Raw genomic sequence first — 53,709 nt, 5'->3', positions numbered from 1 at the left:
ACCTTACCGGCGGGTGTCCCCCCACTGCATAACAAGGCGCGCGCCACCCTTTACTTGGCGCCGCACTCCCCCCCGGGGGGGGCGCCCCCCGCATGCGGGGGGCCCCCCCCCGACGTATGGCGCATTCCGTTACGGATTACCGCTTCGGCCAAGGATTACCGCTTCGGCCAAGGATTACCGCTTCGGCAGCCGGACCGACTGGCGGTGGCGGAAGAAGTCCGTCGGGTCCCACTTGGCCTTGACCTGCTGGAGCCGGGCGTAGTTGCCCTTGTAGTAGAGGTCGTGCCAGGGGGTGTTCGACGTGTTGAGTTTCGGGTCGGTCAGGTCGTTGTCCGGGTAGTTGATGTAGCAGCCGTCGGTGACGTCGTTGGGGACCGGTACACCACCGGTGTCGGAGTACACCTCGCGATAGGTGTCCCGCATCCAGCCGAGGTTCTTCTCGTCGTCCTCGGGCTTGTGCCAGTAGCACTCGTAGAAGATCACGAAGAGCGAGTCACGGTGCACGGCCGCGGTCTCGGCGGGGTCGAGCTCGTTGATCCTGCAGCCGGCCGAGTTGAGGACGACGTAGGTGTACTGGTTCTCGTAATCGGTGCGCGTCAGCTGCTTGTAGAGCGTCTCCAGCTGCCGCTCGGGGAAGCCGGCCTTCATGAACGCCGATTTGTGCATGGTGCGCATATTGGGGTTGTTCAGGGGCTCGCCGGCGGTGGTGGCGAAGGTCATCGCCTTCATGTACGGCAGATGCTGGATATCGCTGAGGACCGGCTCGACGCCGCCCATGGCCTTGCCGAGGAAGGCAACGTAATCGTCCAGCAGCTTCTTGGCATTGGGGATGGTGGCGTCTATCTGACCCACCATGAGGATCGGGCCGGAGGACTTGTGCTGGAGGAAGAGCCAGTGGCCCATGCCGGCGTACGGTGAATCGGCGGCGGCGTGGGTCTTGGCCCACTTTCCGTATTCCGTCAGCAGGTTCTTGAAGCCGGCCTTGGTGACCTTTTCCCAGGGCCAGCCGACGGTGACGTAATAGACGCTGGCGGGCGGCTTGGGCAGCAGCTTCTCGGGCGCGCCGGTGGCGCCGCGGGTGCGCATCCAATAGCGGGTGACGATGCCGACGTTGCCACCGCCGCCGCCCGCGAGCGCCCACAGCAGATCGCGGTTCGGGTCGCTCTCGTCGCGGGTGGCGATGACGCTGCGCACCTTGCCGTCCTTGTCGACGGTGACGACCTCGGCGGCGTACATGTGGTCGCTGACGATGCCGTGCTTGCGGGAGAGCACGCCGTAGCCGCCGCCCGCGAAGTGCCCGCCCGCGCCCACGCTGTGGCAGCCGCCGCCGGGCAGCGTGACGCCCCAGCCGTTGTGCAGGGTCTGGTAGATGTCGAGGAGGGTGGCGCCGGGTTCGATGGAGAAGGCCTGGCGCTGCTCGTCGTAGCCGATCCGGTTCAGCATCCGCAGGTCGATGATGACCTCGACGTCCTTGTTGAAGACCAGGTCCTCGAAACAGTGCCCGCCGCTGCGGACGACGATCCGCTTCTTGGCCCGTACGGCCTCGCGGACCGCCTCGATGACCTGCTGGGTGCTGGTGGGGAGCTTGATGGCCTCGGGCGCGGCGATCAGGCGGGCGTTGCTGCCGGAGACCATGTCGATGTAGCGGGCGTCGGTGGGGGTGACGGTGGAGACGCCGGTGGTGGCCGGTGCCCCCTCGGCGATCAGGGACGACCGGCCCGCCGCCCGTGCGGTGGTGGCGCCGAGAGCGGCGACGGCGCCGGTCGTTGCGACGGCGGCGCCCGTCCCGGCCAGAAACCGTCGTCTGTTCAACATGCTCACGTCGTGCTCCAGTTCTCGCGAGGTCCAGCCCGAGGACTTCTGGGCGCCCTCAGGATGCCCGCGCTCCCGCCCCTCCCCGCATGCGAGAACTGCGGTCTTTGTCAGGTACCGGGGTGCCCGGAGCGTGCGTGGCCGGATCCGCGATGAGGTGACACAGTCCGGTCCGCGCTCGGCGGCCGGGACCGGTACATCGTCAGAATCCAGTCATGCATGCCGCCTACCTTGAGCAGTTCGGGCCGCCGGAGGTGATCCGGTACGGCGAGCTGCCGACGCCGCAGCCGGGGCCGACCGATGTGCTCGTCGATGTCGCGGTCACCGCCGTCAACCATGTGGACACCTTTGTGCGTTCGGGGGCCTGGCGCACACCCGTACCGCTGCCCTTCGTGGTGGGCCGTGATCTGGTCGGTACGGTCGCGGCCGCGGGTCCCGGAGCGCCGGGGTTCTCGGCCGGCGACCGGGTGTGGTCCAACAGCCTGGGGTACGCGGGCCGGCAGGGGGCCGCCGCCGAGCGGGTGGTGGTGCCCGCGGACCGGCTGTACCGGCTGCCGGACGGGGTGGCGGCGTCCGACGCGGTCGCGGTGGCGCATCCCGCGGCGACGGCGTATCTGGCGCTGTTCGTCCACGGGCGGCTGCGGGCGGGCGAGACGGTCCTGGTCGTGGGCGCGGGCGGCAATGTCGGCAGCGCGCTGGTCCTGATGGCGGCGCGGGCCGGGGCCCGGGTGATCGGCGTCGCGGGTGCGCACAGCGCGGAGTACGTGCGCGGTCTGGGCGCCGCCGAGGTCCTCGACCGCGGGGCGGGCCGGGTGGCCGAGAAGGTCCGCGAGCTGGCGCCGTCGGGCATCGATGTGTACGTGGACACCTCGGCCGGCAACGACCTGACGTCCGCCGTCGACCTGCTCGCGCGGCGCGGCCGGATCGTGCTGCTGGCCGGCCTGCTGACGCGTCCCGTACTGCCGGTGGGGCCGCTGTACGTCAAGGACTGTTCGGTCGTCGGTTTCGCCATCTCCCAGGCGTCCGGCGTCGAACTCGCCGAGGCGGCCGCCGGGATCAACCCGCTGCTCGCCGACGGCCTGCTGCGGCCCCATGGCATCGAGCCGCTCCCGCTGAGCGCCGCGGCCGAGGGCCACCGGCTGGTGGAATCGGGAAAGGTACGCGGAAAGGTCGTGCTGTATACGGAACAGGGCGGCGACGGGGTCCGGCAGCGGCGAACCTGACCAACCCTGCGCCGGTTCTTGGCCGTCCTGTCCGGGCCGCTGCGAAGCTTTTCCGCATGACCTCCATCATCGAGAATTCCCCCCTTTTCGAGCTGCGCGCCGACATTCAAGTCGCGGCCTCGCCGGAAGACATTTATGCCGTGGTGAGCGATCTGCCGCGCAGCGGCGAGTGGAGCCCGGAATGCCAGGGCGGAGAGTGGGTTTCGGGCCGGCCGTCGGCGGTCGGCTCGGTATTCCGCGGGGAGAATCTGCGCAGCGAGGACGTCGTCGGATGGGCGCCGCTGGTGCGGGGCGTATGGCACACCGACTCCCGGGTCACCGCCGCCGAGCCCGGCCGTACGTTCCGGTGGATGATGCTCTCGCACGTCGGCGCCGACCAGGAGAGCGTCTGGGGCTTCGACATCGAGCCGGCCGAGGGCGGGGCGGTGCTGGTGCACCACTTCCGGATGGGCACGGCGACCGCGGGAATCCACAAGATCGTCGCCGAGCTCGACGAGCCGGAAAAGGTGAAGTTCATCGAGGAATGGACCGCCAAGCTCGCGAGCGACCTCGACGACACGCTCGGCCGTATCAAGAACATCATCGAGAAGGCCTGACGGCCGCCCCCTCCCCCCCCCCCCCCCCGCATTCCGTAAGGCCCGCATTCCCGCATTCCCGCATTCCTGGACTCCCTAGAGACGAGGGGACGTGCGCATGTTTCTGCAGCGCATCGGAAACAAGGGCATCCGCCTGGGAACACTTTTCGACAGGGCGGCCGCGAAACACCCCGCGAGCCCGCTGATACTCGATCACGATCTGGACATCGCGCCGGAACTGGGCCGCCGCCTCACCCTGACCGAGGTGGCGGCCCTGGTGGACGACTTCGCGTCCCGGCTGTGGGCCGTCGGCGTCCGCACCGGTGAGCGTGTCGTCGTCCACAAGGCCAACGGCTTCGACATCACCCTGCTCGCCTGCGCCATCGCCCGGATCGGGGCCGTACCGGTGCTGCTGTCGCCGAAGCTGGACGGCGAGACCGTTGCCGAGCTGCTGCGCCGGGTGGAGCGGCCCTGGCTCGTCACCGATCAGGCCAAGCTCGAAAAGGACCTGCCGGCCGAGGTGTTCACGCTCTCGCGGCGGCTGCTGCTCACCAGCGGCAGCCACGAGGGCGCGACCGGGCTGGCCTCGCTGGCGGGTGCCCCGCGGGTCGCCCCCGTGCTGATGCCGCCCGACCACCCCACGCTGATCACGCACACCTCCGGCACCACCGGCGTCCCGAAGCTCGCCGTGCACACCGGACGCACCTTCCAGGCGCGCTACCGCCCGCAGGGCACCGTGGCCAAGCTGGTGGGCGCCAACGAACCGGTCGCGATCCATGTGTCGTTCGTGCACTCGCGGATGTTCACCGCGCTGCCCATCTCCCTCCTCCAGGGACACCCCGTCATCGTCCTTGCCGAGGACGATCCGGAGCGCGTCGCCGAGCTGTTCACCCAGGTGCCCCCGGGGCTGATCGAGGCGCACCCGAACTCGTTCATGCGCTGGGAGGAGCTGGTCGATGACCCGCGCGCCCCGCTGGCCCGGGTGAAGTACTTCAGCAGCACCTTCGACGCCATCCACCCGCGCACCGTGCACAGCCTGTTGGGCGCCTCCCGCCGCAAGGGCGCGCTGTTCATCCAGATGTACGGGCAGAGCGAGGTGGGGCCGATCGCCGGCCGCACCTACAGCCACAAGCGCGGCGCCGAGGCCGAGGGCCGTTGTGTCGGCGCGCCGTTCCCCGGCATGACCGGGGTACGGGTCGTCAGCCGTGACGGCAATCCGCCCGGCAAGTCCTCCCCCGGCCATATCGAGGTCCGCAGCGACGGGCGGATCGTCACGTATCTCGGGGAGCACGCGCGCTGGGAGAAGCAGGTCCACGACGGCTGGTGGCGGATGGGCGATGTCGGCTACCGCACCAAATGGGGCTGTCTGCATCTGCTGGACCGCGAGGTCGACGAGATACCGGGCATCGACAGCACGCTGGAGATCGAGGACAAGCTCTTCGGCCGGCTGCCGGAACTGACCGAGGTCATCGTCGTCCCCGGCCCGGACGGGCTCCCGGTGCCGGTGGTCTCCACCCGGGACAGCAAGCCGCTGGACACCCTCGCCTGGCGCTCCGCGGTCGCGGACCTGCCGCCGCTGGCCGAGCCCGTGCTCTGGCGCCTGGAGGACCTGCCGCAGACCGCCACCACCAAGATCAAACGGCTGGAACTGATCCGCCGGTTGCGGCTGCAGGACCAGACGTGACCAGTAGCTATCCGGACTTGATGAACAGCCGTGTCGAGATCGCGGTCGTCGGTGCCGGGCCGCGCGGGCTCTCCGTACTCGAACGGCTCTGCGCCAACGAGGGGGCCGCGCCCGCGCACACCGCGGTGACCGTCCATGTGGTGGACCCGTCCGGCCCCGGCGCCGGCATGGTCTGGCGCACCGGGCAGTCCCGCCACCTGCTGATGAACACGGTGGCGTCCCAGATCACCGTCTACACCGACGGCAGCACGACGATCGCGGGACCGGTCGTGCCCGGACCGACCCTGTACGAGTGGGCCACCGGGCTGCGGGCGCTCGGCACGGTCGGCGACTACCCGCCGGAGGTCCTCGACGAGGCCGCCCGGCTGGGCCCGGACAGCTATCCCACCCGCGCCTTCTACGGCTGCTATCTGAGCGACTGCTTCCGGCGGGTGGTGGCCGCCGCCCCGGAGCACGTCACCGTCACCGTGCACCGCACGCGCGCCGTCGCCATCGCCGATACGCACGGCGTGCCCGGCGGCCCGCAGGGGCTGCGGCTGGCGGACGGCACCCGGCTCAACCAGCTGGACGCCATCGTCCTCGCGCAGGGCCATGTGCCGACGCGCCCCACGGCCAGGGAGGAGCGGACGGCCAGCCTGGCCCGCATCCACCACCTGCGGTATCTGACCCCCGCCAACCCCGCCGATCTCGACCTGAGCGGGATCGGGGCGGGTGAGCCGGTGCTGCTGCGCGGCCTGGGGCTGTGCTTCTTCGACTATCTGGCGCTGTTCAGCGTGGGGCGGGGCGGCCGGTTCGTACGGGAGGACGGCCGGCTGGTCTACCACCCGTCGGGGAACGAGCCGCGGATGTACGCCTTCTCCCGCCGCGGGGTGCCCTACCAGGCGCGCGGCGAGAACGAGAAGGGCGCCTCCGGGCGGTACTTCCCGCGGCTGCTCACCCCAAAGGTGATCCGGCAGCTGCGCGAGCGGGCCCGCGGCGGCGAGGGGGTGAACTTCGGCCGGGACCTGTGGCCGCTGATCCGGCGTGAGGTGGAGAGCGTCTACTACGGCACGCTGCTGGACGCCACCGGCCGCGGCACCGAGCGCCCGGCGCTGGTGGAGAAGTACCTGGCCCTGGCCGACGGCGAGGATCCCGGGCCGCTGCTGGACGCGGCCGGTATCGACGCGGCGAAGCGGTGGGACTGGGAGCGGCTCGCCAAGCCGTGCGGCAAGCGGACGTTCACCGGCCGCGACGACTTCCGGCGCTGGCTGCTGCGGTATCTGGAACACGACGTCCAAGAGGCCCGCCGGGGCAATATGAGCGGCCCGCTCAAGGCGGCGCTCGATGTGCTGCGCGATCTGCGCAACGAGATCCGGCTCGCGGTGGACCACGGCGGGCTCGAGGGCAACTCCCACCGGGACGATCTGGCGGGCTGGTACACACCGCTGAACGCCTTCTTGTCCATCGGGCCGCCCGCATCCCGGGTCGAGGAGCTGATCGCGCTGATCGAGGCGGGCCTGATCGAGATCACCGGACCCGGCAGCCACATCCGCCTCAACCCGGCGGCCCCGGAATACGTCGCCTCCTCGGATCTCGTACCGGGGCCGCCGATACGCGCCGGAGTGCTCATCGAGGCCCGGCTGCCCGAGCCCGATCTGCGGCGCACCGACGACCCGTTGCTGCGCCATCTGCTCAACACCGACCAGGCGATGCCGTACCGCATTGCGGGGTCGCACGGCACGGTCTTCGAGACCGGCGGGCTGACGGTCACCGGGCGGCCCTACCGGCTGGTGGACGGGCGGGGGCAGGCGCATCCGCGCCGGTTCGCGTACGGGGTGCCCACCGAGTCCGTGCACTGGGTGACCGCGGCGGGCATCCGCCCCGGCGTCGACTCGGTGACCGTGGGCGACTCCGATGCGATCGCCCGCGCGGTGCTCGCGCTGCCGCCGGTGGCGCATGTGCCGGCCGCGGTCCGGCCGGAGCCGTCCGAATTCGAGACCGACGGGGTGATCGTGTGACGCATCAGGACGGCGGCCGGCCGGACCCGGGCCTCGATGCGGGGCTGCTCTCCCCCGTGCGGGCGGGCACCCCCATCGAGGCGGTGGTGGCCGATGGGGCGTGGCTGCAGGCGATGCTGGACGCGGAGGCCGCACTGGCGCGGGCGCAGGCCCGGCTGGGGGCGCTCCCGCCCGCCGCCGCCGACGCCATCACCAGGGCGGCTCGGGCCGACCGCCTGGACCTGCGGGCGCTGGCGGTCGCCGCCCGGGAGACCGCCAACCCCGTGGTGGGCCTGGTGGCGGCGCTCACCGAGGTGGTCGCGGCCGAGGACCCCGAGGCCGCCGAGTACGTCCACCGCGGCTCGACCAGCCAGGACATCTTCGACACCGGCGCCATGCTGGTCGCCGGCCGGGCGGTGGCGATCATCCGGGCCGATCTCGCGACGATCGCCGAGTCTCTCGCCGGGCACGCCCAGCGGCACCGGGACACCCCGATGGCCGGGCGGACCCTCGCGCTGCAGGCGGTGCCCACCACCTTCGGGCTCAAGGCCGCCGGCTGGCGGGAGCTGGTCCTGGACGCCGACCGGCGGCTGGGCCGGCTGACCGGGGCGGGGCTGCCGGTCTCGCTCGGCGGTGCGGCCGGCACCCTCGCCGGCTATCTCGTGTACGCCGTGACCGACGGCGCGCCGGGGGCCGAGAAGGATCCGGCCGACTACCTCGACAGGCTGCTGCGGGCGTTCGCCGAGGAGACCGGGCTCGGCGTCCCCCGGCTGCCCTGGCACACGCTGCGCACCCCGGTCGCCGACCTCGCCGCCGCCCTCGCGTTCACCGCCGGGGCGCTCGGCAAGATCGCCGTCGATGTGCAGTCGCTGGTCCGGACGGAGGTCGGGGAGCTGGCCGAGCCGGGGCCCGGCGGGCGCGGCAGTTCGTCGGCCATGCCGCACAAGCGCAATCCGGTGCTGTCCACGCTGGTGCGCAGCGCGGCGCTCCAGGTGCCGGTACTGGCCACCGGGCTGACGCAGTGCCTGCTGTCCGAGGACGAGCGGTCGGCCGGCGCCTGGCACGCCGAATGGCTGCTGCTGCGCGAGTGCCTGCGGCTGACCGGCGGCGCCGCGCACACCGCCGTCGAGCTGGCCGGGGGCCTTCAGGTGCGTTCCGAACGGATGCTGGACAACCTGGGCCTGACCGGCAGCCAGGTCGTCGCCGAGCGGATCGCCGCCGTACTGACGCCGCGGCTGGGCAAGGCCGCCGCCCGGGAACTGCTCTCCCGCTGCTCCGCGCTGGCCGCCCGCACCGGCCGGCCGCTGCGGGACACCCTGGCCGGCTCCCCCGAGACGGCCGGCCACCTCAGCGACCGGGAGCTGAGCGAACTGTGCGACCCGGCGGGCTACACCGGCGCCGCCGGACTGCTGGTCGAGCGGGTACTACCACCGAACGCCGAGAGAGGAACGACGACGTGACCACCGGCAAGCGAGCGCAGCGGTACGCGAGGCTGCGCGAAATCCAGGGCATGGACGTCCACGAGAAGGCCAGCCACATCTGGTGGCTCGGCATCGGCTACGAGTACCCGTGGGACTTCGGCGTCGCCGGGGCCATCGCCTTCGCCAACAGCGTCGCCCCGCCGCATATGGCCGCCCTGCTGGTACGCACCGGCGAGCTGACGGAGAACACCCAGCGCCGCATGGAGCACTTCGGGCTGATGGCCATGGCCATGGTCCGGCACGGCTTCAAGGACGAGCGGGGCAAGGCCGCCGTACGGCAGATGAACCGCATCCACAAGAACGCGGTCAAGCACATCAGCGACGAGCACCAGCAGTGGAGCATCAGCAACGAGGAGTATCTGTTCGTGCTGGCCACCAGCATGCTGGTACCGGTCCGCTGGATAGACCGCTATGCCTGGCGCAAGATGAGCGCCAAGGAGCGGACCGCCGCTTATCTGCACATCAAGGAGCAGGGCGAGCACATGGGGATCAAGGACATTCCCGGCTCGTTCGAGGAGATCGCGCGGTTCCACGACGATTACGTCAGGGCGCATTTCAGCTACTCGCCGGAGGCGGCGAAGCTGTGGCAGGTGCTGGAGCCGACCGTGACCGGGCCGATGGTCGGGGGGCTGCCGGCCCGGCTGCAGCCGCTCGGCAGCAAGCTGGCCAAGGCGGCGGTGCCCGCCCTGCTGACCCCGCACATGCGCACGGCCTTCGGCGTGCGCAAGCCGTCCTGGCTGCTCCGGCTGGCCGTCGACGCCGCCCTCAAGACCCGCTCCGCCTATGTCCGCCGGCAGCCGCCACGCACCGAGGCCGCCTACCCGGACCCGATGCCGACACCGAGTTTCCCCGACGCGGACTACCGCATGGAGGACCTGGGGCCTGCGCACACGACGGGTACGAAGACGGCCGGGTGACGAGGCCAAGGGCCCGGCCGCGCACCGTCACCGGGCACGCACGGAGAGCTGTTTGACCTTCCGGATGCGCCGTGCCTACGCTCGAAGTGACGTCTCTTGAGATTGCAACATTGAGATTGCAACGATGTCTGCGAAGCAGGTCGGAGTCCTGCTAAGTCACCCCGCGGGTGCGCCGGGGCCTTGTGCGTTGCCGGTGCACGGTGGCGGGGCCAGGAGAACTCCACATTGATACGCCGACCGATCGGCGACAGCCGAGCAATCGGCATAATGCACCACCCCCGAAAGGGGACGACCATGCGCACCAAGACCAGAAGCCACCGCATCGTTGCCGCACTTTGCGCAGTGCCTTTCCTCGTGCTGGCCGGCGCCGGCGCCGCGAGCGCAGTTCCCGACGCCGTACCGGCAGTCGCAACTACCCACGTCCAGCACCATGGCTGGGGTTGTGACTACTGGGACTGGGGCTGCGGTTACGGCGGCTACGGCGGTTACGGCGGTTACGGCGGCTATGGCGGATTCGGCGGCCACGGCGGCTACGGCGGATTCGGTGACGGCGGCCACGGCGGCTATGGCGGATTCGGCGGCGGCGGCTTCGGCGGCGGCCACGGCGGCGGCGGATTCGGCGGCGGCGGTGGCGGCGGCCACGGCGGCGGCGGAGGCGGCGGTCGCTGATCATCCGGCCCGAAAAACCACCGACAACCTTCCATCACAGGGGACCTGCCCGCAGGGGCCGGTCCCCTTCCGCTGCGCCCACCGGACACCGAACACTGCACAGGCCTGGGCCGCTACGGCGCGCCCCGCACGGTCCGGGCCGCGCACCCCGCCACCTCGTCCAGCAGCCGCGCCTGCCGGAGCGTGTCCGCGTACGGCGCGGAGCCCGCTTGGACGGCCGCGGCGAAGGCGGCCACGGTGTTGGCCACCTGGTCGTCGGCGCACAGCGGGATCTCCCGGATGCCGGCGGGTCCCTCCAGCACGGCCACCGGGACCCGGTCGGCGGGCGGGGTGAAGGCCCGCTCGAGGGTGATCCGGCCCGTACTGCCGCACAGCTCATAGGCGTTGCGGTAGGCGTGGTCCAGCCCGAAGGTGAGCTGTGCGGTGATCCCTCCGGGGGTGCGCAGCAGGGCGGCGCCGCCGGTGTCGACCCCGAAGCCCGCCGTCGAGGTGAGCGCGGCGCCGAGCACGGTCAGGTCGCCTCCGAGCAGGTGCAGGGCCGCGCGGAGGGGGTAGACGCCGGTGTCCCAGAGCGCGCCGCCGCCCAGTTCGGGGCGGTAGCGGATGTCGTCGGCCGGGCGCCGCGGAACGGTGAACTCCGCCTGGAAGGAGCGGAGTTCACCGATGGCGCCGTCGGCGACCAGCCGGCGCACCCGCGCGTGCTGGCCGTGGTGGACGAACATCACGTTCTCCATCAGCGCCAGCCCGCGGCGGCCGGCCAGTTCGCCCAGCTCGGCCGTCCGGGCCGGGTCCATGGTCACCGGCTTCTCCGCCAGGACGTGCTTGCCGCTGCGCAGCGCCGCCTCGATCCACTCGGCGTGCAGGGCGAGCGGCAGCGGCACATACACCGCGTCCACCGCGTCGTCCGCCAGCACCCCGGCATAGCCGTGCGCCGCCCGCGCCCCGTACTCCGCCGCGAGCGCCGCGGCCCGCGCGGCGTCCCGGCCGGCCACCACGGCCACCTCGGTGGCGGGACAGGCGGCGAACGCGGGGAGCATCCGCCGCCGGGCGATGTCCGCGCAGCCGAGCACTCCGATCCGTACCGGGTCCATCAGGTCTCCGCTGGTTGCCAGTTGGGCAGCAGCCCGGCCGCGACGGTATCGGCCAGGCTGCGGGCGTGGGTGTCCTTCTCCGACATCAGCGGCGGTTCGGTGTATCCCCAGGGCAGGCCGAGTGCGGGGTCCAGCGGGTTGATGTCGATCTGGGTGCCGGGCGCGTACACCGTCGACATGACGTAGCAGATACGGGTGTCGTCGGTCAGCGCGAGGAATCCGTGGCCGACGCCCTCGGGGATGTAGAGGGAGCGGCCGGAGCGCGCGTCGAGGGTGCAGACGTGGTGCCTGCCGAAGGCCGGGGAGCCCACCCTGAGGTCGACGATGATGTCCCGCAGCGCGCCGTGGACGCAGGTGACGTACTTGGCCTGGCCCGGCGGCACGGCCACGGTGTGGATGCCGCGCAGCGTGCCCCGGCAGGACACGGAGTAGCTGACCTGCCGGGGGACGAACGGCTCGCCCAGTACGCGTGCCAGCTTGTCGGTGCGCAGCCCTTCGTGGAAGCTGCCGCGCTCGTCCGGCAGGAGTTCCGGGGTGACGGTGTAGGCCCCGGGGATCGCCGTCGGGGTGATCCGCACCGCGGTGTCTCCTCTCGTGCGTACGGCTGAGTGCGTGTGTACGGCTGAGTGCGTGTGTACGGCTGCGTGTGCGTACGGCGGGCCGTCAGATCCGGGCGGCCGCCAGCTTCTCCACCTCGGCCACGATCTCGCCGGGCAGCGGGAGTTGGGAGATCTCCCGGGACAGCACCCCGGCCCGCTCGCGGTAGCCGGGGTCCGTGAGCAGCTTCCGGCACGCCTGGGTGATGTCCTCCTGGCTGCCGGACTCGATGAGGATCGCGGCACCGAACTCGGCGATCTTCCGGGTCGCCGCCGTCGGGTACTCGGGGTGGGCGATCAGCTGCGGCACCCCGGCGTTCAGCGCGGTCATATCGGTGCCGCCACCGCCGTGGTGCATGATCACGTCGCAGGTGGGGGCCAGCACATCGAGCGGCACCCAGCCGATCCGGACGTCCGGCAGCTCGGCCCGCAGCTCGGCCGCGACGTTCTCCGGCGCCCCGACGACGACCTCCACGCCCAGGCCGCCGATGCTCCTGGCCATATCGTGCAGCGCATCGCCGCTGAACAGCCGGGTGCCGGCGGTGATGTACACCCGGGGGCGGTCGCCCTTGGTGTACATCCACGGCTCCAGGGGCTTTTGCGGGTTGCCCGGGATCCAGCGCATCGGCCGGGCCGGCAGCGGGTCCTGGTCGGGCTGGAGACTCGGCGGACACACCTCCAGCCACAGGTCCGGCTCCGGTACCCGCTCCAGGCCCAGTTCGGCGAGGACCGGCGCCAGCACCGGTGCGGCGCCCGGGTCGTAGGTCCGCGAGTCGATGCGGTCCCATTCCAGCCGTACGGACGGAATGCCCAGGTGATGGGCGAGCAGCGGCGCGGTGTAGAACATTCCGCCGCCGACCACGATGTCGGGGCGCCAGTGGTCGGCCAGATCGAGCAGCCGCTCCAGGCTGTCGACGGCGATCTCCGCGTAGACCCGGCCGACCGCCTTGAGCTGGTCCAGCGGGTCCTGGGGCATCGCGCCCATGAAGGCGCTGACCTCTTCCATCGATACGGGGGAGATCTTGACCGGGGCGAGGCCGACGCTGGCGATGTTCGGCAGCACCCATTCGATCCCGCCCATGAGGACCTGGTGCCCGGCATTGCGCAGGGCGGTCGCCAGGGGCGCGTGCGAAAAGATGGGGTACGGGCTGTTGCCCGGGATGAACAGGACCTTCATGGTCTCTCCGTAGGTCGTGGAGCGTCGTCAGGCGGTCTTGATGAGCACCGCGGCGGCCCGGAAGCCGGAGAGCAGCGCGGCCTCGGTGGTGGGCGAGTTGAAGTAGTCGCCGGCGAACACCACCGGTGCGGCCTGCTGCCGCATCACCTGGACCGACTGCCGGTAGCGGCCCGGTGCCGGGATGGGGAACCCGTACGGCCGCTCGGCGATCTGGAACGGTTCGGCGTCGGCCGGGAAGTCCGGCCACAGGGTGGGCAGCAGCGGCGTGACCGCGGCGAACTGTTCCTCGGGCGAAAGCCCTATCAGGCGGCGGGTGTTGGCGCGGCCCGGGTAGGTGAACACCAGCAGCTTGTCGACCGGCCGGCCGTTCGCGTCCCGTACCTGCCGGGGGTAGGTGATCATGTTGCGCAGCGGCGGGTCGTCGGGCCCGCCGGCCACGATGTGCGCCTCGGCGGGCAGGCTGTCGGCGTCCACCAGGTACGAGACCGACAGCGCCGGTTCGTACCGCTGGGACTCCAGGAAGGCGCGGGTGTCCCCGCCCACCGCCGCATCCGGCAGCGCGGCGACCAGTTTCGCGGCGATCGGCGCCGGGGTGGCGATCACCACGTCGTCGAAGGTGTCGGTGACGGGGTCCGAGCCGTCGCGGGCGGCGGTGATCCGCACGCCGTCAGGGACCGTCTGCACGCCGGTGACCTCGTGGGACAGCCGCAGTTCGGCGCCGGCCGCGTTCTTCTCGGCGATGATCTCCATGCCGTTGCGCAGCACATAGAAGCCGGAGCCGCCCATCCAGGCCAGCAGGGCCCTGGCGTGGACGGCGGAGATCTCCTCGCTGGCGAAGTTCCAGAAGCCCTCGATCTGCGGCCGCAGCAGGAAGTCGAAGCCGCGCCTCGAGACCTGCCGGTAGCCCCATTCGGCGGCGGATCGGCCATCGTCGAACGGCGCGGACTTCACCGGGTCGAAGAGGTCCAGCTCCTTCTGCTTGCGGACCTGCTTCAAGGTGGTGAGGAGGAAGGCGATCCGGTCGCGGAGCGAGACGTGCTTGTAGGTGAGCAGGCTGACGGGGGAGTCGGAGGAGAGGGCGACGGGGACGCCGTTGTCGGCGATGTGGACGTTGCTGGAGATCTTGAGCAGCTGGTCCTTGAGGCCGTACTCCTCGATGAGTGCGGTCATCTCCCGGTAGAAGCTGACGTACATCAGGTTGATGCCGACATCGGGCTCGATCTCCGGCCGGTGCCAGGAGCGGGCCCGGCCGCCGAGCCCGTCCGCCGCTTCGTAGACCACGACGTCCCGGCCGGCCTGGATGAGTTTCTTGGCAGCGGCGGAACCGGCCATGCCGCCGCCGATCACCGCGGTCCTGGTGCGACCGGACATCAACAATCCACCTCCGTGTGGGTCAGACGTATGCGTCAGTGCTCGGCGATCTCGTCGTCGTGCGGGTATTCCGTGCCCTGCCCCAGACCGCCGTCGACGGGCAGGTCGGCGCCGGTGGTGAAGGTGGCGTCGAAGCCGAGGAACAGCGCGGCGGTGGCGACCTCTTCGGGGGTGCCGAACCGCCGCATGGGGGTGAGCCGTTCGCCCTCCACCTGGTTGACGGCGCGCAGTTCGTCGGTGATGTCGGCCAGCCCCATGGACGGGGTCTGGGTGAACCCGGGGCTGACCGTGTTCACCCGGATTCCGCGGGAGAGCAGCTCGGAGGCCAGGACCCTGGAGAAGGCGCGGATCGCCGACTTCATCGCGGTCCCGACGCTGGTGCCGACGAACGCCGTGCCGGTCGTGGCGGAGGTGGTGAAGACGAACGAGCCGCCCGTGCGGACCAGCGGGGCCAGGCGCTGCGCGGTGAAGTACGCGCCCTTGGTGTTGATGTCGAACATCGCGTCGTAGGTCTCCTCGGTCACCTGGCCGAGCGAGCCGAACTTCACATGGCCGACGTTGACGAAGACGAAATCGACCTCGCCGAGGGTGTCCTCGACGGCCTTGCCGAGCGCGTCGATGTCGGCGAGGCTCCCGGCGTCGGAGCGCACCACATGGGCGCGCGGGCCGAGTTCCGCGCGGGCCGCCTCGATGTTCTTCTCGTCCAGCCCGGTGAGCAGCACCTCGGCGCCGCCGTCCAGGAGCGCCTTGACGGCGGCCATGCCGATGCCGTGGGTGCCGCCGGTGACCACGGCTTTCTTTCCGGCGTACCTGGCTGCCTGATTTTCTGCGTGCGCGTTCATGGGGCCCTTTCTGATCGGCCGTTACCGCCGGGGCTCAGACGATGTGGACTTCGGGGACGTAGAGGATCCAGCGGCCGCCCGCCGCACGGAATTCCTGCTCCTTCGCCATGATTTCCTCGGCGTGATTCCAGGCGAAGAGCAGCGCATAGTCCGGATACGGCGCGGAGAATGTCTCGGGGGGCCGCACGGGAATATGCATGCCGGGCGTCAGCCGCCCCTGTTTGGCCGGTGTGCTGTCGCAGATGTACGGCACGAGTTCCGGGCCGATTCCGCAGTAGTTGACGACCGTGGCGCTTTTCGCGGTCGCGCCGTATCCGACGACCGTACGGCCCTGTGCGCGCAGGTCGGTGAGCAGCTGAAGCAGCTCGCGCCGCCCCCGCCGCACCCCGTCCGCGAACCGCCGGTAGGTCTCCGGGCTCGCCAGCCCCCGGGTGCGCTCCTGCGCCAGCAGCTCGGCCACCGCCGGCGAGGGCGTGCGCCTGCCGGGGCGCGCGATGGTGTAGCGCATCGATCCGCCGTGCACCGCGAGCGGCTGGACGTCGGCCAGCGCGAAGCCGAAGGTCTCGGCCATCGCCCGTACCGAGGAGACCGAGAACAGATAGAAGTGCTCGTCGTAGATCTGGTCGAAGGCGTTCTGCGCCATGATGTCGCCGAGGTAGCGGTCCTCGAGGACCAGCACACCGTCCGGGGCCAGCAGCGCGTCGACGCCGCGGAAGATGGAGTCCATGTAGGCGATGTGGCTGGTGGTGTTCGCGGAGAAGATGACGTCCGCCGGGCCGTCGGCGGCGGCGATCTCGCGCGCCGTCGAGTCCTGGAAGAAGTCGGTGCGCACCCGTACGCCATCGGCCCTGGCGAAGTCGCCCACCTGCGCGGACGGGTCGACACCCAGGTGCCGGACGCCCGCCTTCTGGATGGTCTTGAGCATGGTGCCGTCGTTGGAGCCGATCTCCACCATGAACGGGTCGGTGCCGGTGAGTTCGGTCTCCAGCAGCTGCCGGGCGAAGGCCTCGAAATGGTCGTGCATCACGGACGAACCCGAGGACCGGTAGGGGTAGTCCTCGTGGAACATCTGCTCCCGGGGGACCTCTTCGAGCAGCTGGACCATCGTGCACGTGTGGCAGATTCCCACCGCCAGCCGGAAAGAGAACTCACTGCCGGCCGTCTCCGGTGTCACAAAGGAATCGGAAACCGGCTGCCTTCCGAAATCGAAGAATTCCTCGACAGTGCCACCGCAGATCCGGCACTTGGCCACAGTCGTACTCCCTTGAGAGTTCTTTGGCGGACGGGCGTTCTGGGAACGGAGTTTGTTGGCTGCGGCCGAGCGCCCTCAAGACGGCGACGGGATATGTGTCAGGTCCGGCCGGCCAATCGCCCGGCCCATGCGAAAGCGCCGGCCCTTCGCCGGGTGCGCGAAGTTCCGGTGCTTTCGGTGCGGGGCGGGCCCGGCAGGCGGCCGGGCCGGCCGGATCAGTGCTCCGGTACGGGCGAGAGCGCGTCGTCCGCAGGTTCGGCGGCCCCCGCCGGCGGCGCGGGGTCCTCCTTCTTCGCGCCCGCGCGGCGCAGCACGGTGGCCGAGAGGACCACGAGGACGGCCGCCACCACGGCACAGGCGATGCCGATGGTGTTGACGCCGCTGGTGTACGCCTCCCGCGCGGCGATCAGCACCTTGTCCGCCAGCGCGGCGGGCAGCTCCTGGGCCGCGGCCAGCGCGCCCTCGATGCTGTCCCGGGCGCCTTCGGCCGCGCCCGCCGGCAGGCCGTCCGGCAGCGAGAGCTCATTGCGGTAGATGACGGTGCCCAGGCTGCCCAGACCGGCGATGCCCAGCGCCACCCCCAGGTCGCCGCAGATCGACGACAGTGCGGCGGCGCTGCCCGCCTTCTCCGGCGGGGCGGACCCGACCACCAGGCCGGTGCCCAGCGCCCCGATGGGACCGCCGCCGAAGAAGACCACGACGAAGCCGCTCACCAGCAGCGGCAGTCCGCCGGCCGGGCTGACGAACACGATCAGCACATAGCCGAGCAGGCTGCTGCCCAGCCCCAGTCCGATCACGGCCGCCAGCGACATCCGCTTCGCCAGGGTGGGGGCCAGCTGCCCGGCGACGATGGACGCGAGCGCCGAGGGCAGCATCCACAGTCCCGCGGTCATCGGGGAGAGCCCCTCGACCATCTGCAGGAAGCCGGTGATGAACAGGTAGCTGCCGCCCGTGGCGATCATGGAGACCAGCAGGATCGCCAGCGCGGAGGTGAACGCGCCGCTGCGGAACAGCCGCAGGTCCAGCAGCGGATGGGTGAGCGTGCGCTGCCGTGCCACGAACGCCGCGCCGACCAGTACCCCGACCACGATCGCGGCGGCGGGCAGCGGCTGCCAGCCGTACCGGGCGAGCTCCTTGAGGCCGTAGATGACCGGCAGGATCGTCGCCAGCGAGAGCGCCACGCTGATCAGGTCCAGCTTTCCGCCGTCGGGGTCGCGGTACTCCGGCAGCAGCAGCGGCGCCGCGATCAACAGAATGATCATGATCGGGACGCCCAGCAGGAACACCGAGCCCCACCAGAAGAATTCCAGCAGCGCGCCGCCGATGACCGGCCCGAGCGCGGTGCCCGCCATGAAGCAGCTGGCCCATACCGCGATGGCCCGGCCGCGCTGCTGCGGGTCGTGGAACATATTGCTGATCAGGGCGAGGGTGGAGGGCATCAGCGTGGCCGCGGAGACGCCGAGCAGCGCGCGGGCCGCGATCAGCATCTCGGCGCTGGTGGAGTACGAGGCCAGCAGCGAGGTGAGGCCGACGCAGGTGGCGCCGATCATCAGCAGCTTGCGGCGGCCGATCCGGTCCCCGAGCGTGCCCATGGTGATCAGGAAGCCGGCGATCATGAACCCGTAGGCGTCCATCATCCACAGCGTCTGGGTGCCGCTGGGCCGCAGCGCCTCGGCGAGGTGCGGCAGCGCCAGGAACAGCACGCTCTGGTCGAGGGAGATCAGCAGCGTGGGCAGGGCCAGCACGGCGAGCCCGGCCCATTCCCGGCTCCCGGCCTTTGCCGGGGCGGCCGGCGGGGCGGTCGATGACATGGGAGGAGTTCCTTTCGTGTTCGGGGGGTGCGGGAGGGGTACGGGCGGGCCCTGGGGCTCAGCCGGGGTACGGGTGCGCGGCGCGGGCGTCGCGCAGGGTGTGGCCCCACCAGGTCAGCTGGTTGAGCATCGCCTCGGCCGCGGCGCCGCAGCCCTCGGGATCGGTCGGCCGGCCCTCGTCGTCGAACCGCGCCCGGTGGTCGGGGAAGGCGACGGAGTCCCGGACGGTGACGGCGTGCAGTCCGGAGAAGATCTGGCGCAGATGCGCCACCGCGCGCAGGCCGCCGGCGATGCCCCCGTAGGAGACGAACCCGACCGGCTTGGCCTGCCATTCGGCGGTGTACCAGTCGATGGCGTTCTTCAGTGAGGCGGGGAAGCTGTGGTTGTACTCGGGCGTGACGATCACGAACGCATCCGACGACGCCAGCCACGGCGCCAGGTCCCGCACCGCCTGCGGCGTGGGCCCGTCGTCGCCGAGGACCTCGGGCAGCCACACCTTGGCCAGGTCGATCACATCGACGTCGAGGTCGGCGCGGCCGGCCGCCTCGGCGGCGATCCAGTTGGCCGGGGTGGGCCCGAAACGGCCGGTCCGGATGCTGCCGATGATGACGGCCAGACGCAGCCTGCGTGCGGACATCACGGCTCCCTTCGCGCTCTCGGCTTGTTGACGCTGTGCGTCGCTGTTCCGGCAGCCACCTTGCAAAAGCCCACTCCCGAACGGCTCTTGATCCGCTCTCGGCCGCTCTCGGCCGCTCTCTGACGCTCTCGGCCGCTTCCGGACCGATCTCGTCCTGTCGTTGACCGATACGTTCGGCTAGCGTGATCGCATGCGTTTCGGGGTGCTCGGTCCGTTAGGGGTGTGGACGTCCGACGGACGTCCCGTCCGGATACCGGAGCTCAAGGTCCGCGCCCTGCTGGCCCATCTCCTGGCGCAGCACGGGCAGCCGGTGTCGGCGGACCGGCTGATCGACGCCCTGTGGGGCACCAAACTCCCCAACAACCCGGCCGGCGTCCTGCAGAACAAGGTGTGGCAGCTGCGCCGGGCCCTGGAGGCCGCCGAACCGGGCGGCCGCGACCTCGTCCTCTCCAGTCCACCGGGCTACCAACTCCGCCTGGACGACGAAGCGTTGGACACCGACCGCTTCCGCGGCCTGGCCACGCGGGCCCGGGCGGCCGCCGATCCCCGGATACGGGCCGGGCTGCTGGCGGACGCGCTGGCGGTGTGGCGCGGCGCGGCGTTCGCCGACTTCGCCGACGAGGAGTTCGCCCGCGCCGCCCGCGACCGGCTGGCCGAACAGCGGCTGACCGCCCTGGAGGAACAGGCCGAGGCCCGCCTGGAGTTGGGCGAACACGCGCTGGTGGCCGACGAGCTCGGCGATCTGGTCGCCCTGCACCCCCTCCGCGAGCGCCTGCGCACCGCCCACATCCGCGCCCTCTACCTCGCCGGCCGGCAGAGCGCCGCGCTCAGCAGCTACGCCGATCTGCGCGACCGGCTCGCCGAGGACCTCGGCCTGGACCCGAGCCCGGAACTGGCCGCCCTACGGCAGGCGATCCTCACCCAGGACCCCGCGCTGACCGCCGTACCCGCTCCCCCGACTTCCGCCGCCCGCCCGCCGACGAACGTCCCGGCCCCGCTCACCGCTCTCATCGGCCGCGACGAGGCGATCGCCGAACTGTGCTCCCTGCTGACCGCCAACCGCCTGGTCACCCTCACCGGCGCGGGCGGCGTCGGCAAGACCCGGCTCGCGCTGGCCACCGCCGCGCGGCTGGGCGGCGCGTTCCCCGGCGGCGTACGGCTGGCCGAGTTCGCCGCCCTGGACCCGTCGCCGGCGGCCGAGGTGCACGAGGTCGTCGGCGCGGTCCTCGGCGTACGCGACGACTCCCCGCCGGGCCCCGGAGCCACCCCGTTCTCGCTCACCGACCGGCTGGCCCACGCCCTGGGCGAAGCCCCCGCCCTCCTGGTCTTCGACAACTGCGAGCATGTCATCGCCCCGGTCGCCGAGCTGGCCGAACAGCTCCTCAAGGCCGCCCCGGGCCTGAGCATCCTCGCCACCAGCCAGATGCCGCTGGGCGTCACCGGCGAACACCTCCAGGAAGTGCCGCCGCTCAGCCGCCCGGCGTCCACCGCCGACCTCTCGCCGGAATCCGTACGGCACTTCAGCGCCGTGGAGCTCTTCGTGGCGCGCGCGAGGGCCGCCGCCCCGAACTTCGTCCTCGACGACACCACCCTCCCGCCGGTCGTGGCGATCTGCCGGCGCCTGGACGGCATCCCCCTCGCCCTGGAAATGGCCGCCACCCGCGTCCGGGCCCTGGGCGTGACGGAGTTGGCCGCTCGCCTGGACGACCGCTTCTCCCTCCTGTCCGCGGGAACCCGCAGCGCCCCGGCCCGCCAGCGCACCCTCCGCGCGGTCATCGACTGGAGCTGGGAACTGCTCGGCGACCAGGAGCGCGCGGTGCTGCGCCGGCTGGCCGTGCACGCCGACGGCGCCACCCTCAGCGCCGCCGAGGAGGTCTGCGCCGCCCCCGGCCTGGCCCGCACCGACGTCCTCGACCTGCTCGCCCGCCTCGTGGACTGCTCCCTGGTCGTCATGACCGACACCGCCGACGGCCCCCGCTACCGCCTCCTGGAGTCCGTCACCGCCTACTGCCTCGACCGGCTCCGCGACAGCGACGAACTGCCCGACCTCCAGCTCCGCCACCGCGAGCACTACACCGCCCTCGCCGAACGCGCCGAACCGCATCTGCGCGGCCACGGCCAGCGGCAGTGGCTGCACCGGCTGGACGCCGAGAACGCGAACCTGCGCACCGCCCTCGACACCGCGGTCCGGGCCGGCGACGCGGACCGCGCGCTGCGCCTCGTCAACGCGCTGACCTGGTACTGGTACCTGCGCGGCCGCAACAGCGAGGCCCGGCGCTCGCTCACCGCCGCGCTGTCGGTCCCCGGCCCCCGCCCCGCCGCCGCGGTCGCCCGCGCCACCGCCTGGCTGGGCGGCGTACGCCTCGTCCTGGGCGGCGTCACGGACCCGGTCGCGGAATACCGCACCGCCCTCGCCCCGTACGAGGAGGTCGACGACCCCGGCGGCCGGGCCCGGATGGAATGGTTCCTCGGCTCCAGCCTCTACGGCATCGGCGACCTGGCACCCAGCGAGGAACTCGTCCACGGCGCCCTTGCCGCCTTCCGCTCCCTGGGCGACGACTGGGGCACCGCCGCGGCGCTCGGCAGCCGCACCTTCCACGCGAAGCTGCGCGGCGACTTCACCGCACTGCGCCGCGACGGCGAGCAGAGCCTTGGCCTCTTCCGCGAACTGGGCGACCAATGGGGCCAGCTCCAGGCCCTGACCCCCCTCGAAACGCTGGCCGAGATCGTCGGCGACTACGCCCACGCCGGCCGCCTCTACCGCGACGGCCTGCGCATGGCCGAAGACCTCGGGCTCTGGCCCGAGGTCTCCTTCCAGCTCACCGGCCTGGGCCGGATCGCCCTCCTGACCGGCGACCTCCCCCGCGCCCGCGAATTCCACGAACGCGCCCGCCGCCTCTCCGCCGAGCAGTCGGACAAGTTCGGCGAACAGTTCGCCGAAATCGGCCTGGCCATGGGCGCCCGCCGCGAGGGCGCCTACGACACCGCCGAGGCCCACCTCCACAGCGTCATCGCCCTCCACCGCGAAATGGGCTACGAGCCGGACGTCCCCGCCCTGATCCTCGCCGAACTCGGCTTCCTCGCCGAACTGCGCGGCGACGCCGACCGCGCCCTGGAACTCCAGCTCCAGGGCCAGGCCGCCGCACGGGCCACCGGTGACCCGAGGGCGGTCGCCCTGGCCCAGGAGGGCGAGGCCGGGGCGAGGCTCCTCGCCGGCCGGCCCGACCACGCGGCCCGGCTACTGGGGGCAGCCGATGCGGCGCGGCGGTCGGTGGGCGTCCCCCTGCCGGCCGGTGAGCGCTACGACGTCACCCGCATCGAGGCGGGCGCGCGGCGGGCGCTGGGGGAGGCGGACTACGAGGCCGCATTCGCGCGGGGGGCGGCGGGAGGCGCGTAAGGCGAGCTCGCGACAAGCCTCGCCGGCATCGCCTCACCATGGCAGCCCAACGGCCAGGAACAGCAGTGCTGTTCCTGGCCGTTGGCGCGGGCGGAACCCGCCGATCGGCTACCGCTTCAGGCCGGTCGCACTACACCTTGAAGTAGTCCTGCCAGGCGTCATAGAGCGCCTGCCTGATGGCTTGATCAGCCTGTTGCGCCGCCTGATTGAACGTCCCGGTCACGCCGTAGTAGTAATAGGCGCCATCGTTCGTCGCCATGTGGTCCTCGGCGGAGTTGTCCACGTGGCGGCTGAAATGGATGTTCGCGAAGGCGTTGACGGCGGTGCACACGTAGTACACCCAGTTTCCCGTCAGGTTCTCCATGGCGTTCGTCGGACGCCAGTCCTGCATCGGCATTACGATCCCCCTTTTTCCTGGTCCCGGTTCTCGGATCAGACTGCGGACAGGCTGATGTCACCCGTGCCGTTGACCGTCATCTGGTAGTCCTGCGGGCTGTGCTCGACGTTGGCGAGGACGAACTCCCCCTTGCCGTCGTCCCACTCGCCCTTCACCTTCCAGTCGGAATCCCAGATGATGCAGCGACCCCGTCCGGTCTGGACGGCCAGCGGCTTCTCCTTGTGCTGCGAGATCCACGCGTACGCGTCGCTGTGCGACCTCGGGCTCACGGACTGGCTGTCCCCCGCGTGCTCCTCATTGACGAAAGAGACGAAAGAGTTCGACTGGTTGTCGCAGCCTTTGATTCCGGTGGTCATGCGGATTTCCTCCCGTAGGCGGGGTCCCCGTGCCGCGCTGGTCCCAGACTTTGCGGACTTCGCTTCTGCAGGTTCCCCGTGAGTTGCGTTCGGTGCGATCGATGCCCTGTGCGGGCCCCGTGAGCACCTGGTCTGCTTAGAGCTTCGCGCCCCGCCCTAACGTTGCGCTGACGTCTCGCTGGCGCCCCGCTGCCGCCTCGCTGCCGCCTCGCTGACGTCGGCCTGACCTCGCGCTTCACGCGCACACCACAGAAGATGCCCCGTGCCTCAAACGCCTTGAATCCCTCAAGCAAAGGGGGAGTTCGCCATGCACACCCACGTCGTGGGGTGGGACCTGTCCGCTTCAGGCGGGAAATGAGCCGGCGGTGCCGTACGGGACGTAGTGCAAACCTGCACAGCGCCCTCGGCACCACTCGTATGTCAGCCCTTCAGGCTCGCGACGAACGTGGCCCAGGCCCGGTGGGGAACGAGGAGCGCGGGGCCGTGCGGGTCCTTGGAATCGCGGACGGGAACGACGCCGGGGCAGCCGTCGGCGACCTCGACGCACTCGCCCCCAGTGTTGTTGCTGTAGCTGGACTTTCGCCAGGTGATGGGACTCGGCATGCTGTCCTCCCATGGCTCGGCGCCCGCCGTAGCGGGCGCCGGTCTCTTGTGTCAGGCCTTCAGGCTCGCGACGAACGTGTCCCAGGCCTTGCTGAGGACAAGGAGCGCGGGACCCTGCGGGTCCTTGGAATCGCGGACGGGGACGAGGCCGGGGCAGCCGTCGGCGACCTCGACGCAATCGCCCCCGTTGTTGTTGCTGTAGCTGCTCTTGCGCCAAGCAGCGGCGCTCAGGTCCGGGGTCATTCGCATGCCGTCCAGTCCTCCATTGCCTCTCGGATCATCGCCTCGGAGTTGCGAGGCGACAGGGCCATGGCCCTGAGCAGATCGTAGGACGCCTCAAGCTCCGACACTTCCTCTCCGTTCTCGATTATTGACCCCGACCGGCTGCCCTCCAGGTAGGCCACGACTGGTTGGTTGGGCATGGTGTAGAGCGTCAGCGAACCACCCATCTCCGCATGCTCGCCTGCGTCGTACGGCAATACCTGGAGAGTTACGTAGGGAGATGTCCCGCGCTCGATCAGGCACTGCATCTGGTGTCGCATCACCTCGGGACTGCCGACCCGTCGGCGCAGGACTGCCTCGTCCAGAACGAACCAGCAGCGCGGCGGCTTTGGTCCGTTCAGCAGTACCTGCCGGTCGATGCGCGCCTTAACCATCGCCTCGATTTCCGCGTCTGGCGCATGTGGCAGTCCACAGCGCAGCCCTCGCGCCGCGAGCTCCGGCGTCTGGAGCAGACCGGGGACGGTGGAGCACGTGTACTGCCTGATGGCGGTCGCCTGGTTTGCGATCTCGGTCATGCGGCGGTACTTGCCGGGAAACGGCTCCTGCAACGCGAGTTCATACAGGCTCGCGAACAGCCCGCCCGTACCGAAGCAAGCATCCAGCTTCGACGGCAGATCGTCGTACGGCAGCGCCTCCGCCCGCTCATACCGCGCCAGCTGCGACTTGCTGTAGCTCAGCACGTCGGCGAGCCGCCTCAGCGACATGTCGGCCTTCGTCCGGTAGTAGCGGATTCTCTCGCCGAACAGATCGCGTGCCGAGCGGCCCGGATCAAGGTCGTGTGGTTGGAACGTCATCAGCCCATCCCTTCCTGTCCCCAGGAGCGTGCGGGACAGCTGCACCCTGCACATCGTAATCAGCGCAGAGCAACCATGGGGAGACTCGCAGTAATCGCCCCGGCGACCGCCTCCAGCGGCCCCGGGGCATGGCCAACGCTTGATCCCTCAATCCCGAAGGAGCGTCAACATGGGGCATTTTATTGCCCGTTGCCTCGCCTGGGTGCGCGCTTTAGCCATCCCCGCCGCGCACACCTGCACCTGCCGGGTGACCGTCCGTACGGTCCTCTACGAGGCCGGTTTCGAGGTCGTCTCGTGAGCGCCGGATGGACGCCGCCCCCGATGGCCCCGCCATCCCGCCAGTCCCTGATGACCCTGCGCGTCTACACGGCGGGCCCTGACGGCGTGGTCAAGGAGCAGCGGGCCGAGGTGCACGTCGTCGCCGGGGACCCCTTCGCCCCGTACTGCCTCACGCAGGCGTGGCCGCCCTGCGCCTGCCCCCGCCACCGAGGCAGGTAGGGCGGAACCCGCCGGAGTCTGTCAGGTCGCCGAAGACCTGACAGACTCCCCGACCGCCGCCCGGCGCCTTCCCCTCGCTCCGCTAGATTGCTGAGCGTATTCCTGGAATAGCGGGGTCATCCCCCATTCATGTGTCATCGGGTCGCGCATCCCACATCAGTGACCGGCTAAAGAATTCACTTGGGAAGGATCGGCAGGATCCAGTGAAGGCTCTGGTGTTATCCGGCGGAATGGGAACCCGGCTGCGGCCCTTTACCTACTCCACGCCGAAGCAGCTCGTTCCGGTCGCCGGCAAGGCGGTGCTGGAACATGTGCTGGACAACGTTCTGGAAGCGGGCGTCACCGACATCGGCATCGTCGTCGGCGATCAGGCCGGACAGATCGCCGCGGCGATCGGCGACGGTGCGCGGTTCGGCGCCCGTATCACCTACCTCCACCAGGCCGAACCGCTGGGCCTGGCGCACGCGGTGCGGATCGCTCGGGGCTTTCTCGGCGAGGATGATTTCCTGATGTATCTCGGGGACAACATGCTGCCCGAGGGGATCACGGAGATCGCGCGGTCGTTCGCGAAGGAGCGGCCGCCGGCGCAGATCGTGGTCCAGAAAGTGCCCGATCCCAGCGCGTTCGGCGTCGCCGAGATCGACGCCGACGGCACCGTACAGCGGCTGGTGGAAAAGCCCGCGCAGCCGGTCAGCGATCTCGCGCTGACCGGCGTCTATTTCTTCACCCCGGCGATTCATGAGGCGGTCGCCGCAATCGAGCCCAGCGCACGCGGGGAACTGGAGATCACGGATGCCATTCAGTGGCTGCTGACGCACGGGCATCAGGTCAAGGCCAGTGAATATCTGGGGTATTGGCAGGACACCGGGCAGATAGCCGGCGTTCTGGAATGCAATCGGCGGGTACTGGACGGGCTGCGTGGCGAGCGGCTGGGGGCGGTCGATGCCGCGAGCCGGGTCACCGGCCAGGTGCTCGTCTCCCCCAGTGCCCGGGTGGTGCGGTCGGTGATCGAGGGCCCGGTGGTCCTCGGCCCCGGCACCGTGGTCGAGGACAGCCACATCGGCCGGTACACCTCGATCGGCAGTGGCTGTGCGCTGCACGGCACCCGGATCGAGGACTCGATCGTGCTGGACGGTGCGCGGGTGTCGGGCCTGGCGGGGCTCAGCGGTTCGGTGATCGGCCGGTCGGCGTCGGTCCGCAGCGGTGAACGTCACCGGCTGGTCGTCGGCGACGAGTGCGAAGTGGAGGTCGCGTCATGAGGATCCTGGTGACCGGAGGGGCCGGATTCATCGGCTCGCACTATGTGCGCACCCTGCTCGGCGGGGGATATGCGGGCGCGGAGCGGGCCCGGGTGACCGTCCTGGACAAGCTCACCTACTCGGGGAACCGCGCCAACCTCCCGCTCGGCGCGGAGCGGCTGGACTTCGTCGAGGGCGACATCTGCGATGCCGGGCTCGTGCGGGAGCTGCTGCCCGGCCATGACGCGGTGGTGCACTTCGCCGCCGAGTCGCACGTCGACCGCTCGATCGACGGGGCGGGGGACTTCTTCCGTACGAACGTCCTCGGCACCCAGGTGCTGCTGGAGGCCGCACTGCACAGCGGCGTCGGGCGGGTGGTGCATGTCTCGACCGACGAGGTGTACGGGTCGATCGCCGAGGGGTCGTGGACGGAGACGTGGCCGCTGGCCCCCAACTCGCCCTACGCGGCGTCCAAGGCGGGTTCCGACCTGGTGGCCCGCTCCTATGCGCACACCCATGGGCTGGATGTGTCGATCAGCCGCTGCTCCAACAATTACGGGCCCTATCAGCACACCGAGAAGCTCATCCCGCACTTCGTGACCCGGCTGCTGGAGGGGCGAACGGTGCCGCTGTACGGGGACGGGCACAACGTCCGCGAATGGCTGCATGTGGCGGACCACTGCCAGGCCGTCCATCTGGTCCTCACCAAGGGCCGGGGCGGCGAGGTCTACAACGTCGGTGGCGGGGTGGAACACCCCAATACGGTGATCGCCGAGCGGCTGGTGGAGCTGTGCGGCGCGGATCCGTCGGCGATCCGGTACGTGGCGGACCGGCCCGGACACGACGGCCGCTACTCCCTGGACGACACCAAGATCCGGGAGGAGTTGGGGTACGCGCCCCAGGTGCCGTTCGAGGAGGGGCTGCGGGACACCGTCGCCTGGTACCGGGACAACGTCTCGTGGTGGCGGGCATGACGGCGCCGCCCGTACCGCGGCCCCGGGAGGACCCCGGCGTGGCCGAGCGGATGGCGCGGTCCGCCCGCGCGGTCCACGGCCGGCGGCTGCCCACCGAGGAATTCGACGGATGGCTCGCGGGCCGCCGCGCCGCGCACCGGTTCCGGGTCGCCCCGATCCCGTTCGCCGCGCTCGACGGCTGGTCGTTCGCGGCCGGGACCGGGAATCTGGTGCACCGCAGCGGCCGGTTCTTCTCCGTCGAAGGGCTGCATGTCACGGTCGGCGAGGGCCCGTTCCCCGAGTGGCAGCAGCCCATCATCAACCAGCCCGAAGTCGGCATCCTCGGCATCCTGGCCAAGGAGTTCGACGGCGTACTGCACTTCCTGATGCAGGCCAAGATGGAGCCGGGCAACCCCAATCTGCTCCAGCTCTCCCCGACCGTGCAGGCCACCCGCAGCAACTACACCAAGGTGCACCGGGGCGCGGACGTGAAGTACCTCGGGCACTTCCTGCGGCCGGGGCGGGGCCGGGTGCTGGCCGATGTGCTCCAGTCCGAGCACGGCGCCTGGTTCCACCAGAAGTCCAACCGCAACATGATCGTCGAGACGACTGACGAGGTGCCGCTGGACGACGACTACTGCTGGCTCACCCTGGGGCAGCTCGGGGCACTGCTGCGCCGGGACAACGTCGTCAACATGGACGCCCGTACGGTCCTGGCCTGCGCTCCGCCGGCCGGCACCGAAGAGGGCGCCCACCGAGCGCTGCATCCGGATACCGAGCTGCGGTCCTGGATCACCGGGGAACGCTCCCGGCACGACGTCCGCATACGCCGCATCCCGCTGGCGCAGGTCGCGGGCTGGGTCCGCGGCGCGGACAGTATCGAGCACACCCCGCAGCGGTACTTCCGGGTGATGGCGGCCTCGGTGCAGGCGGACAACCGTGAGGTCACCAGCTGGACGCAGCCGCTGATCCAGCCGCTGGGGACCGGCGTCACCGCCTTGCTGACCCGCCGGTTCGGCGGGGTGCCGCACGTCCTGGTGCAGGCCCGGCTCGAGGGCGGTTTCCTGGACACCATCGAGCTGGCGCCGACCGTCCAGTGCACGCCGGACAACTACCGCCACCTGGCCGCCGCGGACCGCCCGCCGTTCCTCGATCCGGTACTGGCCGCCACGCCCGGCCAGGTGCGTTACGAGGCGGTGCATTCCGAGGAGGGCGGCCGCTTCTACCACGCCGAGAGCCGGTATCTGATCGTCGAGGCCGGCCCGTCGGACGCGCCCGACGAGCCACCGCCCGGCTATCTCTGGGTCACCCCGGGCCAGCTGAACTCCCTTGTCCAGCACGGCCATTACGTCAATGTGCAGGCGCGCAGCCTTCTCGCCTGCCTCACCACCGGAGCGGCGCGGCTGTGAGGCGGCCGGCCGCACCGGTACCCCGCGACGGCTCCCGACGAGCGTAAGGAAGGTCCATGGCAGCGAGCACCGAAGTCCGTCCCGCGCCCGGTGCGTTACAGCGGTTTTCCGTCTACGCCCGGCTGGTCAAGTTCCAGTTCGTCCTCGACTTCTTCCTCGCCCTGGTCATCGTGTGGACGGGAATGGAGCCGGCGACCCGGCTCGACGGCCATGTCCTGCTGACCCTCGCGCTGTTCGCGCTGGGGAAGGTCGGGGTGCTCTCCGCGGTCATGACGCTGGACGATGTGACCGGCATCAAGGACGGCAGTGACAGCGCCAACTACCTCGGCGACGGCAACACCGAGCTCCGGCCGCTGAAGCGCAAGCCGCTGCTCACCGGCGATCTGACCGTGCACCAGGCACAGCGGTTCGGCTATCTGGGCCTGGCCTGGGGCGCGGTGTGGTGGCTGGCCGCCACCCTGCAGGCGCCGCACACGCCCGTCTGGGCGCTGGTCGTCGCCACCCTCCTGCTGGTCTTCAGCGTGCAGTACTCATGGGGCCTCAAGCTCAGTTACATCGGCCTCGGCGAGCTGCTGCTGATCTTCTCCGCGGCGGCGTTCGTGCTCGCCCCGTACGGCATCACGGTCGGCGAGCTGCCGGCGCTCATCCTGGTGGAGGCGCTGCTCTTCGGGTTCGGTCAGCTGCTGATAGCCGGCTACTCCAACACCAAGGACATCAGCGGGGACGCGGCCGTCGGCCGCCGCACGGTCGCGGTGCTCACCTCGGAGCGCGGCAACAAGATCTTTCTGGGCGTGCTGACCTCGCTCAATGTGCTGGTCATCGCCGTGCCGACGGCGGCGGGCTGGATTCCCTGGGGGTTCGCGGTGGCGCTGCTGCCGCTGATGGCCGTACGCCTTCGCCAGTACGGGTCGTTCCTGCGCACCGGGCATGCGCTGCTGGCGCGCAGCCGCGGGGTGCTGGCGTTCCGGGTCACCGTGGTCTGTGTGGTGGCCTTCAACGTGGTCCACTTCGGGTTCTGACCCGATCCGCCTCGGGTTCCGGCCCGATCCGCCTCGGGTTCCGAGGGCATCGGCCCGGTAGGCCGGCCGTACCGCGGCCGGCCTACCTGCGTGCCTACTCGGCGGCGGCCGACACCGCCGCGTCGGCCCGCTTCGCCATCCAGCTGGCGACCTGCACACGGGAGGAGCACTCCAGCTTCCGCATGATCTTGCGCAGATGGTTGACGGCGGTCCACTCCGCGATGTCGAGGCGGCGGGCGATCTCCCGGTTGGTCAGGCCACCGGCCACCAGCTCGGCGACCTCCAGCTCCCGCTGGGTCAGCGGGTTGTCGGATCCGGGCCACTCGGCGGCGAACCGGGTGACTTCCAGCGGGCTCAGCACGGCAGCCACGGCCGCATCGGCCTCCGTCCGCGCGCCGGCGGCCGCCAGCTTCTCGGCCTCCTGGTCGCCGAGCCGTACCCGGGTGGTGGCGGTGACGGACTCGACCTCCATCTTGGTGGTGGCCGGCGGGACGCATCCGGTGACCGCACGGATTCCGGAGGCGGCGCCGAGGGCGTGCGCCACCCGCCGCCAGCTCTCCGTCGACCGGCCGCGGCAGCGGGTCAGCAGGATCGCGAACTTCTCCAGTCCGATGGCACAGGCGAGCAGATGTTTGAGCTCACCCACCTGGAGCAGGGCCGCCTGGTAGAGCTCGATGGCGGTGGTCTGGTCGCCCATGTCGAAGGCGACATCGGCCCGTACGTAATTGGTCAGCGCGATATTGCGCACATCCTTGGTGCGCTGAAAGATCTCCAGAGCTTCCTCGGCCCGCCGCCTGGCGGCCGGCAGATCGCCGGAGACGCGACGGCAGTCGGCGAGATTGCGCAGCGCCTCGGCATGTTCTCCGGCGCCGTCGATCCAGGAGACCGCCACGCATTCCTCCAGCCGGCGGTCGGCCTCCACCAGGTCGCCCCGGTGAAAGGCCACCAGGCCCGAGCGCCGCATACATCCGGCGACACCCGCGTTGTCCCCCAGTTCCTCGTACTTGGCGCGGGCCTCGACCAGACGGTTCTCGGCGGCCGACAGCTCACCGGCACACAGCAGGAGTTCCGCCAGCGCGCGCTCCGCCTTGGCGGCAAGCGGAAGCGGCAGCCCGGCGCCGTCGATATACGCGTTCAGCCAGCAGATCCCGTCCCGGACCATGCCCCTGGCCTGCCAGTACAGCCGCATCGCGGCGGCGATCCGGACCAGCCGTGCCCCGTCCCCCGCTCCTGCCAGGAAGTGGAGGACGCTGGTTATGTCCGGCAGCCAGTGGTCGATCTTCTGTAGCCACCAGCCCTGGTCGGGGCCGAGCAGGTGCTCCTCGGCGCCCTCGACCGTCTCGAGGTAGAAGTCCGCGTGAGCCTCGTGAAGCTTCGTAAGATCTTCATGTTCCCGCAGTCTTTCCAGCAGGTACTGACGGGTGAGTCCGAGCATCGCGATAAGGATGTCGCCGTCCGGGCATTCGCTGGTCCGCAGCAGGCTCTTGTCCACCAGGATTTCGAGCAATTTCTGCGTTTCGGCGGAGCTGGTGGGCGATACTCCGTCGGCGGCCGCGAAGTCGAACTCGCGGTGGAACATCGCCAGTCGGCCCAAGAAGTTCCGTTCCTCGTCCCCCAGGCCATTCAGGCTCCGCTCGATCGCGGCGCGCATTCCGCGGTGCCGGGAGCGGGTGTCGAATTCCGCTCCGGACAGGCTGTCCAGGCCCTCTTCCAGCTCCGCCAGCAGCCGGTGCGGCGACAGCAGTTTCATGCGTGCCGCGGCGAATTCGATGGCCATGGGCAGGCCGTCGGTACGGACGCAGAGCCGGGCCACCGCTTCGAGGTTTTCGTCGGTCAGTACGAAATTGGGCCGGACCTGTTGGGTGCGTTGCACGAAAAGCCGGACCGACGGAATGTTTTGTAGCGCTTCCGGGTCCTTGTGGTCGTCCGGCAGTGGCACGTCCAGCGGGTCCAGCCGGAACAGCACCTCGCCGTAGACACCGAGCCGTTCGGGACCGGTGACCAGAACCGTGAGACCGGCGCAGGCCTTGACCAGATCGGTGATGCACGGGGTCAGCACGGTGCGCAGATGGTCACAGCCGTCGAGCACCAGCAGGAAGCTCCGCGGACGCAGATGATCCAGCAGGCGCACCGATACCGGCTCGGGGCCCGGCGCGGCGCCGAATCCGATCCGGTCGGCCAGCACTTCCTCCAGTTCCTGCCGGGAGGAAATTTCGCTCAGGTCGACAAAACATCCGCCGTGATGGAACTCGCCGGCCGCGGCGTCGAATACCGCGGCGGCCAGTCGGCTCTTGCCGACGCCGGCCGGACCGGTGACCGTAAGAATACCGCCCGCCGGGCTGATGAGTCGTCGACGGAGTTCCGTGAACTCGGATTCACGGCCCACCATGCCGGGCATGTCTTGTCGGTTTGAGAACATGAATGATCCCTTCCGATGGTTATCGAGCTAACCGCGCTCCACCGGGTTATCCGCGAAAGCGATATCTGGATCATTCGGACGGCTTGACCACAACACGCCCATGCATGACCCCCGTTCATGATGATCTTGTACTCCCCCGGTGACTATGCCAACACGTTACCTCGGCATCCGAGACAACCGCAGCTGTCAATTTTGAAATGGGACGAAGCCCGCGGTCAGGGCAACCGTGGACCGGTGGGGCACCGGGGACGGTCAACCCCCCTTTACCTCTGCATTACGTGGCCCACTTCCTCTGTACCAATCGCACCGGAAGGCCGAAGGGCGACAATCGAATTGGCCGAAAACCGCCTGCCGTTGACGATCCTTTCGGCCAGATCAACACGGCGCGTTATGCCGGGAATTGACGGCTTGGCGGCGAAAAGCGAACGGCCCGCCAGGTGACCTGACGGGCCGTTGGGACACCCGGGCCGCTCAGCCGGCGGAATCCGGCGTCACGATCACGGCGCCCGGCTCACCGCCGGCCGCGAGCTCCCGCTCCTCGGCGAGGCGCATCGCCTCCTCCACCAGGGTCTCGACGATCTTCGATTCCGGCACGGTCTTGATGACCTCGCCCTTGACGAAGATCTGCCCTTTGCCGTTGCCGGAGGCCACCCCGAGGTCGGCCTCCCGGGCCTCGCCCGGCCCGTTGACGACACAGCCCATCACGGCCACCCGCAACGCCGCCGGAAAGCCCTCCAGCGCCGCGGCGACCTTCTCCGCCAGGGTGTGCACATCCACCTGGGCACGCCCGCAGGACGGGCAGGAGACGATGTCCAGGCCCCGTTCGCGCAGGTTGAGCGACTCCAGGATCTGGTTGCCGACCTTGATCTCCTCGACCGGCGGCGACGACAGCGACACCCGGATGGTGTCGCCGATCCCCTCGGCCAGCAGCGCGCCGAAGGCCACCGAGGACTTGATGGTCCCCTGGAAGGCGGGCCCGGCCTCGGTCACCCCCAGATGCAGCGGGTAGTCGCACTGCGCGGCCAACTGCCGGTAGGCCGCGATCATCACCACCGGGTCGTTGTGCTTGACCGAGATCTTGAGGTCCCGGAAGCCGTGCTCCTCGAACAGCGAGCACTCCCACAGCGCCGATTCGACCAGCGCCTCGGGCGTCACCCGCCCGTACTTCTCCAGCAGCCGGCGGTCCAGCGACCCCGCGTTGACCCCGATACGGATCGGGATCCCGGCGTTCGCGGCCTCCTTGGCGATGGCGCCGACCTGGTCGTCGAACTTCTTGATGTTGCCCGGGTTGACCCGGACCGCCGCGCAGCCCGCGTCGATCGCCGCGAACACGTACTTGGGCTGGAAGTGGATATCGGCGATCACCGGGATCCCCGACTTCTTCGCGATGACCGGCAGCGCCGCCGCGTCATCGGCGGACGGCACCGCCACCCGCACGATCTGGCAGCCGGCCGCGGTCAGTTCGGCGATCTGCTGCAAGGTGGCGTTGATGTCCGAGGTCAGTGTGGTCGTCATCGACTGCACCGATACCGGGGCCCCGCCGCCCACCGCTACGGGTCCCACATGGATCTGCCGGGACCGGCGCCTCTCGGCCACCGCCGGCAGCGGCTCCTCGTTCCGGATCTTCGGTATGCCCAGTCCTACGGTCGTCACCGTTTCTCCCCTCGGCCGGTCTGCTCCAGCAGCCGGGCCACCTCGTCGTCCAGTCCGTCCGGCGGCTCCTTCTCCGGGCACCCGTCCGGACCGCTGATCTCCTCCACCACCGTGCGGGCGATGTTCTGCGCGGTCAGCCCGCAGCCGGACAGCACATCGGCGCGGCTGCCGTGGTCCAGGAACCGGCGCGGGATGCCGAACTCACGCAGCGGCGTGGCCACCCCGGCGTCCCGCAGGAACTGGGCGACGGTCGAACCCACCCCGCACGTACGGCTGTTGTCCTCGATCGTGATCACCAGCCGGTGCCGCCGGGCCATATCCGCCAGCGCCGGATTGACCGGGCTCACCCAGCGCGGGTCCACCACCGTCGCCCCCACGCCCTGCGCCCAGACCACCTCGGCGACCCGCAGCGCCATGGCGGCCAGTGCGCCGACCGAGACGATCAGGACGTCCAGCGGCCCGGCCCGGTGCAGTACGTCGATACCCGCGAACGTCGCCTTGGTCGGCAGGTCCTCGCCCGTCGGCCCCTTGGGGAACCGTACGAGGGTGGGCCCCTCCTCCCAGTCGACGGCCTCCGCCAGCAGCTCGGCCAGCCGCGTGCCGTCCCGCGGCGCCGCGATCCGCAGCCCGGGAACCACCTGCAGCACCGACATGTCCCACATGCCGTTGTGGCTGGGCCCGTCGTCGCCGGTGACCCCGGAGCGGTCCAGGACGAAAGTGACCGCGCGCCGGTGCAGCGCCACATCCATCAGCAGCTGGTCGAACGCCCGGTTGACGAAGGTCGCGTAGATCGCCACAACGGGGTGCACCCCGCCCAGCGAGAGCCCGGCGGCCATCGTGACGGCATGCTGTTCGGCGATCCCCACATCGATGACGCGGTCGGGGAAGCGGCGCTGCATCGGCAGCAGCCCGGTCGGCTCCAGCATCGCCGCGGTGACCGCTACCACCTCCGGCCGCCGCTCCGCGATCTTGGCGAGCTCCCGGCCGAACACCGAGGTGAACGAGGGGCCGGCGGACGTGCTCAGCGGCCGGCCGGTGACCGGGTCCATGGGCTTGATCGCATGGCCCTTGTCCAGTTCGTTGTCCTCGGTGTGGGCAAAACCGCGGCCCTTCTCGGTGACGGCATGGACCACCACCGGTCCCCCGGCCTCCCGGGCCCGGCGCAGCGCCTCCTGCAGCGCCGCGACATCGTGCCCGTCGACCGGGCCGAGATAGGTGAGCCCCAGCTGCCCGAACAGGCCGGGCCCCGGCTGCCGCCCGCTGCGCAGATCGCCCAGGTGCTCGGCGAAACCGCCCGCGGTGGGCGCATACGAGCGCTGGTTGTCGTTGAGCACGATGACCAGCGGGCGGTCCGGGCCGCCGGCGATGTTGTTCAGCGCCTCCCAGGCCATGCCGCCGGTCATCGCGCCGTCGCCGATGACCGCCACCACCGCCCGGCCCGAGGTGCCCCGGTGGGCATCCGCGCGGGCCAGGCCGTCGGCGTACGACAGGGCGGTGGAGGCATGGGAGTTCTCCACCAGGTCGTGCTCGGACTCGGCCGGGTTCGGATAGCCGGACAGGCCGCCGCCCCGCCGCAGCCGGTCGAAGCCCCCGGCCCGGCCGGTCAGGATCTTGTGGACGTAGGACTGGTGTCCGGTGTCCCACAGGATCCGGTCCTGCGGCGAGCGGAACACGCTGTGCAGCGCGAGGGTCAGCTCCACCACGCCCAGATTGGGGCCGAGATGGCCGCCGGCCGCGGACACCTTCTCGATCAGGAAGGTACGGATCTCGGCGGCCAGCGCCTCCAGTTCCGCCACGGTCAGCTCCCGCAGCCGGTCCGGGCTGTGCACGCTCTCCAGCAGTGACATCCGATCGGTTCCCCTCACCGGTTGCGGTAGGCGACTTCGGCGGCCATATCGGTCAGTTCGCCGCGCCAGGCCGCGTCCAGGTCCGCCCGGTCGAGCGCCCCGCAGGCACGCTCCACCAGCGTGCCGATGCGCCCCTCGATACGGTCCCGGCTCTCGCCCAGCCGGTCGAGGATCTCGGCGGTGTCCCAGTCCCGGCGGGAGATCAGCTTGCGCACCCGCTCGTCGCGCTGCGCCGCCTCGGCGAGCAGCAGGGTCATCTTGTGCTGCGCCAGATCCCCGCCGACGGGCTTGCCCGCGGCCGAACTGTCGCCGAAGGTGCCGATGAGGTCGTCGCGCAGCTGGAACGCCTCGCCCAGCGCCTCGCCGTACTCCTCGAACACCGGCCCCAGGCCGGTCCGTCCGGCGATGGCGGCGCCCAGCAGCAGCGGGCGGGTGATGCTGTAGCGGCCGGACTTGCAGATCGCGATCCAGCGGGACAGCTCGGGCTCGATCACTCCCTCGGCCGCCACCGCGACATCGAGGTACTGGCCGATCTGGATCTCGGTGAGCATCTCGCCCCAGATGTCCCGCGCCGCGGGCGGCAGATCGCGGGTGAGCCGGTCGGCGTAGATGTTGGCCAGTACGCCGGAGATGATCGCCACGCCCTCGCCGTAACGGCGCGGCTCGCCCAGCCAGCCGTGCGCGAGGTGCCCGGCGGCGTGCCGGGTGTGCACCGCCGGTGTGCCGCGCCGCAGTTCGGAGGCGTCCAGAACGTCGTCATGGATGAGGGCGCCGGTATGGATCAGCTCGACGCCGGCCGCGCCGGCCACGACCAGCGGGTCAGCCGGCTCACCGCCGGCGGCCAGGAAGCCACTGACACAGAAGGCGGGCCGCAGCCGCTTGCCGCCGGCGGCGACCAGCCCGCTCACCGCGTCGACGGGCACCGCGCCGCGGTCGTTCACCGCGGCCCAGCGCAGCCGTTCCGCGGCCAGGAACTCCGTCAGCCGGTCCTCGACCCGCGCCATCACCTCGAAACGCGTCTGCCGTGCACCCACGACCGTAGGACTCGCCATTTCGCCCCTTCCTTTCTTCCCCGATTCCGCGGTCATGCCGTGCCGGCCGGTGCCGGATCGGTGAGCCGGGCCGGCGGATGGAAAACGACATCTTCCTGTGCGACCCGTTCGATCTCGATATCGCGATAGCCGTGTTCGGCGAGTTTTTCCAGCAGTTCTTCAACCAGAATTTCGGGCGCACTGGCACCCGCGCTCACACCGACCGTCTGCACGCCGTCGAGCCACTTCTCATCGAATTCGGTGACATCCGGTACGAGATGAGCGGGGGTACCGAGACGGGCCGCGACCTCGACCATCCGGACCGAATTGCTGGAATTGCGGGAGCCGACCACCAGCACCAGATCGCTGCGCGGGACCACGGCCTTGACGGCGTCCTGCCGGTTCTGGCTCGCGTAGCAGATGTCGTCGGTGCCGGGTCCGCGCAGGTCCGGAAAGCGGCGGTGCAGCACCGCGATGATGTCCTCGGTCTCGTCCACCGAGAGGGTGGTCTGGGTGAGGTAGGCGACCGGGGTATCGGCCGGCAGATCCAGCCGCTCGGCGTCCTCGACCGTCTCGATGATCACGGTCTGATCGGGCGCGTGCCCGTAGGTCCCTTCGACCTCTTCGTGCCCCTCGTGCCCCACCAGAAGCAGCGTTCGGTCCTCGCGGGCGAATCGCCGGGCCTCCTGATGCACTTTGGACACCAGCGGGCAGGTCGCATCGATCACATCGAGGCTGCGCACTTCCGCGTTCCGGCGGACCTGCGGCGAGACGCCGTGCGCCGAGAACACACAGACCGCGGACTCGGGGACGTCCTCCTCGGAGTCGACGAATATCGCGCCGCGGCGCTCCAGCAGGCGCACCACATAATGGTTGTGCACAATCTCCTTGCGCACATAGATGGGGGCGCCATAGCGCTCGAGCGCCAGCTCGATAATCGATATGGCCCGACGGACTCCGGCGCAGAAACTACGCGGCTCCGCCAGGATAACTTTCTTGTCGAGCTTGCCGAGAACCCTATCCAGCGCCGTATCGCGCGCCGTATCGCGCGCCGTATCAAGCGCCTCATTGAGCGCCATATTCGCTCCGCTTCCCAAGCTAGGTTCGGTGCCACCCCGGAGCGGCACTCCCGCCGACTTCCCCTTTATCACCGGTATCCCGACTCTGGCGTTCGGGCCGCCTCCCGGTCAACCGCCCAAATACCCATCGGCACGAAGTAGTCATGCCCTCCGACAAGCCCAACCGCTGAACCTTGCCATCGCATTGTTATTCAATTTGCGACCGGTCAATTCCTAATGTGATCGCCAGATGCGGAACGTCAGCGAGCGATCGCCGCCCACTCGACCGGAGGAGTCACATGAGCACCGTCAGCCAGCAGTTGGCCGCTGACCTGCCGACGCCACGGGCCGCCCGGCTGCCGGCCGCCGACGACCCCGAAGCGGTGCTGGCCGCGCTCTGCACCCCGTTGTTCCGGTCACTGCGCCGCAGCGACCAGCGCAGAAAGGGCATGGAGTACATCCGGGGGCTGCTGTCGACCAGGGGCCGTAAGTCGATACGCAACATGGCCGCGCTGATGGGCGGCAGCGGCACCGGACAGAGCCTGCACCACTTCATCTGCAGCTCCACCTGGGACTGGATGCCGGTGCGCCAGGCGATGGCCCGGTACCTGCTCGAGACCGCGCCGCCGCAGGCGTGGGTGGCCCGCCCGATGACCATCCCCAAGGTCGGCCGGCACTCCGTCGGCGTCAGCCGCTACTTCTCGCCCGCCGAGGGCCAGGCGCTCAACGCTCAGCGCGCGATCGGCGTGTGGGCGGTGTCGGACCGGATGAGCGCCCCGCTCAACTGGCGGCTGCACCTTCCGCAGACCTGGATCAAGGACGGGCTGCGCCGCAATCAGGCGTCGATCCCCTGTGAGATCGAGCCCGAGACGATCGGCGACTGCGTCCTGACGGCCTGCCGCGAAATGCTGACCGACTGGCGACTGCCGGCCCGCCCGGTGGTCGTCGACATCGCCGAGGCCGACCCGACGGCCACCATCAGCGGCCTGCGCGCCGCCGGCCTGCCCGCGCTCGTACGGATCACCGGCGACCTGCCGCTGACCGTGACGGACCGGGGGCTGACCGGCCACGGCACGCACCAGCTGCCCGCCGCCGAGATCATGCGGGCGGCGCGGAACATGCGCCGCACCGTCGTCTGGCAGGGGCGCGGCCCCCAGCGGCTGCCCCGTACCAGCCTGGTCACCGCCGTCCAGGTCACCGTGGCGGGCGCACCGCGACCGGCCGTCCGGGGCGGCGGCCGGCTGCTGCTGGTCGGCGTGGGCGAGACCGGCCGGCGCGGTCCCGCCGAACTGTGGCTAACCGATCTGCCCGTCTCCCAGGCCGCCGCGGTGCCGCAGCTGAGCAGCTGCTCGCGCCGGGTCGACCAGGTCTTCGACGACGTCACCGCGCAGGTCGGTATCCGGGACTACGTGGGCCGCTCGTACAGCGGCTGGCACCGGCACGTCACCCTCGCCTCGGCCGCACACACCGTCGCCGTGCTCTCCGCGGCCGCCTGCGACCGCCCGGACCAGGCTCCGCAGGCCTCCTGACGGGGCCTCCTGACGGCCGCCGGCCTGCGCCTCCGGCTTTCCGCCGCTCGCCCGACGCGCTCGACGCACTCGCCCGACGTCCGTCCCTGTTCAACCCGCCCGCTCAACGCGCCTGTTCAACCCGACCGCTCAACACGCCTGTTCAACGTGCCTGCTCAACATGCCTGCCCAACGTGCCTACCCAACGTGCTAGTTCATCTCGGACGTGGAGGAGTCAGTGGACAACGATCTGCTGGATATCCGCTCTCGCACGGCTTTTCAGCAGCCTGACTGGTCCCACGACCCGCGGCTGGCGACGGTCCGTGCGGAACTGTCGCGCCGCACCCCGCTGGTCCGCGCCGAGGACGTACGCCGCCTCCGTTCGGCGCTCGCCCAGGTGGCCGCCGGGCGCGCCCATCTGGTGCTGGCCGGTGACTGCGCCGAGGACCCGGCGGAGTGCACGACCGGCTATGTGGCACGGAAGGCGGGCCTGCTGGACGTGCTGGCCGGCACGCTGAAGATGATCACGCATCAGCCGGTCGTACGGGTCGGGCGCATCGCGGGCCAGTTCACCAAGCCCCGCTCCCGCCCCACCGAGCGGATCGGCGGGGTCGAACTGCCCGTCTACCGAGGGCACATGGTCAACAGCCCGGAGCCGGACGCGTCGTTCCGCCGTCCCGACCCCACCCGCATCCTGGACGGCTACCAGGCGGCGGCCGCGGTGATGACACAGCTCGGCTGGCCGCACCCCGGCACCCCGCAGGACAGCCCGAACCCACCGCAGGACACCGCCCCGCACCACCCCGTCACCCCGCCCACCCCCGACGTTCTCGACACCCCCCTCTGGACCAGCCACGAAGCGCTGCTCCTCGACTACGAGCTCCCGATGCTCCGCCGCGACCCGGCCGGCCGGCCGCTGCTCACCTCCACCCACTGGCCCTGGATCGGCGAACGGACCCGGCAGGTGCACGGCGCCCACGTCGCCCTGCTCGCCGGCATCGCCAACCCGGTGGCCTGCAAGGTCGGGCCGGGCATGACGGCCGACGAGCTCCTCGCCCTGTGCGCACGGCTCGACCCGGAGCGGGACCCCGGCCGGCTCACCCTGGTGGCACGGATGGGCGCCGGCGCGGTGGCCGGCACGCTCCCCGCGCTGGTGACGGCCGTACGGGAAGCGGGCCATCCGGTCATCTGGCTGACGGATCCGATGCACGGCAACACGGTCACCACCCCGTCGGGACTCAAGACCCGTTACGTGGACGCCATCGTGCAGGAGATCCAGCAATTCCAGGTGGCGGTACGGCAGTCCGGCGGGGTGGCCGGCGGCCTGCACCTGGAGACCACCCCGGACGAGGTCACCGAATGCGTGACCAATGAGTCGTTCGTCGACCGGGTCGCCGAGAAGTACACCAGCTTCTGCGATCCCCGGCTCAACCCGGGCCAGGCGATGGCGGTGGTGGCGTCCTGGCGCGGCTGACCCCGCCCGGCGCCCAACCGGCCCGCCGTACCCGTCCCGGACGTCGTCACCCCGATGCGAAGGAGATGCGATCAATGGAAGGCACAACAGCCCTGGTGACCGGCGCGGCAGGCGGCATCGGTGCCGCGGTGGCCGGTGCGCTCGCCGCGCAAGGAGCGACGGTGGCGGCCGTGGACCGGGACGCCGAGCGGCTGCGCGAGACCACCGAGAAGCTGGCCGCGGACGGCCTCGATGTGCATTCCTTCCCCGCCGATGTCACCTCGGCCGCGGAGGTCGAGTCCGTGGTGGACGCGGTGGAACTCCGGCTGGGCCCGCTCGACCACCTGGTCAACACCGCGGGCGTCCTGCGCCTCGGCGCCGTCACCGAACTGAGCGCACAGGACTGGGACACCACCCTCGCCGTCAATGCGACGGGCGTCTTCCTCATGTCACAGGCGGTGGTCCGCAGGATGACGGCCCGCGCGCACGGCGCCCTGGTCACCGTGGCCTCCAACGCCGCCGGCACCGCCCGTACGGAGATGGCCGCCTACTCGGCGTCCAAGGCCGCGGCGACGATGTTCACCAAATGCCTCGGCCTCGAGGTGGCCCGGCACGGCATCCGCTGCAACATCGTGGCGCCCGGCTCCACCGACACCCCCATGCTCCGCTCGATGTGGCACGACGAAACCGGCCTGCGCACGACCATCGACGGCTCCCCCGACGCCTACAAGGCGGGCATCCCGCTGCGGAAGGTGGCCACCCCGTCGGACATCGCCGACGCCGTCCTCTTCCTGCTCTCCGACCGGGCCGCGCACATCACCCTGCACACCCTCACCGTCGACGGCGGCGCCACCCTCGGCAGCTAGCCAGGCAGCTAGGACACCCCCTAGCTGCCTGGCCCCCACATCTCGATACGCGAATCCAGCAGAGGTGCACCATGCCAGGCATCCCCGAGATCCAGCCCTACCCGTTGCCGACCGCGGCCGACCTGCCCGCCAACACCGCGCCCTGGGCCGCCGACCCGGCCCGCGCGGTGCTGCTCATCCACGACATGCAGCGGTACTTCCTCCGCCCGCTTCCCGCCGACGGGACGCTCCGCCAGGACCTCGTGGACAACATCGCCGCACTCCGCACCCGCTGCGCGGACCTCGGTGTCCCCGTCGGCTACACCGCACAGCCCGGCGGCATGACCGACGAACAGCGCGGTCTGCTCAAGGACTTCTGGGGCCCGGGAATGCGGGTGGACCCGGCCGACCGCCAGGTCGTACCGCAGCTGACGCCGGCACCGGACGACTGGCAGTTCACCAAGTGGCGCTACAGCGCCTTTTTCCGCTCCGATCTGCTCGCCCGGATGCGGGAACAGGGGCGCGACCAGCTGATCATCTGCGGGGTGTACGCCCATGTCGGCGTCCTGATGACCGCCGTCGAGGCCTTCACCCACGACATCCAGCCCTTCCTGGTGGCGGATGCGGTGGCCGACTTCTCCCGGGAGCACCACCGGATGGCCATCGAGTACGCGGCTCAGCGCTGTGCCGTGGTCGGCCTGACCTCCCATCTGCTCACCCAGCTCGGCACGTCCGTACGGGACAGGGCCACCGCATGACCACGAAGGAGCCCCTCATGGCCCCCGCCCCCGGCCTGCTCGACTCGGTGCTGGCCCCGCAGCCGCCCGCCTTCGCCCTGCTGCACCGCCCGGAGGCATCCGGCCCCGGAACACTCGAGGTCCTCCTCGGCGAGGTCTCCACCCCCGACACCCTCGCCGACCTCCCCCTGCCCGAGAACGCCGGGTCCACCGGGTCTGCCGGGCCCGCCGACGCCACCCCCCGCCACGACACCCTCGTCCTCGTCCCCTACCGCCAACTCGCCGAACGCGGCTTCACCTGCGCCGACGACGGCTCCCCGCTGATCGCCATGACCATCACCGGCCAGGACACCGTGCCGCTCGCCGAGGCCCTGCAGCGCATCCCCCGGGCCGGCCTCACCGTCACCGGCGAGCGCTTCGACGTCGACGACGACACCTACGCCGACCTCGTACGCCGCATCGTGCGCGACGAAATAGGGCAGGGCGAGGGCGCCAACTTCGTCCTCAAGCGCTCCTTCACCGCGGAGATCACCGACTACGGTCCCGGCTCCGCGCTGGAATTCTTCCGCCGGCTGGTGGAACGCGAATCGGGCGCCTACTGGACGTTCCTCGTGCACACCGGCGACCGTACGTTCATCGGCGCCACCCCCGAGCGGCACCTCAGCCTGCGGGACGGCGTCGCCACGATGAACCCCATCAGCGGCACCTACCGCCATCCGCCGTCCGGCCCGAACCTCCCCGACCTGCTCGGTTTCCTCGCCGACCGCAAGGAAACCGACGAGCTCTACATGGTCGTCGACGAAGAGCTGAAGATGATGACGCGGATCTGCGACGCCGACGTCAAGGTGGTCGGCCCGTACCTCAAGGAGATGGCCCGGCTCTCGCACACCGGCTATTTCATCGAGGGCCGCAGCAGCCGCGATCCCCGCGAGATCCTCCTTGAGACGCTGTTCGCCCCCACCGTCACCGGCAGTCCGCTGGAGAACGCCTGCCGGGTCATCAGCAAGTACGAGCCAAAGGGCCGCGGTTACTACAGCGGCGTCATCGCCCTGATCGGCCGGGACGCACAGCGCCGCCGCACCCTCGACTCGGCCATCCTCATCCGTACCGCCGACATCGACCGCACCGGCCGGCTGACGATCGGCGTCGGCGCCACGCTGGTCCGCCATTCCGACCCGGCCTCCGAAGTCGCCGAGACCCGGGCCAAGGTGGCCGGCCTGCGCGCCGCACTGGAATCCACCCCGGCCCCCGCCCCGCCGTCCCAGACCGCCGCACCGGATGCCGCCCCCACCCCGCCGTCCCTGGCCGGCCACCCCCGCGTCCGCGCCGCCCTCGAGGCGCGCAATGCGGCCGTCGCCGGTTTCTGGCGCGGCCAGGCCCCGGTCGCCGCCTGGTCGGACCTGGCGCTGTCCGGCCGCCGGGTGCTGATCGTCGATGCCGAGGACACCTTCACCTCGATGCTGGAGCACCAACTCCGTTCGCTGGGACTGCTGGTGACCGTCCAGCGCTACGACGAGGACTACCGCTTCGACGCCTACGACCTGGTCGTCCTCGGTCCGGGCCCCGGCAATCCCACCGACGCCGGCCACCCCAAGATCGCCCACCTCAAGGCAGCGGCCCGCACCCTGCTCTCCGCCCGACGCCCGTTCCTCGCCGTATGCCTGAGCCACCAGGTCCTCAGCATCGAACTGGGCCTCACCATCGCCCGCCGGGACATCCCGAACCAGGGCGTGCAGCGTCCGATCGACCTCTTCGGCGCCCACGAGAACGTCGGCTTCTACAACTCCTTCGCCGCCCACAGCGACACCGACCGCTTCCACCACGCCGACTTCGGCCCGGTCCAGGTCAGCCGCGACCCGTCATCGACCGAGGTGCACGCCCTGCTCGGCCCGCACTTCGCCTCGCTCCAGTTCCACGCCGAGTCCCTGCTCACCTCGCACGGCGTCCGCATCTTCGCCGACGTCCTGAAACGGATCCTGCCGTCCGAGACGAACCTCCAGACCGTCCCCGCCCCGCGGCACGGCACGCACCAGGGCGTACCGGAGGAAGCCTCCCTCCGCGCGTAAAAGACGCGACGCCCCACAACACCACCTAACGCCCCCTGTCCCCCTATCGCCCTATCGCCCCGTATCCAACGAGTGCCCCGTGGTCGCATCCACGTAATCCGGCACCTCGTCATGCCGATCGCCCACGGTCAGCGTCCCGGTGGGCTCGAACAGCATGATCGAGGCGCCGTCCGGCGAGTACGGCTTGTGCTCGGTGCCCCGCGGGACGGTGAAAACCGAGCCGGCCGGCAGCGTCACCGAACGCTCGCCGTCGGCATCGCGAAGCCCGATGTGCAGCTCGCCGTCGACTACCAGAAAGAACTCATCGGTGCCCTCGTGCACATGCCAGATGTACTCCCCCTTCACCTTGGCGATCCGCACGTCGTAGTCATTGACGCGGGTGACGATGCGCGGGCTCCACAGCACATCAAAGGAGGCCAACGCCCCGCCCAGAGAAACCGGTTCGCCACTATCGGGCCCCCCGCTCCCAGGCCCACCGCCCACGACTTCACTACTCACGGGCCGATTACTCACGGATCGATTACTCACGGATCGATTACTCACAGGTCGATTGCTCACCCACTCATCCTCGACCGCACTTCCCCACCCCCGCGAGTGCTAGAAATCGCACATGCCGCAAGATTCCTCGCACCCCGCGCACCCCGCGCACCCCGCGCACCGCGCGCACCGCCCGCACCGGGTCGTCGTGATCGTCGACGAGAACTCCAACCCGTTCGAACTCGGCTGCGCCACCGAGATATTCGGCCTCCAGCGCCCCGAACTGGGCCGCGACCACCCCCTCTACTCCTTCGCGCTCTGCTCCCCCGAGCCCCGCACCCTGATGCGCGACGGCTTCTTCACCCTCACCGGCGTGGCCGACATCGACGATCTGGCCGACACCGCCGACACCCTGATCGTGCCGAACCGGCCGGACACCGAAGTCCCGCGGCGCCCAGCCGTGCTGGACGCCGTCCGGCGGGCGCATGCGCGCGGGGCCCGCCTGGTCGGCTTCTGCAGCGGCGCCTTCACCCTCGCCGAGGCCGGGGTCCTGGACGGCCGCCGGGCCACCGCCCATTGGCAGTGGGCGGACTCCTTCCGCGACCGCTTCCCCTCCGTACACCTCGAACCCGACGTGCTGTTCGTCGATGACGGCGACATCCTGACCGCGGCGGGCAGCGCGGCCGCCCTCGACCTCGGACTGCATCTCGTCCGCCGCGATCACGGCGCCGAGATCGCCAACTCCGTGAGCCGCCGCCTCGTCTTCGCCGCCCACCGGGACGGCGGCCAGCGCCAGTTCATCGAACGCCCCGTCCCCGACATCCCGGACACCTCCCTGGCCCCCCTCCTCGCCTGGGCCCAGGCACGACTGGCCGACCCCCTCACCATCGCCGGTCTCGCCGACCGCGCGGCCGTCAGCCAGGCCACCCTGCACCGCCGCTTCCGCGCCCAGCTCGGCACCACCCCCCTGGCCTGGCTCACCGGTGAACGCATCGCCCTCGCCTGCCGCCTCATCGAACGCGGCGAGGACCGCCTCGACGTGGTCGCCCAACGCAGCGGCCTCGGCACCGCCGCCAACCTGCGCGCCCTCCTGCGCCGCGAAACGGGCCTCAGCCCGTCGGCGTACCGTCGGCGTTTCGGCCCGGGGGCGTCTTCGCCCGGCCCGGCAGCCCCACTTGGGGCGACCAAGGCCAAGACCAAGGCCAAGAAAATGGCGGAGCAGCCATGAATCCGAATCTGAGCACCGCATCGGTTCGAGAGTGGGCGGAGGCGATCCTGCACCAGCTCGGCGACCCCGCCGGCCACACACTCGACCTGTCGACGCCCGGTCCAGGCGAGCAACCGCTCTCGACTGACGCCGCGGTCATCGTCACCCTCACCTACCGTGACGGCTCCTCGGTCGCCGTACATCTGGACCACACCATGGACGAGGCCGAAGCCGTGGCCCTGCTGGCCGATCGGCTGCAGGTGAGCGTGCTGGAAAACACCTCCGGCACTCCGGCCCCACCCTGCCCAGGCCACCCACACCCGGCAGTCGCCGAAGTAGTGAACGGCATCCCTTCCTGGACATGCCCGAAGACCGGCCGAGCCCGCCCCATCCTCGCCAGCACCACCTACCCACCTCAGTGACGCCCCCAGCCAACAGAAAAGCCAGGTCAGACGACATCTGACCTGGCTTTTCCCACTGAGCCGCCTTCGGGATTCGAACCCGAGACCTACGCATTACGAGGCCCCACAAGATCATCCCGCCTGGTGCCGGGCCGTGCCACCGAATCCTGTTTCCCCAGGTCAGCAAGGTGCGGCCCGGCCCCCGCATGCCGCCCAATCCGCCCTGTGCCACCCCGTCCGCTCACGCAGCGCTCACGCGGCGAGCCGCAGTTCGGGACACGGAAGGAGAGTCGGCCTTGTAGTGATGCAGGTGACGGATCGCCTCGCGCAGAGGGTCGCCACGACGGTGTGCGGCGTCGGGACTCACGCCACACCTGGGTGATGCTGTTGCGATTATTTCGGTTACTGCGGATAATGCGAATAGGTTCGCCTTCGCGAGCCCATGTCGCCACACGAAGGGACCGGTCACATCATGAGCACCTCGACCGCTCGGCCCACTCCCCCAGTCGGGGCGAACGCTGACTTCGCGGCCCGCGCGCTGAAGCCGGTGAAGCGATCTCTCGCCCGCTCACCGCACGCCGATCGGATCCGGTTCAGGATCGAAGACGGAGAACCGGATCTTGAAGTGCCCCGTGAGGCAGTGGAGCTCCTGGCGACAGTCCTGAGTCACATGGCAGCAGGTCGCACCGTCTCCATCGTTCCCGAGCACGCGGAGCTGACCACACAGCAGGCCGCCGACATGCTGAACGTGTCGCGGCCATTCCTGATCGGGTTGCTGGAGGCTGGTGAGATCGACTACCGGAAGGTCGGCACACACCGCCGAATCAAGGCACAGTCGCTGATTGAGTACCAGCGCCAGGACGACCAGAAGCGCCGGGCGGCTGCAGACGAACTCACGGCCCTGAACCAGGAGATGGGGCTGATCTGATCCCGTGGCGTTCATCGTCGTCTACGACGCCTGCGTTCTGTACCCGAGCACACTGCGCGACCTGCTGATCCGGATAGCCCAGGCCGGGCTCGTTCAGGCGAAGTGGACTGATCGGATCCTGGACGAAGTGTTCCGGAACCTCCAAGCCAACAGGCCTGAGCTTGATCCAACGAAACTGGCCCGCACGCGGGAGTTGATGATGCGCGCCGTCCGGGACTGCCTCGTCAAAGGACTACGAGCCCCTGGAGGCGGTGCTCGAACTGCCAGACGCTGACGACCGCCACGTGCTCGCTGCCGCCGTCAAGTCCCGGGCTCAACTCATCGTCACCAACAACCTCAAGGACTTCCCCCAAGAGACCCTCACAGCGTGGAACGTCGAAGCTGTTAGCGCAGACGACTTCGTCTTGGCCCAGATCGACCTGGATCGTCAGCGAGTCTTCGCAGCCGTCCAGCAGATCGCCGACTCCTGGCGAAAGCCGCCCGGTGCTGCGAGTGACGTCCTCGATCGGCTTGAGCGAGACGGCCTCGTAGAGTCGGCCGCCGCTCTCCGCGCCGGCTGATGGCGCGCCCCCGGCGCTCACGCAGAAGCACCCCCGCGATCCTCAGGAAGGTGCTTCCACGTGACCCAAATAGCAAAAGCCCCAGGTCACGGCGAGTGAGTCCTGAGGCTTCTACAGAGCCGCCTTCGGGATTCGAACCCGAGACCTACGCATTACGAGTGCGTTGCTCTGGCCAACTGAGCTAAGGCGGCGTGGTGCGCGGCCCAGTCTACACAGTGCCAGGGGGTGCTTCGTCACCGGTTTAGCGGCTGGTCAGGGGGACGGGGAGGTGGTCAGGTGCAGCGCTTGCCCTTGGGCGGGGTGGTGCCGTCGAGGAGGTAGGTGTTGATGGCGGTGTCGATGCAGTCGCTGCCGCGGCCGTAGGCGGTGTGGCCGTCGCCGTCGTAGGTCAGGAGGGTGGCGCTGGAGAGCTGGCCGGCGAGGCTCTTGGCCCAGGTGTAGGGGGTGGCGGGGTCGCGGGTGGTGCCTACGACGACGACGGGGGCGGCGCCCTTGGCCTCGATGCGGTGGGCGTTGCCGGTGGGCTTGACGGGCCAGTAGGCGCAGTTCAGGGAGGACCAGGCGAAGGAGTCGCCGAAGACCGGGGAGGCCTTGCGGAAGGCGGGGAGGGCGGTGCGGACCTGGTCGGGGGTGGTGAAGGCGGGCGGGAGGTCAAGGCAGTTGACGGCCGGGTTGGCGTACATCTGGTTGGAGTAGTGGCCGTCGGGCTCGCGCTCGTAGTAGCTGTCCGAGAGGGTGAGCAGGCCGCGGCCGTTGCCGTTCTTGGCCTGGGCGAGGTACTGACGCAGGGTGGGCCAGGCCTGTTCGTCGTACATCGCGGCGATCACGCCCGTGGTGGCGAGGGACTCGGTGAGCTTGCGGGCCTCGCCGGTCTCGGCCGGGTGGGCGTCGAGCCGCTTGAAGAGGGCGGAGAGCTGACGGCCGGCGTCCTCTGTGTTCTTGTTGCCCAGGGGGCAGCCCTTCCGCTTGACGCAGTCCTCGGCGAAGGCGGTGAAGGCGGTGTTGAAGCCGGCGGTCTGGTTGATGTTGATGGTGCGGGAGTCGAGCGCCGGGTCCATGGCGCCGTCGAGGACCAGGCGGCCGACGCGGGTGGGGTAGAGGCCGGCGTACGTCGCGCCGAGGAAGGTGCCGTAGGAGGCGCCCACATAGGTCAGCTGCTTGTCACCCAGGACGGCGCGCAGCACATCCATGTCGCGGGCTGCCTCGATCGTGGAGACATGCCGGAGCAGCTTGCCGGAGCGGGCCTCGCAGCCCTTGGCGAAGTCGCGGTAGGCGGTGGTGAGCTTGTTGACCTCGGCGGCGGAGTCCGGGGTCTGGTCGGTCTGGGTGTAGCGGTCCATCTGCTTGTTGGAGAGGCATTCGACCGGTGCGCTGCGGGCCACGCCGCGCGGGTCCATGGCCACCATGTCGTAGCGCGCGCGAACGGCTGCGGGCTGGGGCGCGTACTGCTGGAGGTAGCTGATCGCCGATCCGCCGGGGCCGCCCGGGTTGACCATGAGGGAGCCGAGTCGGCTGCCGGGGCCGGTGGCCTTCTTGCGGGCCACCGCGAGCTTGATGTCGCCGGCGCCGGGGCTGCCGTATTCCAGGGGCACCTTCATCGTCGCGCAGTCGAAGCCGGATACGCCGCATGCGTGCCAGCTGAGCTTCTGGTCGTAGTACGCGCGGAGGGCGGCCGGGATGGCGGTCGGGAGGGGCTGGAGCACGGACGAGCCGTCGTCGGGGGTGGTGCGCTCGGCGCCGGCGTCGTTCGCGCGGCCCGGGGATGCCGCCGTATCGGGGGCGGCCGGGCCTCCCGACGAGCAGCCGGAGATCAGCAGGGCGGCGGCCGCGAAGACGGCGGCGGTGGTGCGGGACAGGCGGCTTGTGGCCATGGGCGATCGATCCCTCGGTCTCGGTCCCTGATGCGGCGAGGCGGCGTAGGCGGCGTACGCACCGTTGGCGGCGGTGGCGACGGTCGGCAGGGGCGGTGGCGACGGCGTCGCGGTTGCGGCCCTGAACGGAGCGTATCCGGGTTGGCACGGTATGTGCCTCCCGGCCGCGGGCGAGGTGGCGCAGAGCGGGGAACTCGGGCGGGTGGTGGGCGGCTCCTCTCCGGGGTGGACGGAGGGCCGACGGCCGGTGTGGTCAGCCGGCTCGGAGGGCGACGGTCATCGCTTCCACGGCGAGCAGCGGGGCCACATTGCGGTCCAGGGCGCCGCGGCAGGCGATGACGGCTTCTATGCGGCGCAGGGTGCGCTCGGGGGTCGAGGTGGTGGCGATGCGCTGGATGCTGTCGCGGACCTCGTCGTTGGCCAGGGGGACGGAGGCGCCCACCTGGAGGGCGAGGACATCGCGGTAGAAGCCGGTGAGGTCGACCAGGGCCAGGTCGAGGCTGTCGCGCTGGGTGCGGGTGGAGCGGCGCTTCTGTTTGTCCTGGAGCTCCTTCATGGCGCCGGCCGTGCCGCGGGGCATCCGCCCGCCGGTCCCGGCCGCGGCGCCGAGCGCGGCGCGCAGCTCCTCGGTCTCCTTGGCATCGACGTCCTCGGCGACCTGCTTGGCATCCTCGCCCGCGGCGTCGATCAGCTCCTGGGCGGCCTTGAGGCAGCCGCCGATGTCATCGATGCGGAGGGGCAGTTTGAGGACGGCGGCACGGCGGGCACGGGCGCGCTCGTCGGTGGCGAGGCGGCGGGCGCGGCCGATGTGGCCCTGGGTGGCGCGGGCGGCGCGGGCGGCGGTCTCCGGCTCGATGCCGTCGCGGCGGACCAGTACATCGGCGACGGCGTCGACCGGCGGCGTACTCAGGGTGAGGTGGCGGCAGCGCGAGCGGATGGTGGGCAGAACGTCCTCGACGGAGGGGGCGCACAGCAGCCAGACCGTACGGGGCGCGGGCTCCTCGACGGCCTTGAGGAGGACGTTGCCGGCGCCTTCGGTGAGGCGGTCGGCGTCCTCCAGGACGATCACCTGCCAGCGCCCGCCGGCGGGCGAGAGAGAGGCGCGGCGGACCAGGGCGCGGGTTTCCTTGACGCCGATGGACAGCAGGTCCGTACGGACGATCTCGACGTCGGCGTGCGTGCCGACCAGGGCGGTGTGGCAGCCGTCGCAGAAGCCGCAACCGGGTGCGCCGCCGAGCGCGCGGTCGGGGCTGACGCACTGCAGCGCGGCGGCGAACGCGCGGGCGGCGGTCGACCGGCCGGATCCGGGCGGGCCCGTGAACAGCCATGCGTGCGTCATCTGGGAGGCACCGCGCTGCCCGGTGGGCGCCGGTCCACCGAGCGGGGCCGCGGCGGCCCTGCCCGCGGCGACGTCGACGGTCACGATGGCGTCCGCGTCGCGCGCGGCCGCGGCGAGCTGCTCCGTCACCCGGTCCTGGCCGACCACGTCGTCCCATACCGCCATCGCGCTGCCCGCCGTTCCGTCCGTTCGTGCTCTTGCCCGTTGCTTTGACCCATTGTGGTGCAACCCACTGACAAATGGATCGGGGAGCCGGTCGCGAGCGCGCCGGATGCCACCACAGCGCGCCCGCCCGTACCGCAGAAAACGGCCGTGGCCGCAGCATGTCCGCTGCGGCCACGGCCGGTGTCCTACGAGGTGCGGGCTCAGCCGCGGTCCCCCCGCCGTCCCTGGCCACGGCGGTCGTCGGCGTCCTCGTCGGAGCGCGGGCCGAGGAGTTCATCGGCCAGCGTCGGCAGATCGTCCAGCGGGGTCTCCTCCGCCCATTCCGGGCGGGGGCGGCTGCGCTGCGGCGGCTCCACGGGGTGGCCGGTGGCCGGGTCGATCTGCGGGAGTTCGCGGGTGCGCTCGGTGCCCGACTCGGCGGGAGCGGACTGCTGCCGCGCCGCGTCGTCCGGGTCCTCCTTGCGGAACATCCACGGCGGCACCCGGTCGGCGGGGGCGCCCCCGTCGTCCCGTACGGCGGGCAGCACGCTGGTCTCCTCGGCGTCCGGCCCCTGCGGACCGGCGCCGTGCTGCCCGGCGTGCTGCCCGCCGTACTGCGGCAGCACCGCCGTCTCGTCCGTCGCGCCCTGCGACGCCTCGGGCCGTGGCAGCGACTCCGTACGCTCGCTGTCGCCGCCGGGAGCCGCGGAAGAGCCCGTTCCGCCGCTCTCCACGACCCGCTTCCGCAGATCCGCCACCGGCGTCTCCGCGGTCGGCGCATCGGCCGCCTCTGCCGCCTCCGCCGCCGCCCTGGCCTCCGCCGCGGCCGCCGCTTCCGCAGCCGCGACCCGCGCCTGTTCGGCGCGGAGCAGGGCCTCCTCGGCCTTGCGCTGCTTCTCCAGGCGGCGCTCGTCGGCCTCCCGGCGCAGCTTCGCCTCCTCCTCGGCACGCCGGCGCAGCCGCTCCTGCTCGGCCTGGCGGATCTGCTCCTCGGCCTCGCGGCGCTGTCGCTCCGCCTCCGCCGCCTGGCGGGCCTCCTCGGCGCGCTGCCGCGCCTCTTCCGCCTGGCGGGCGGCCTCGCGGGCCCTGGCCGCCTCTTCCTCCTGACGCTTGCGCTCCGCTTCCTCGGCGCGCAGCTTGGCGAGCTGCTCGTTGCGCTCGCGCTCGAGCCGCGCCTCCTCCGCCTTGCGCGCGGCCTCTTCCTCGGCCCTGCGGCGGGCCTCCTCCTCGGCCGCCTTGCGCGCCTCCGCCTGGGCCTTGGCCTCGGATTCGGACAGCGGAAGGACCTGGTCGAGGCGGTGCCGTACGACCGTGGTGACGGCCTCCGGCTCCTGTCCGGCGTCGACGACCAGATAGCGGGCCGGGTCGGCGGCGGCCAGGGTCAGGAATCCGGCCCGTACCCGCTCATGGAATGCGGCGGGCTCGGACTCCAGCCGGTCCGGCGCCTCGGTGAAGCGCTCGCGGGCGGTCTCCGGAGAGACGTCCAGGAGGACGGTCAGATGCGGTACGAGGCCGTCGGTGGCCCAGCGCGAGATGCGGGCGATCTCCGTGGGGGCCAGGTTGCGCCCGGCGCCCTGGTAGGCGACGGAGGAGTCGATGTAGCGGTCGGTGATGACGATGGCGCCGCGTTCCAGGGCGGGCCGGATCACGCTGTCGACGTGCTCGGCGCGGTCGGCGGCGAACATCAGCGCCTCGGCCCGGTCCGAGAGCCCGGACGTGGACACGTCCAGGATGATCGAGCGCAGCCGCTTGCCGATGGCGGTGGCGCCCGGCTCACGGGTCACCACGACCTCGTGGCCCTTGCCGCGGATCCAGTCGGCCAGCGCCTCGACCTGGGTGGACTTCCCGGCGCCGTCGCCGCCCTCGAGGGCGATGAAGAAGCCGGTGGTGGCGGGCTTCTGGTCCGGGTCGCCGCCGCGCAGCGCCTCGCGCAGATCGCGCCGCAGCGGTACGCCGTGCCGGTCGTCGACCTTGCCCAGCACCCAGGCGGCCACCGGCAGCAGCAGCGCGCCGACCAGCATCAGCGTGAAGGCGGCGCCGCCGTGCGCGAGCTCGAAGGTGCCGTTGTCGAAGCGGTGCGGGCCGATGACCGCGGCCAGCCCCGG

Annotated in this window: 46 protein-coding genes and 1 tRNA gene (1 of these 47 only partly in view); 23 read left to right on the top strand and 24 right to left on the bottom strand. The window is 70.7% G+C overall.

From position 1 onward, the window contains the following. Positions 1-174 precede the first annotated feature (174 nt). Entirely contained in the window at positions 175-1,815 is a 1,641-nt protein-coding gene (locus ACZ4S3_RS23895) for an FAD-binding oxidoreductase (RefSeq protein WP_467937366.1), read from the bottom strand. Between the two features lie 212 nt (positions 1,816-2,027). Here ACZ4S3_RS23895 and ACZ4S3_RS23890 point away from each other — a divergent pair, with 212 nt between their 5' ends. From ACZ4S3_RS23890 to ACZ4S3_RS23860, 7 genes are all read left to right on the top strand, one after another. Continuing rightward, positions 2,028-3,035 (top strand): NADPH:quinone reductase, encoded by a 1,008-nt coding sequence (locus ACZ4S3_RS23890; RefSeq protein WP_467937364.1) that lies wholly within the window; start codon positions 2,028-2,030, stop codon positions 3,033-3,035. Between the two features lie 56 nt (positions 3,036-3,091). Further along, positions 3,092-3,631 carry an SRPBCC family protein gene (locus ACZ4S3_RS23885; protein WP_467937362.1) on the top strand — a complete coding sequence of 180 codons (540 nt, stop codon included), beginning with the start codon at positions 3,092-3,094 and terminating at the stop codon, positions 3,629-3,631. Between the two features lie 97 nt (positions 3,632-3,728). Then, the gene (locus ACZ4S3_RS23880) at positions 3,729-5,294 is read left to right on the top strand and encodes a class I adenylate-forming enzyme family protein (RefSeq protein WP_467937360.1); all 1,566 of its coding nucleotides are present in this window, start codon (positions 3,729-3,731) and stop codon (positions 5,292-5,294) included. Positions 5,295-5,314: 20 nt separating this feature from the next. Continuing rightward, positions 5,315-7,291: an FAD/NAD(P)-binding protein gene (locus ACZ4S3_RS23875; RefSeq protein WP_467937583.1), complete on the top strand. Its 1,977-nt coding sequence runs from the start codon at positions 5,315-5,317 to the stop codon at positions 7,289-7,291. Further along, positions 7,288-8,730, top strand: a complete 1,443-nt coding sequence (locus tag ACZ4S3_RS23870) for a nitrosuccinate lyase (RefSeq protein WP_467937358.1) — start codon at positions 7,288-7,290, stop codon at positions 8,728-8,730. The genes ACZ4S3_RS23875 and ACZ4S3_RS23870 overlap by 4 nt, the downstream gene beginning before the upstream one ends. Beyond that, positions 8,727-9,668, top strand: a complete 942-nt coding sequence (locus ACZ4S3_RS23865) for an oxygenase MpaB family protein (protein ID WP_467937356.1) — start codon at positions 8,727-8,729, stop codon at positions 9,666-9,668. The genes ACZ4S3_RS23870 and ACZ4S3_RS23865 overlap by 4 nt, the downstream gene beginning before the upstream one ends. A gap of 294 nt (positions 9,669-9,962) precedes the next feature. Beyond that, a complete protein-coding gene (locus ACZ4S3_RS23860) occupies positions 9,963-10,337 on the top strand; it encodes a hypothetical protein (RefSeq protein ID WP_467937354.1) in 375 nt (124 codons plus the stop codon). Between the two features lie 113 nt (positions 10,338-10,450). Here ACZ4S3_RS23860 and ACZ4S3_RS23855 read toward each other — a convergent pair whose 3' ends face one another. The 8 genes from ACZ4S3_RS23855 to ACZ4S3_RS23820 all read right to left on the bottom strand — a co-directional run bounded on the left by ACZ4S3_RS23855 (position 10,451) and on the right by ACZ4S3_RS23820 (position 19,114). After that, positions 10,451-11,428 (bottom strand): Gfo/Idh/MocA family protein, encoded by a 978-nt coding sequence (locus tag ACZ4S3_RS23855; RefSeq protein ID WP_467937352.1) that lies wholly within the window; start codon positions 11,426-11,428, stop codon positions 10,451-10,453. Then, positions 11,428-12,006, bottom strand: coding sequence for a dTDP-4-dehydrorhamnose 3,5-epimerase family protein (locus ACZ4S3_RS23850; protein WP_467937350.1), 579 nt, complete (start codon positions 12,004-12,006; stop codon positions 11,428-11,430). The genes ACZ4S3_RS23855 and ACZ4S3_RS23850 overlap by 1 nt, the downstream gene beginning before the upstream one ends. Before the next feature lie 85 nt (positions 12,007-12,091). After that, the gene (locus tag ACZ4S3_RS23845; RefSeq protein ID WP_467937348.1) at positions 12,092-13,201 is read right to left on the bottom strand and encodes a nucleotide disphospho-sugar-binding domain-containing protein; all 1,110 of its coding nucleotides are present in this window, start codon (positions 13,199-13,201) and stop codon (positions 12,092-12,094) included. A 27-nt stretch (positions 13,202-13,228) separates the two neighbouring features. Beyond that, positions 13,229-14,572, bottom strand: coding sequence for an FAD-dependent oxidoreductase (locus ACZ4S3_RS23840; RefSeq protein ID WP_467937346.1), 1,344 nt, complete (start codon positions 14,570-14,572; stop codon positions 13,229-13,231). A 35-nt stretch (positions 14,573-14,607) separates the two neighbouring features. Beyond that, positions 14,608-15,414 (bottom strand): SDR family oxidoreductase, encoded by an 807-nt coding sequence (locus ACZ4S3_RS23835; RefSeq protein ID WP_467937344.1) that lies wholly within the window; start codon positions 15,412-15,414, stop codon positions 14,608-14,610. A gap of 34 nt (positions 15,415-15,448) precedes the next feature. After that, a complete protein-coding gene (locus ACZ4S3_RS23830; RefSeq protein WP_467937342.1) occupies positions 15,449-16,666 on the bottom strand; it encodes a methyltransferase domain-containing protein in 1,218 nt (405 codons plus the stop codon). A 215-nt stretch (positions 16,667-16,881) separates the two neighbouring features. Continuing rightward, complete coding sequence (locus tag ACZ4S3_RS23825) at positions 16,882-18,477, bottom strand: MFS transporter (RefSeq protein WP_467937340.1); 1,596 nt, start codon at positions 18,475-18,477, stop codon at positions 16,882-16,884. 58 nt (positions 18,478-18,535) lie between these two features. Further along, on the bottom strand, positions 18,536-19,114 hold the full coding sequence (locus tag ACZ4S3_RS23820; protein WP_467937338.1) for an NADPH-dependent FMN reductase: 579 nt from the start codon (positions 19,112-19,114) through the stop codon (positions 18,536-18,538). 190 nt (positions 19,115-19,304) lie between these two features. Between ACZ4S3_RS23820 and ACZ4S3_RS23815 the strand changes: the two genes are divergently transcribed. Further along, positions 19,305-22,511 carry a BTAD domain-containing putative transcriptional regulator gene (locus ACZ4S3_RS23815; RefSeq protein ID WP_467937336.1) on the top strand — a complete coding sequence of 1,069 codons (3,207 nt, stop codon included), beginning with the start codon at positions 19,305-19,307 and terminating at the stop codon, positions 22,509-22,511. Between the two features lie 130 nt (positions 22,512-22,641). Here the strand turns inward: ACZ4S3_RS23815 and ACZ4S3_RS23810 are convergent, their stop codons facing one another. From ACZ4S3_RS23810 to ACZ4S3_RS23790, 5 genes are all read right to left on the bottom strand, one after another. Next, entirely contained in the window at positions 22,642-22,908 is a 267-nt protein-coding gene (locus ACZ4S3_RS23810; RefSeq protein WP_467937334.1) for a hypothetical protein, read from the bottom strand. Between the two features lie 35 nt (positions 22,909-22,943). Then, on the bottom strand, positions 22,944-23,264 hold the full coding sequence (locus tag ACZ4S3_RS23805; RefSeq protein WP_467937332.1) for a hypothetical protein: 321 nt from the start codon (positions 23,262-23,264) through the stop codon (positions 22,944-22,946). Positions 23,265-23,684: 420 nt separating this feature from the next. Then, complete coding sequence (locus ACZ4S3_RS23800; RefSeq protein WP_467937330.1) at positions 23,685-23,867, bottom strand: DUF397 domain-containing protein; 183 nt, start codon at positions 23,865-23,867, stop codon at positions 23,685-23,687. Between the two features lie 51 nt (positions 23,868-23,918). Beyond that, positions 23,919-24,116: a DUF397 domain-containing protein gene (locus ACZ4S3_RS23795; RefSeq protein WP_467937328.1), complete on the bottom strand. Its 198-nt coding sequence runs from the start codon at positions 24,114-24,116 to the stop codon at positions 23,919-23,921. After that, positions 24,107-24,988 carry a helix-turn-helix domain-containing protein gene (locus tag ACZ4S3_RS23790; protein WP_467937327.1) on the bottom strand — a complete coding sequence of 294 codons (882 nt, stop codon included), beginning with the start codon at positions 24,986-24,988 and terminating at the stop codon, positions 24,107-24,109. Before ACZ4S3_RS23790 ends, ACZ4S3_RS23795 begins: the two co-directional genes overlap by 10 nt. 124 nt (positions 24,989-25,112) lie before the next feature. Between ACZ4S3_RS23790 and ACZ4S3_RS23785 the strand changes: the two genes are divergently transcribed. The 6 genes from ACZ4S3_RS23785 to ACZ4S3_RS23760 all read left to right on the top strand — a co-directional run bounded on the left by ACZ4S3_RS23785 (position 25,113) and on the right by ACZ4S3_RS23760 (position 30,060). Further along, positions 25,113-25,241: a hypothetical protein gene (locus ACZ4S3_RS23785; RefSeq protein WP_467937325.1), complete on the top strand. Its 129-nt coding sequence runs from the start codon at positions 25,113-25,115 to the stop codon at positions 25,239-25,241. 23 nt (positions 25,242-25,264) lie between these two features. Continuing rightward, positions 25,265-25,441, top strand: a complete 177-nt coding sequence (locus ACZ4S3_RS23780) for a hypothetical protein (RefSeq protein ID WP_467937324.1) — start codon at positions 25,265-25,267, stop codon at positions 25,439-25,441. A gap of 203 nt (positions 25,442-25,644) precedes the next feature. Then, positions 25,645-26,700 carry a glucose-1-phosphate thymidylyltransferase gene (locus ACZ4S3_RS23775; RefSeq protein ID WP_467937581.1) on the top strand — a complete coding sequence of 352 codons (1,056 nt, stop codon included), beginning with the start codon at positions 25,645-25,647 and terminating at the stop codon, positions 26,698-26,700. Next, complete coding sequence (rfbB, locus tag ACZ4S3_RS23770; protein WP_467937323.1) at positions 26,697-27,653, top strand: dTDP-glucose 4,6-dehydratase; 957 nt, start codon at positions 26,697-26,699, stop codon at positions 27,651-27,653. Before ACZ4S3_RS23775 ends, rfbB begins: the two co-directional genes overlap by 4 nt. Next, positions 27,650-29,041: an NDP-hexose 2,3-dehydratase family protein gene (locus ACZ4S3_RS23765; protein ID WP_467937321.1), complete on the top strand. Its 1,392-nt coding sequence runs from the start codon at positions 27,650-27,652 to the stop codon at positions 29,039-29,041. The genes rfbB and ACZ4S3_RS23765 overlap by 4 nt, the downstream gene beginning before the upstream one ends. 56 nt (positions 29,042-29,097) lie before the next feature. Next, a complete protein-coding gene (locus ACZ4S3_RS23760; protein WP_467937319.1) occupies positions 29,098-30,060 on the top strand; it encodes a UbiA family prenyltransferase in 963 nt (320 codons plus the stop codon). A 94-nt stretch (positions 30,061-30,154) separates the two neighbouring features. Here the strand turns inward: ACZ4S3_RS23760 and ACZ4S3_RS23755 are convergent, their stop codons facing one another. The 5 genes from ACZ4S3_RS23755 to ACZ4S3_RS23735 all read right to left on the bottom strand — a co-directional run bounded on the left by ACZ4S3_RS23755 (position 30,155) and on the right by ACZ4S3_RS23735 (position 38,089). Continuing rightward, a complete protein-coding gene (locus ACZ4S3_RS23755; RefSeq protein WP_467937317.1) occupies positions 30,155-32,479 on the bottom strand; it encodes an ATP-binding protein in 2,325 nt (774 codons plus the stop codon). Between the two features lie 471 nt (positions 32,480-32,950). Then, complete coding sequence (gene ispG / locus ACZ4S3_RS23750) at positions 32,951-34,132, bottom strand: flavodoxin-dependent (E)-4-hydroxy-3-methylbut-2-enyl-diphosphate synthase (RefSeq protein ID WP_467937315.1); 1,182 nt, start codon at positions 34,130-34,132, stop codon at positions 32,951-32,953. Beyond that, positions 34,129-35,979, bottom strand: coding sequence for a 1-deoxy-D-xylulose-5-phosphate synthase (locus ACZ4S3_RS23745; RefSeq protein ID WP_467937313.1), 1,851 nt, complete (start codon positions 35,977-35,979; stop codon positions 34,129-34,131). The genes ispG and ACZ4S3_RS23745 overlap by 4 nt, the downstream gene beginning before the upstream one ends. Positions 35,980-35,993: 14 nt before the next feature. After that, positions 35,994-37,031 carry a polyprenyl synthetase family protein gene (locus tag ACZ4S3_RS23740; protein ID WP_467937311.1) on the bottom strand — a complete coding sequence of 346 codons (1,038 nt, stop codon included), beginning with the start codon at positions 37,029-37,031 and terminating at the stop codon, positions 35,994-35,996. Positions 37,032-37,063: 32 nt separating this feature from the next. Beyond that, a complete protein-coding gene (locus tag ACZ4S3_RS23735) occupies positions 37,064-38,089 on the bottom strand; it encodes a 4-hydroxy-3-methylbut-2-enyl diphosphate reductase (protein WP_467937309.1) in 1,026 nt (341 codons plus the stop codon). A gap of 278 nt (positions 38,090-38,367) precedes the next feature. Between ACZ4S3_RS23735 and ACZ4S3_RS23730 the strand changes: the two genes are divergently transcribed. The 5 genes from ACZ4S3_RS23730 to ACZ4S3_RS23710 all read left to right on the top strand — a co-directional run bounded on the left by ACZ4S3_RS23730 (position 38,368) and on the right by ACZ4S3_RS23710 (position 44,677). Further along, entirely contained in the window at positions 38,368-39,597 is a 1,230-nt protein-coding gene (locus ACZ4S3_RS23730) for an IS701 family transposase (protein WP_467937307.1), read from the top strand. Between the two features lie 217 nt (positions 39,598-39,814). After that, positions 39,815-41,050: a 3-deoxy-7-phosphoheptulonate synthase gene (locus ACZ4S3_RS23725; RefSeq protein WP_467937305.1), complete on the top strand. Its 1,236-nt coding sequence runs from the start codon at positions 39,815-39,817 to the stop codon at positions 41,048-41,050. Between the two features lie 74 nt (positions 41,051-41,124). Continuing rightward, the gene (locus tag ACZ4S3_RS23720; RefSeq protein WP_467937303.1) at positions 41,125-41,895 is read left to right on the top strand and encodes a 2,3-dihydro-2,3-dihydroxybenzoate dehydrogenase; all 771 of its coding nucleotides are present in this window, start codon (positions 41,125-41,127) and stop codon (positions 41,893-41,895) included. Between the two features lie 71 nt (positions 41,896-41,966). Continuing rightward, entirely contained in the window at positions 41,967-42,632 is a 666-nt protein-coding gene (locus tag ACZ4S3_RS23715; protein ID WP_467937301.1) for an isochorismatase family protein, read from the top strand. A gap of 17 nt (positions 42,633-42,649) precedes the next feature. After that, positions 42,650-44,677: an anthranilate synthase family protein gene (locus ACZ4S3_RS23710; RefSeq protein WP_467937300.1), complete on the top strand. Its 2,028-nt coding sequence runs from the start codon at positions 42,650-42,652 to the stop codon at positions 44,675-44,677. Positions 44,678-44,728: 51 nt separating this feature from the next. On the opposite strand, the gene ACZ4S3_RS23705 is transcribed toward ACZ4S3_RS23710, so the two are convergent. Beyond that, on the bottom strand, positions 44,729-45,097 hold the full coding sequence (locus ACZ4S3_RS23705) for a cupin domain-containing protein (protein WP_467937299.1): 369 nt from the start codon (positions 45,095-45,097) through the stop codon (positions 44,729-44,731). A 190-nt stretch (positions 45,098-45,287) separates the two neighbouring features. Here ACZ4S3_RS23705 and ACZ4S3_RS23700 point away from each other — a divergent pair, with 190 nt between their 5' ends. The 4 genes from ACZ4S3_RS23700 (at position 45,288) to ACZ4S3_RS23685 (ending at position 48,250) form a co-directional block, all read left to right on the top strand. Beyond that, on the top strand, positions 45,288-46,382 hold the full coding sequence (locus ACZ4S3_RS23700; RefSeq protein WP_467937297.1) for a helix-turn-helix domain-containing protein: 1,095 nt from the start codon (positions 45,288-45,290) through the stop codon (positions 46,380-46,382). Beyond that, positions 46,379-46,783 carry a hypothetical protein gene (locus tag ACZ4S3_RS23695; RefSeq protein WP_467937295.1) on the top strand — a complete coding sequence of 135 codons (405 nt, stop codon included), beginning with the start codon at positions 46,379-46,381 and terminating at the stop codon, positions 46,781-46,783. The genes ACZ4S3_RS23700 and ACZ4S3_RS23695 overlap by 4 nt, the downstream gene beginning before the upstream one ends. 451 nt (positions 46,784-47,234) lie before the next feature. Beyond that, complete coding sequence (locus ACZ4S3_RS23690; protein ID WP_467937294.1) at positions 47,235-47,690, top strand: helix-turn-helix domain-containing protein; 456 nt, start codon at positions 47,235-47,237, stop codon at positions 47,688-47,690. A 251-nt stretch (positions 47,691-47,941) separates the two neighbouring features. Beyond that, positions 47,942-48,250 (top strand): VapC50 family PIN domain-containing toxin, encoded by a 309-nt coding sequence (locus ACZ4S3_RS23685; protein WP_467937292.1) that lies wholly within the window; start codon positions 47,942-47,944, stop codon positions 48,248-48,250. Between the two features lie 117 nt (positions 48,251-48,367). Here ACZ4S3_RS23685 and ACZ4S3_RS23680 read toward each other — a convergent pair. From ACZ4S3_RS23680 to tmk, 4 genes are all read right to left on the bottom strand, one after another. Further along, a tRNA-Thr gene (locus ACZ4S3_RS23680) sits at positions 48,368-48,441 on the bottom strand. Positions 48,442-48,522: 81 nt separating this feature from the next. Continuing rightward, the gene (locus tag ACZ4S3_RS23675) at positions 48,523-50,121 is read right to left on the bottom strand and encodes an alpha/beta hydrolase (RefSeq protein ID WP_467937290.1); all 1,599 of its coding nucleotides are present in this window, start codon (positions 50,119-50,121) and stop codon (positions 48,523-48,525) included. Positions 50,122-50,374: 253 nt separating this feature from the next. After that, positions 50,375-51,625, bottom strand: coding sequence for a DNA polymerase III subunit delta' (locus tag ACZ4S3_RS23670; RefSeq protein ID WP_467937288.1), 1,251 nt, complete (start codon positions 51,623-51,625; stop codon positions 50,375-50,377). Between the two features lie 200 nt (positions 51,626-51,825). Beyond that, on the bottom strand, positions 51,826-53,709 hold the 3' portion of the coding sequence (tmk, locus tag ACZ4S3_RS23665; RefSeq protein ID WP_467937286.1) for a dTMP kinase. Its footprint extends 1,314 nt past the window's final position; the window shows 1,884 of its 3,198 coding nt (coding positions 1,315-3,198); its start codon lies off the right edge, out of view; the stop codon is at positions 51,826-51,828.

This window comes from Streptomyces sp. NPDC028368, from assembly GCF_055565615.1.
Note: the sequence above shows the minus strand (reverse complement) of the source record. Positions and strands in the feature narration are given on the sequence as shown.

Coding starts and splice junctions, on each gene's coding strand:
- ACZ4S3_RS23895 (WP_467937366.1), bottom strand. CDS start 1,815: ATGTTGAACAGACGACGGTTTCTGGCCGGGACGGGCGCCGCCGTCGCA.
- ACZ4S3_RS23890 (WP_467937364.1), top strand. CDS start 2,028: ATGCATGCCGCCTACCTTGAGCAGTTCGGGCCGCCGGAGGTGATCCGG.
- ACZ4S3_RS23885 (WP_467937362.1), top strand. CDS start 3,092: ATGACCTCCATCATCGAGAATTCCCCCCTTTTCGAGCTGCGCGCCGAC.
- ACZ4S3_RS23880 (WP_467937360.1), top strand. CDS start 3,729: ATGTTTCTGCAGCGCATCGGAAACAAGGGCATCCGCCTGGGAACACTT.
- ACZ4S3_RS23875 (WP_467937583.1), top strand. CDS start 5,315: ATGAACAGCCGTGTCGAGATCGCGGTCGTCGGTGCCGGGCCGCGCGGG.
- ACZ4S3_RS23860 (WP_467937354.1), top strand. CDS start 9,963: ATGCGCACCAAGACCAGAAGCCACCGCATCGTTGCCGCACTTTGCGCA.
- ACZ4S3_RS23855 (WP_467937352.1), bottom strand. CDS start 11,428: ATGGACCCGGTACGGATCGGAGTGCTCGGCTGCGCGGACATCGCCCGG.
- ACZ4S3_RS23845 (WP_467937348.1), bottom strand. CDS start 13,201: ATGAAGGTCCTGTTCATCCCGGGCAACAGCCCGTACCCCATCTTTTCG.
- ACZ4S3_RS23840 (WP_467937346.1), bottom strand. CDS start 14,572: ATGTCCGGTCGCACCAGGACCGCGGTGATCGGCGGCGGCATGGCCGGT.
- ACZ4S3_RS23835 (WP_467937344.1), bottom strand. CDS start 15,414: ATGAACGCGCACGCAGAAAATCAGGCAGCCAGGTACGCCGGAAAGAAA.
- ACZ4S3_RS23825 (WP_467937340.1), bottom strand. CDS start 18,477: ATGTCATCGACCGCCCCGCCGGCCGCCCCGGCAAAGGCCGGGAGCCGG.
- ACZ4S3_RS23820 (WP_467937338.1), bottom strand. CDS start 19,114: ATGTCCGCACGCAGGCTGCGTCTGGCCGTCATCATCGGCAGCATCCGG.
- ACZ4S3_RS23815 (WP_467937336.1), top strand. CDS start 19,305: ATGCGTTTCGGGGTGCTCGGTCCGTTAGGGGTGTGGACGTCCGACGGA.
- ACZ4S3_RS23810 (WP_467937334.1), bottom strand. CDS start 22,908: ATGCCGATGCAGGACTGGCGTCCGACGAACGCCATGGAGAACCTGACG.
- ACZ4S3_RS23805 (WP_467937332.1), bottom strand. CDS start 23,264: ATGACCACCGGAATCAAAGGCTGCGACAACCAGTCGAACTCTTTCGTC.
- ACZ4S3_RS23800 (WP_467937330.1), bottom strand. CDS start 23,867: ATGCCGAGTCCCATCACCTGGCGAAAGTCCAGCTACAGCAACAACACT.
- ACZ4S3_RS23795 (WP_467937328.1), bottom strand. CDS start 24,116: ATGCGAATGACCCCGGACCTGAGCGCCGCTGCTTGGCGCAAGAGCAGC.
- ACZ4S3_RS23785 (WP_467937325.1), top strand. CDS start 25,113: ATGGGGCATTTTATTGCCCGTTGCCTCGCCTGGGTGCGCGCTTTAGCC.
- ACZ4S3_RS23780 (WP_467937324.1), top strand. CDS start 25,265: ATGGCCCCGCCATCCCGCCAGTCCCTGATGACCCTGCGCGTCTACACG.
- rfbB (WP_467937323.1), top strand. CDS start 26,697: ATGAGGATCCTGGTGACCGGAGGGGCCGGATTCATCGGCTCGCACTAT.
- ACZ4S3_RS23765 (WP_467937321.1), top strand. CDS start 27,650: ATGACGGCGCCGCCCGTACCGCGGCCCCGGGAGGACCCCGGCGTGGCC.
- ACZ4S3_RS23760 (WP_467937319.1), top strand. CDS start 29,098: ATGGCAGCGAGCACCGAAGTCCGTCCCGCGCCCGGTGCGTTACAGCGG.
- ACZ4S3_RS23755 (WP_467937317.1), bottom strand. CDS start 32,479: ATGTTCTCAAACCGACAAGACATGCCCGGCATGGTGGGCCGTGAATCC.
- ACZ4S3_RS23745 (WP_467937313.1), bottom strand. CDS start 35,979: ATGTCACTGCTGGAGAGCGTGCACAGCCCGGACCGGCTGCGGGAGCTG.
- ACZ4S3_RS23740 (WP_467937311.1), bottom strand. CDS start 37,031: ATGGCGAGTCCTACGGTCGTGGGTGCACGGCAGACGCGTTTCGAGGTG.
- ACZ4S3_RS23735 (WP_467937309.1), bottom strand. CDS start 38,089: ATGGCGCTCAATGAGGCGCTTGATACGGCGCGCGATACGGCGCGCGAT.
- ACZ4S3_RS23730 (WP_467937307.1), top strand. CDS start 38,368: ATGAGCACCGTCAGCCAGCAGTTGGCCGCTGACCTGCCGACGCCACGG.
- ACZ4S3_RS23720 (WP_467937303.1), top strand. CDS start 41,125: ATGGAAGGCACAACAGCCCTGGTGACCGGCGCGGCAGGCGGCATCGGT.
- ACZ4S3_RS23715 (WP_467937301.1), top strand. CDS start 41,967: ATGCCAGGCATCCCCGAGATCCAGCCCTACCCGTTGCCGACCGCGGCC.
- ACZ4S3_RS23710 (WP_467937300.1), top strand. CDS start 42,650: ATGGCCCCCGCCCCCGGCCTGCTCGACTCGGTGCTGGCCCCGCAGCCG.
- ACZ4S3_RS23700 (WP_467937297.1), top strand. CDS start 45,288: ATGCCGCAAGATTCCTCGCACCCCGCGCACCCCGCGCACCCCGCGCAC.
- ACZ4S3_RS23695 (WP_467937295.1), top strand. CDS start 46,379: ATGAATCCGAATCTGAGCACCGCATCGGTTCGAGAGTGGGCGGAGGCG.
- ACZ4S3_RS23690 (WP_467937294.1), top strand. CDS start 47,235: ATGAGCACCTCGACCGCTCGGCCCACTCCCCCAGTCGGGGCGAACGCT.
- ACZ4S3_RS23675 (WP_467937290.1), bottom strand. CDS start 50,121: ATGGCCACAAGCCGCCTGTCCCGCACCACCGCCGCCGTCTTCGCGGCC.
- ACZ4S3_RS23670 (WP_467937288.1), bottom strand. CDS start 51,625: ATGGCGGTATGGGACGACGTGGTCGGCCAGGACCGGGTGACGGAGCAG.